A 46905-nucleotide genomic window follows, 5' to 3' on the forward strand; every position below is an offset into this window, starting at 1 on the left:
CCTGCTGGTCCGCCGGGTCCCCCTGGCCGGCCTCGATCAGCAGCTTCTCGCCCAACCGCCCGACCACCCGCCGCACCTGGAGCGTGGACGGGGTCACCACCCGCCCGTCCACCGCCAGCCCGCGCGCCGCGCCGTCGGCCGTGTCGGTGGCGGTGAGCAGTCGGCCCCCGGTCAGCCGGGCGGGCGTGCCGGGCACGTCGTCCACCCAGAACTCGTCGCGGGTACGGGAGAGTTCGACGGTCTTGCCGGTCCGGGGGTCGGCGCTCAGCAGCAGCACCGTCTGCTGCAGCCGGTCGGCGACGGTGAGCAGGATCTCGTCGGCGCGGTCCCACTCGGCGGCGCAGAGGTACGGGTGGCGCTCGGCGTCCCAGTCCAGGCGGACCCGGCCGCCGTCCAGGCCGAGCACCCAGAGCTGGACGTCCGCGTTGGCCCCGCCCACCAGGGGGTAGGCGAAGGACTCGGCGGGGCGCTCGGGGTGGGCGGCGTCGGCGAACCAGCGCAGCGGCAGGGCCGACTCGTCGACCCGGGCGGCCAGCACCGACCGGCCGTCCGGCGCCCACCAGTGCCCGTGGTGGCGGTTGAGCTCCTCGGCGGCGGCGAACTCCGCCACGCCCCAGCGCGCGCCGTCGGCGGGGCTGAGCGGTTCGTCCCGGCCGGTCAGGTGCAGCGCGTCGGCGGTCACGTAGGCCACCACCGAGCCGTCGGGGCTCGGCTGCGGATCGAAGGCGGGTCCGGCCGTGGGCAGTTCCTCGGCGGCGCCGTCCGCGACCCGGAACAGCCGCCCGTCCAGCGCGAAGACGGCGGTCCGCGCGTCCGGCGTGGCGGCGAAGCTGCCGATGCCGCGGGCGACCAGCCGGCTGCGCTCGCGCAGCCGGCGTTCCAGCACCGGCAGTTCGTCCCGGTCGCCGGTGCGGCCCGTGACCAGCGCGGTGGGGTCGGCCAGCAGGCGCTCCTGGCCGGTGGCCGGGTCCAGCTCCCAGAGCCGGTCGAAGGGGTCGCGCGGCCCGGCCGAGCGCAGGAAGAGGAGGCGGGAGCCGTCGGCGGCGAAGCTGAAGGCGCGCGGCGCACCGTAGCTGAACCTTCCGCTGGCGGCACTGAGCGCGAGAAACTGTTCATCGAGATCGGTCACCGGTAGAGTATGCGGTGTGAAATGTCACACTTCAATGGATCTGCCGGACCCGATTCCCGGAGCCGCCGAGCTGTTCGCCCTGGACCCGGCGGTGGCCCACCTCAACCACGGCTCCTACGGCGCGGTGCCCGACGAGGTGCGGCAGGCCCAGGCGGCGCTGCGCGCCGAGCAGGAGGCGGACCCGGACGGGTTCTTCCTCCAGCTGCCCGGGCGGATCGCGCAGACCCGCGCCGCGATCGCCCCGCTGCTCGGCGCCGACCCGGCGGGGCTGGCCCTGCTGAGCAACGTCACCGAGGCCGTGGCGGTCGCGCTGGACAGCATCCCGTTCGGGCCCGGCGAGGAGATCCTGGTCACCGACCACGGGTACGGGGTGGTCAACCGGGCCGTCGAGCGCCGGGCCGCCGAGTGCGGGGCGACGATGCGCACCGTCCCGGTCGCGCTGGACGCGGTCGACCCGGGCGCGGCGGTGCTGGCGGCGCTGGGCCCGAGCACCCGGGCGGTGGTCCTGGACCGGATCACCTCGCCCACCGCGCGCGAGTTCGCCACCCGGGAGCTGGTGGCCGCGCTGGCCGCTCGCGGCGTGATCACCCTGGTGGACGCCGCCCACGCGCCCGGCATGCTCGACTCCCACCTGGACTCCCAGCTGGACCAGGAAGTCGGCGGGCCCGACTTCTGGTTCGGGAACCTGCACAAGTGGGCCTTCGCGCCGCGCCCGACCGCGGTGCTGGCGGTGGCCCCGAAGTGGCGCGCGCGGGTGCGGCCGCTGACCTACTCCTGGGAGCACGAGGGCGGCTACCCGGGCAACGTGGAGTGGCGCGGGACGGCGGACTACACCGGCTGGCTGGCCGCACCGGCGGGCCTGGCGCTGCTGGCCCGGCTGGGCGTGTCCCGGGTGCGCGAGCACAACGAGCGGCTGGCCGCCTACGGGCAGGCGCTGCTGGTGGAGCGGGCGGGCCTGGTCGCCCTGCCGGCCTCGCCCGGGGTGTCGATGCGCGCGGTGCGGCTGCCCGCGGGCACGGCCGAGCGCGAGGAGCAGGTGCGGCCGCTGATGGCGGCGGTGCTGGAGCAGTTGGGGACCAGGATCGCGGTGCGGCCGTGGGCCGGGGGCGGGGTGCTGCGGATCAGCGCCCAGGTCTACAACCGCCCCGCGGAGTACGAGCGGCTGGCCGAGGGGCTCCGGGGAGTGCTCGGATCCTGAGTGCGGCGAGCCGTCAGATCTCCAGTACCGCTTCGATCGTCCGCAGCTGGTGCCGGGCCATCGCCAGGTTGGCCCGGCCGCGGTTCAGCGCCAGGTAGAGGAAGAGCCCCCGGCCGGTCTGCTTGGTCAGCGGCCGGATCAGGTGGTACTGCCCGGTGAGGGTGATCAGGATGTCCTCGATCTCGTTGTCGTGCAGGTTGAGCAGCTCCATGGTGCGCATCTTGGCCCGCACCACGTCCGTGTTCCCGGCCGCGGCCACGTTCAGGTCCAGCTCGCCCTCGCCGCCGAGCGAACCCAGCGCCATGCCGCTGCCGTAGTCGACCAGGGCCACCCCGACCGCCCCTTCGATGGTCATCGCTTCCTTGAGGGAGGTCTCCAGGTTCGCCATTGCACAGCTCCAATCGGTGGGATTGCCACGACTGTAGGCAGCGCGGTCACGGTGGGTTGACGAATGATCACAGCTGTGCGAAGTCGACCGCCAAGGATCGCAAGCGACCGGTCCTGACTGCGGTAGAACGGGGAAAACGGTGCGATCAATGTCGGTGCTGCCGGGTAACCTCAGGCTGAGATGACACAGCAGCAGGACCCCCAGACCAGGAGCAGCGCCCTGTCCGAGGACGAGATCAGCCCCGCCGAGGCCTATGCCGCCGCGCGTCGCCGCAGCCAGGAGCAGGCCACGGCGCTGTACGGCTTCCGGCAGTTGTACGACTTCCCGCTGGACGCGTTCCAGTTGGAGGCCTGCCAGGCCCTGGAGGGTGGCGAGGGCGTGCTGGTCGCCGCGCCCACCGGCTCGGGCAAGACCATCGTGGGCGAGTTCGCCGTGCACCTGGCGCTGGCCGCCGGGCGCAAGTGCTTCTACACCACGCCGATCAAGGCGCTCTCCAACCAGAAGTACGCCGACCTGGTCAAGCGCTACGGCGCTGACAAGGTCGGCCTGCTCACCGGCGACAACTCGGTCAACGGCGACGCCCCCGTGGTGGTGATGACCACCGAGGTGCTGCGCAACATGCTCTACGCCGGTTCGCAGACCCTCGGCGGCCTCGGCTACGTGGTGATGGACGAGGTGCACTACCTCGCCGACCGGTTCCGCGGCGCGGTCTGGGAGGAGGTGATCATCCACCTGCCCGAGTCCGTCACCCTGGTCTCGCTCTCCGCCACCGTCTCCAACGCCGAGGAGTTCGGCGACTGGCTGGACACCGTGCGCGGCGGCACCAAGGTGATCGTCGCCGAGCACCGCCCGGTGCCGCTGTGGCAGCACGTGATGGCCGGCAACCGGATGTACGACCTCTTCTCCAACCCGGACGTGGACGGGCGCCCCAAGGGCAACCAGAAGAACCCCGCCAAGGCGGTCAACCCCGAGCTGGTCCGGCTGGCCCGCTCCGAGGCCGACCGCAACCCGCGGTTCGCCGGCCGCGGCCGCGGCCGCTCGCTGCCGAACGGCCGGCCCAGCCGGGTCTGGACCCCGGGCCGGGCGGACGTGATCGAGCGGCTGGACGCCGAGGGCCTGCTGCCCGCGATCACCTTCATCTTCAGCCGGGCCGGCTGCGAGGCCGCCGTGCAGCAGGTGCTCCACTCCGGCCTGCGGCTGAACGGGGAGAACGAGCGGCTGCAGGTGCGCTCGATCGTGGAGGACCGCTGCGCGGCCATCCCGGACGAGGACCTGCACGTGCTCGGCTACTTCGAGTGGCTGGACGCGCTGGAGCGCGGCGTCGCCGCCCACCACGCCGGGATGCTGCCGCGGTTCAAGGAGGTCGTCGAGGAGCTCTTCCTGCGCGGCCTGATCAAGGTGGTCTTCGCCACCGAGACGCTGGCCCTCGGCATCAACATGCCGGCCCGCTCGGTGGTCATGGAGAAGCTGGTCAAGTGGAACGGCGAGGCGCACGCCGACATCACCCCCGGTGAGTACACCCAGCTCACCGGCCGGGCCGGGCGCCGCGGCATCGACGTCGAGGGCCACGCCGTGGTGCTCTGGCAGCGCGGGCTCGACCCGGAGGCGCTGGCCGGCCTGGCCGGCACCCGCACCTACCCGCTGCGGTCCTCGTTCCGGCCGTCCTACAACATGGCGGTCAACCTGGTCGCCCAGTTCGGCCGGCACCGCTCGCGCGAGCTGCTCGAGACGTCGTTCGCGCAGTTCCAGGCCGACCGCTCGGTGGTCGGGGTGGCCCGCCAGGTGCAGAAGAACGAGGAGGGCCTGGCCGGCTACCAGGAGGCGATGACCTGTCACCTCGGTGACTTCACCGAGTACATGGAGCTGCGCCGCAAGCTCAAGGACCGGGAGAACGAGCTGGCCCGCGAGGGCAGCAGCCAGCGCCGGGCCGCCGCGGTCGAGTCGATCGAGGCGCTCAGGCCGGGCGACGTGATCCATGTGCCGACCGGCAAGTTCGCCGGGCTGGCGCTGGTGCTGGACCCGGGCCTGCCGCCGGTCAGCCGCTCCCCGCGCGGCGGCCCGCGCCACCCGGACTTCCAGGACGGGCCGCGCCCGGTGGTGCTCACCGCCGAGCGGCAGGTCAAGCGGCTGGCGATGATCGACTTCCCGCACCCCGTGACGGCGCTCGACCGGGTGCGGATCCCCAAGTCCTTCAACCCGCGCTCCCCGCAGTCCCGGCGCGACCTGGCCTCCGCGCTGCGCACCAAGGCCGGCCACCTGGAGCCGGAGCGGTACCACAAGTCCCGCGCGGCCGCGGCCGACGACCCGGAGCTGGCCCGGCTGCGCACCGCGCTGCGGGCCCACCCCTGCCACGGGTGCGCCGAGCGCGAGGACCACGCCCGGTGGGCCGAGCGGTACCACCGCCTGCACCGGGACACCGACGTGCTGGAGCGCAAGATGCGCTCGCGCACCCACACCATCGCGCGCACCTTCGACCGGGTGTGCGGGCTGCTCACCGACCTGGGCTACCTCCATGGCGACACCGTGACGGACGACGGCAAGCGGCTCGGCCGGCTCTACGGCGAGCTGGACCTGCTGGCCTCCGAGTGCATCCGCGAGGGCGTCTGGGACGACCTGGCCGCCGCCGAACTCGCGGCCTGCGCCTCGGCCCTGGTGTACGAGGCGCGGCAGGCGGACGACGCGGCCTCGCCCAGGCTGCCCGAGGGCAAGGCCAAGGACGCGATGGGCCGGATGGTGCGGATCTGGGGCCACCTGGACGCGTTGGAGGAGCAGCACCGGATCAACACCGCGGAGGGCGTCGGCCAGCGCGAGCCGGACCTCGGGTTCGCCTGGGCCGCCTACCGCTGGGCGCTGGGCCACAGCCTGGACCAGGTGCTGCGGGACGCCGAGATGCCGGCCGGCGACTTCGTCCGGTGGACCAAGCAGCTGATCGACGTGCTCGGCCAGATCCAGGACGCGGCGGCCGAGGACCCGCAGCTGCGCAGCACCGCCCGCAAGGCGGTGGACGCGCTGCGGCGCGGCATCATCGCCTACTCGTCGGTGGCCTGAGCCGGTACCGCTGCGACGGGTCGGCCCCGGGGGACCGCGGTCCCCCGGGGCCGACCCTGACCGGGCGTCAGCCCAGCTGGAAGGTGGCCTCGACCGGGTAGTGGTCGCTGGGCGACCTGGTGTCCAGCAGGCCGGCGGTCCAGCCCGCCTGCGGGTCCAGGTCGGCCGTCACCTTGGGCAGCGCGACCGGGGCGGGGCGGCCCGGCGCGTTCAGGTAGCCGAGGTAGTCCAGGTCGTCCCGGTAGTCCGCCGGGAAGGTCTCCACGCCCGCCATGTACTGGCACCAGGCCGAGACGGTGCAGTCCATCGTGGTCAGCGTCTGGGCCGGGTCGAGCGCGGGGGTGCCGAGCACGCCGCCGACCGCGGCCTGCGCGTTGGCGTAGTCGCCGCGGGACTGCCCGTGGTAGTACTCCACGTTCAGGTCGCCGCCGAACAGCACCGGGGCGGAGCTGCCCACGATGCCGTTCACCCAGGACTTGACCTCGCCCAGCTGGGCCAGCCGGGTGGCCTGGGTGGTGTTGGTGGAGGTGCCGTCCTGGTCGGCCTGCAGGTGGGTGCCGGCCACCCAGGTCTGCACGCCGCCCTTGTTGATCTTGGCCAGCACGGCGCCCTTGTTGGCGTTGTAGTCCCAGGTGCCGCTGGTGGACGCGGTGTAGACGTGGGCGTACTGGGCCGCGATCGGGTACTTCGACAGGATCATCGTCCCGCCGTTGATCACGAACCAGGAGTTGGAGCAGTTGCCGCTGATGCCGTTCCAGCCGCCGCCCGAGCAGGTCTGGCCCACCACGGGAGTGTGGTACGGGTACAGGTCGGCGAGCTTGGCGACGATGTCGTCGGTCGACGTGTGGTTGAACAGCTCGTCCAGCACGACCACGTCGTCGTTGTGCTGACGGATGATTGACTCGACCACGGGGGTGCGGGTCGAGGCCTGCTCGTTCTGGCTCCAGTCGACGGCGGCGGTGCCGAGGTCGACGTTCCAGGCCAGGACCGACAGGGTCGAGCCGCCGGCCGCGGAGGCGGGGGTGGCGGCAGCGACGGCCGTGCCGCTGAGCAGCGCGGACGCAACGACGGCCGAGCCGAGTGCGGCGGCAGTACGGCGCAGAGTCATGGAGGGTACTCCTGAGACGGAATCAGATGATGGTCCGACGCGGAGCGACGGACCGCCGGAAACCGTAGCTACCCGCGGGTACATCCGAACGAACAGCAGGAAGATGGCTGTACAACCTTCTGGGTGTGCTCAGTCGTCCAGCGCCCCGTGCGCGAGCTCGTCGGCGATGGTGGCCAGCACCTCGGGCGCCGAGTCGCCGGTCAGGTAGAAGTGCCCGCCCGGGAACACGTGCAGCGAGCCTGGCCCGGTGCTGACGGTCCGCCAGCGCTCCAGCTCCTCGACCGTGACGGTGTCCTCGGTGCCGCCCAGCATGGTGACCGGGCAGTCCAGCAGCGGGCCCTCGGGGCGCCGGGCCGAGGAGACCACCGCGAAGTCGGCGCGCAGGATCGGCAGCAGCAGCTCCAGCAGGTCGGGCTCGGCGAGCACCTCCTCCGGGGTGCCGCCCATCCGCCGCAGCTCCGCCACCAGCTCGGCGTCGGTCAGCGCGGACCGGTCCGGGCGGGCCGGCGAGCCCGGGCCCGGGCAACCGCTGAACAGCACCCGCTCCGGCGCCCGGTCACCGTGCTGCCGCCCGGCCACCGCGACCCCGTGCGCCAGCAGCGCGCCCATGCTGTGGCCGAAGAACGCGTACGGCCGGTCCAGGTAGGGCCGCAGCGCCACCGCCAGCTGGTCCACCGCCTGCTGGTAGTCGGTCAGCAGCGGCTCGGCGAAGCGCGCCTCGCGGCCCGGCAGTTGGACCGCCCACAGGTCCAGGTCGGCCGGCAGCCGGTCCGGCCAGTCCCGGTAGAGCAGCGGGCCGGCGCCGGCCGGGTGGAACAGGAAGAGCCGCAGCCGGGGGCGCGCCACGCTGCGCAGTGGGCGGACCCAGGAGGCGGGGGTGAGCTCGGGGTAGGCGGTCATGGTGCGGCGGAGCTCCGTTCGGCGGGCACGGTGGGCTCGGGGAGTCTAACTCCGCCCACTGGGAAGCCACTCAGTAGACGCAGGGGATGGCGCCGCCCGCCACGGAGTCCCCGGCGGACCGGTCCTCGTCCGCGGCCGGGGTGCTGCTGGCGGACTGGTCCGGTGTCGGGGTAGGGGTGGAATCCGGGGTCCGGGCCTGGCTCGGGGTGGGGGTCTGGGCCTGGTCCGGGGTCGCGCTCTCGGCGGGCTGGTCCGACGGGCCCGGGGAGGCGGCCGGCCGGCCGCCCTGGAACACCTGACGCACCGTCGCCCGGATCGCCGCCTCGTCCACGATGTTCACGTCCCCGGCACTCGGCAGGCTCGCGTAGCGCACGATCGGCAGCGTGCGGAACTCGGTGTGCCCGCCGGTCAGGTTGGTGGCCTGCTGGGCGAAGTCGAGGATGTCCCACTGGTCGTCGAGCACCACGTCCTGCTTGACCGCGTCCAGCAGGCCCCGCAGCCGGCCCAGGTCGTCGAAGAAGCCCTGCTGCTTCAGCTTGGTGGTGACCGAGGCCAGGAAAGCCTGCTGACGGTGGGTCCGGTCCAGGTCGCCGTTGGGCAGGTTGTGCCGCTGGCGCACGAAGGCCAGCGCCATCGAGGCGTCGAGCTGGTTGACGCCCTTGGTGCCGTGGAAGCCGGAGCCGCCGCCCGGGGTGCGCGCGGTACGGGCGAAGGTGGGGTCGGCGGCGTCCTTCTTCAGGCAGACGGTGATCGGCTGCAGCACCTTGGCCACGTCGTAGAAGCCCTTGAGGTTCAGCTCGGCGAAGTGGTCGATCGGTACGTCGAGCAGCTTCTGCACGGTCAGCAGGGTGGCCGCGCGGCCCGCGTCGCGGCCCCGGTGCTCCAGTTCGGCGCCCGAGTAGGTCCGGGACAGCTGCTGCTCGGCGTAGTACTTGGCCTGGTCGTAGGCCTCCTTGATCTTGCCCTTGCCGAGCGGGTGGCCGCCGGGCACGTTGACCAGGTCCACGTAGTCGTCGCGCGGGATCGAGAAGGCCTGCACCGTGCCGCCGTCGGCCGGGATGTGCATCAGGATCAGGGTGTTGGTGTTGTACCCGCCGATCTCGCTGTTGCCGGCGTTCAGCTCGTCCGCGACGAACTCCCGGGGCAGGTCCTTGCCGTCCTGGTCGCGCCGGCTGTCCAGGCCGATCAGCAGCAGGTTCACCGACTTGTCCAGGTGCGGCGGCGCGCCGCCGTCGGCCGCGGCGGCCTGCTGCACCTGCTCGATCGCGTGCGAGGTGGTCATGCCGGACTTCAGGTCGCGGTAGGTGTACCAGGAGAACGCGCTGACCACGAGCACCGAGCCGCCGGCCAGGCAGGCCATCGAGCGCCCGGCCGCCCGGACCGCCCGCAGCCGTCGGCCGGGCTCGCGTCCGCCCCCCGCCGCGCCAAGCCGACCGTGCCCCTGACTGCCCGTCATCCCGCCCCCGTCCGTCCCCGTCTCACTGCCCACGAAGCTTTGACGCGCGAACCCCTGGAAAGGGCACAGAAGTTCGGCCGAATGTGAGGGAGGTCACGGGCCGCGCGGGTGAGAACGGCGGCGGTGGGTTGCCGGTAGCCTGGCGCACACCGAGGGGGAGGGGGACCGATGGGGCTCTGGGTGGGAGAAGGTGTCATGACCGGGGCAGACGTGGAGGTCGCCCGGGTGGGGAACCGGTGGCGGGTCAGCCGCCCCTGGCACCCGGGGCTGCGGCCCTACCTGCGCAGCTACGCGGGCTACTTCGAGACGACGCCTGCGCCCTACCAGGTGCGGGTGGTGCCCAGTGGGCGCGCGGTGCTGGTGCTCAACCTCGCCGCGCCGTTCAGCCGGGTGGAGCGGATGGGGGTGGCCGGCGGCTCCAGCGGGCGGATCGGCTCGCTGGTGGTGGGGCTGGAGGACCGGCCCGCGCTGCTGGAGCACCCGGGCGGGCAGGAGGCGATCCGGGTGGAGTTCAGCCCGCTCGGCGCCTACCGGCTGTTCGGGCTGCCGATGCGGGAGCTGACCAACCGGGCGGTCGAGCTGACCGACGTGCTGGGCCCGGGCGGCGGGCGGCTGGTGGAGCGGCTGGCCGCCACGGCCGACTGGCGCTCCCGGTTCGACCTGCTGGACGGCGCACTGCTGGCCCGGGTGGCCGGCGGACCCGAGCCCGCGGCCGAGGTGCGCCGGGCCTGGCAGCTGCTGGTGCGCAGTGGCGGCAGTCTGCCGATCGCCGCCATCGCGGCCGAAGTCGGCTGGAGCCACGGCTACCTGGTGCGCCGCTGCACCGAACAGGTCGGCCTGGCCCCCAAGGCCTCGGCCCGGGTGCTGCGCTTCCACCGGGCGGTCGCGATGCTCGGTCGCGGCGACCGCAAGCTGGTGGACACCGCCCTCGCCTGCGGCTACGCGGACCAGGCCCACCTGAGCCGGGAGTTCCGCGTCCTGGCGGGCGTCTCCCCGGCCCGCCTGCAGGCGGCCCGCCGCGCGGAGGGCGCGCTGACGGTCTGACGCCGGCCGAGCTGGTCCGCCCCGGGCGCTTCAGGCCCGCGGCGCGTCGAAGCCCCGTCGGCCGAAGGCGACTTGGAAGGTCGCCTGCCCGACGGGGCGTTCGATGGGTACCGCTGCGGCTCCGGCGGTGTTCGTCACACTGCCGTGGCCTGCACGCTCACCGGATCACCCCGCCGGTCAGGCTGTCCGTGGCGGGGGTGCGCCGATGTCCTGCTGGTGGTTGCTCAGAAGTGGAGCATCCACTGGAAGTCGGACCCCACGTTGTCGACGTGCAGGTGGGTGCGAGTGCCGTAAGCGAGGCCGTTGTTCCAGTTGTACTCCTCGACGTCGTAGGAGCCGTCGGAGTACACGGCGTTGACGTAGGCGACGTGGCCGAGGCCCGGGTTGTGGACGGTGTTGACGGCGATGGCGCCGACGGTCGGGGTGGTGTTGACGGTGACGCCGGCGCTGCGGGCGGCGTTGGCCCAGTTGGCGGCGTTGCCCCAGGTGGTGCCGCCCCAGGAGTTGCTGAAGGTCGGGACGCCGAGACGGCTGGCGATGCGGTACGCCGCGAAGGCGGTGCAGTTGTCGGCGGCGAAGCCGCGGGTGCCGTGGTCGAAGTCGTCGACGGGGGACTGGTTGCCGCTGCCGCTGCTGCCGAGGAACTGGTGGGAGGCCTCGTTGTTCTTCAGGGTGCTGTTGAGGTTGCCCTTGGCCCCGGGGGCGAAGTCCTGGCTGGCGCCGGCGTAGCCGCTGTTGAAGTACACGCGGACGGTGTGCCCGGTGCGGTTCCACACCGACGCGGCGTTGTTCTTGACGCACAGGCCCTGGCCGGCGCCGGAACCCTTGAAGTCGTAGCAGGTCGGCTCGGTGTCGCCGAGGTTGCTGACCGAGTCGGTGAAGTCGGAGATCGAGCCGGCCTCGTTGCTGTTGTAGTAGTAGCAGAACTCTCCGTTGTCGCAGACACCGTCGCGGGAGGCGGCGAAGGCGGGGGAGGAGCTGGCGCCGATCAGGGGAACGGCCATGGCCAGGGCGGTACCGGCGACGGCGAGCGTGGTGCGTATGGTCTTCATGGTCTTCTCTCTTCGTGAGTCATCTGCGGGTGCGTGAGGCGTGCGTGAGGCGTGCTTGAGGCGTTCTTGGGAGGTGTCGCGCGCTCAGTGAGTGCTGCGCTCAGTGGGTGCGCTGGTACTGCTCCCAGGTCTGGATGGGGATGCGGGGGCCGTCGTCGGCGCCGTGGTTGGCCAGGCCGTTGAAGCCGAGGTAGTAGTCACCGGTCTGGTTCTGGGCCTGGGTGGACAGGTCGGTGTCGCTGATCGCTGCCGCGTGGATGTGCCACGGCCAGTTGCCCTGGCTGGGGTTGCGGACCCAGGCGGCGAATCCGACCTGGCGCAGGGCTCGGGCGACATCGGTCCGCGTGGTGGTGGACATCCCGTCGATGTTGACGTCCACGACGCCACCGCCGTCGTGCGTGCCGGCGGACGTGGGATCACCGCCGGGGTTGTAGGAGCCCTGGGACAGGGTGAGGTGGAAGCCCAGGATGTTCTCGGCTGCCGTGAGCATGTTCTGGGTGCGGGTGTTGATGGTGTATCCGTCGCGCTGCAGCTTGGCTCCGGGGCCGATCTGGTGGGTGACGGTGAACCGGCCCTGGCCGAGCAGGGCGAGGGAGGTGGCGCCGGGCAGTCCGTTGGCGTCCAGGCCGGTGTAGCCGAGGGAGCGCTGGAAGGCGGCGTAGGCGGTGATGGTGGTGGTGCCGAAGTACCCGTCCACCCAACGGGCGTCCAGGAGGTGACGGGCCTCCAGGGCCTGCTCGACGGCTAGGACCGAGTCGTGGGCTCCGGGGGTCAGGGTGTTGTCGGCGCGTCGGGGATCGATCTGGGCAGCCAGAACGGTGGCTTCCATGTCCACCGCGGGCAGCGTGGCGGTCGTGGCCGGCGTTGCCGCCGACGGGGTTGCCGCGTGGGCCTGCGCGGTGGTCAGCACCAGGCCGCTCAGGACGGCGACGGCCACGAGCATTCGGGTGACGGCGTTACGGGTCTTGGTGGCGGATGCCATGTGATGGTTCCTTCGGGTTCGGTGGAGGATCAGCCCTGACCTGGTCCCGTGTCGGGCAGCAGGCGGGGCGAGGACTTTGATGGAGGACTCCCGGCCGGGCAGCACTCAGCAGCTCCGCCGGTCGCTGTGACCGTCGCTGTGACCGTCGCTGACGCCGCGACGGTCGCCATGGGCCCGGCCGTCAGCAGCGGACGTCGGTCTTGACGGCGACATCGCCGTCGGCGATGTAGGGAATGGGGCCCAGCCCGGTCCAGCCCAGGGCCTGGGTGCACTGCGACAGGGTGGCGGCGCCGCTGGACCACAGCTCCACGGAGTTGTGGTCGCACATGGGGTCCTGGACGTCGTGACCGCCGTTGGTGACGATGGCCGCGCACACGTCCCAGCTGCTGTGCGAGGAGCGGTAGCCCTCCCACACGTACAGGTAGGAGTAGTTCTTGCCGCAGCCCTTGTACTGCTTCACCGACGCCATCGTCTGGCCGCCGACGTTGAGGTAGGCGGTGCTGCCGATCTGCGTGACACTGGAACAACCGCTCGGAGTAGAGGCGTTGGCGGTTCCGGAGACGGCGAGGAGCAGCGGCGCGGCGAGGACGGCGGCGGCAGCGAGCTTGGCGAAGGTGCGCATGGCGGATTGCCTTCTTTCGGGGAAGGGGAATGGCGGAGGCGGCCCCGGCCACGGCCGGGGTGTGGAGCAGGTCTTTCGCGGAAACGTCGAACTGCCGTTTCGCGGAGCCGCCTTGATGGGGCGTCCGGTTCGGGGCAGGTCACGCGGCGTCGATCCACCCCGCCGGCGCCGGCGCAACCCGGGGCAGGGCACCCGTCAGGGCGCGCGGACAGCGGTGGACGGGGCCGAGGAGTCCGTGGCATGGACGTCATGTGTCCGTCCAGCCAGCGGGGTTCGATCGGTGGCCGGCAGCTGGTTCTCAAACTCCCGCTGTGACTGCACTCAAATTGCCGGGAGAACCGTGAACTCGGTTCGCGGAGGCAGCGATGAAATATCGGTGGAGGTCGACGCGGTACAGATGTGTTCCACTCGATAATGGTGTTGGCGGTGAACCCGGATCAGATCGGTGACCATTTCAGCCGTCAGCTGCGATGACACCGGGGTCAGGAAAGATGGGAATCACCGAGACCAGGCGCACGGGATCCGGTCAACTCCGTTCGAGTGATGCGGCGTGGACGCCGCCCCAGTCGAAACCCGAGGTGGTGACGGTCCCGCCTGCGGCGGGGATGCCTATCGAATGGGCCACGACTGTTCTCTCCCGTCTCATGGCTAGTGCTCTGCCCTGAATGGTTCGCGGAGCTCGTCCCGGTTCTTGTGACGCTTTCCGCTGTTGAGGTAGAGCTTGCCGTCCGGGCAAGGCGATGTCACGGCTTCAGAAGTGGCACCAAGATGCTCGGCAGCTAGGTGCCAGATCACCTTTGTCTACGGAACCCTCGCGCCCCGGACCGCGATCGCAGCCTTTTGCGCCGAGTACGTCGACCTCCAGGCCGGCGAGCACCGCTATCAGCCGGCTCTGGAGCGTGAGCAGACATCCGCGGAGTCGCCCTGGGCCCGGCCTCTCAATGAACTGTGCTGCAGCGGTGGCGACTTCAGTCAGTTGAGCAGCGGCTACATGGACGAGTCCGCTTGCCGCAAAGCTGTTTCTGATGGATCGTCAGGGAGTGGAAGCCACAGCTGTAACGATGCACAGGAGCACGTCCCATCCGTCACCGACGGTTCGCGGCCGTGCAGCTCACCGTGCCGACCGCGCGAAGGCGCCCAGGCCTGCTGCGGCGGTGCGCCCGAGGACCTGTTGGAACCACCCCAGGTGTTCGCCGTCGATGTGGCAGCCGGCGGGAGGGTCGACTTGCGACTGCTCCGTGTCGCCTCGGGGGACCCGGATCCCGGGAAAGACGTTCTCCTGGTTGGCCGGGTCAGTTCTCAGCGGGTGGTTGCGAGGGTGTCGAGGAGGCGGGTGAGGGAGGTGCCGAGGCCCCAGCGGGTGGTGAGGGCTTCGAGGGTCATGGGGTCGAGGGGTTCGCGGGGGAGGGTGGGGTCGAAGTCGGGGAGGGGGACGTCGGTGGCGACGCGGACGACGGTGGGGGCGACGTCGAGGTAGGGGGCGCCTTCGAGGAGGTTCTTGCGGCGGGCCGGGGTGAGCTTGGAGAGGGGGTCGGCGGCTGCGGCGCGGATGGCGGCGAGGTTGCCGTACTCGCGGATGAGTTGGGTGGCGGTCTTCTCGCCGATGCCCTTGACGCCGGGCAGGCCGTCGCTGGGGTCGCCGCGCAGGGCGGCCATGTCGGCGTACTCGAAGCCGGTGACGCCGTACTTGTCGAGCAGGGCGGCCTCGGTGATGACCTCGGCGTTGCCGACGCCCTTGACCGGGTAGATGACCTGGACCCCGCGGGCGTCGTCGACCAGCTGGAACAGGTCCCGGTCGCCGGTGACGATCCGGACCGGGGTGGTGGCGGTGGTGGCCAGGGTGCCGATCACGTCGTCCGCCTCGTAGCCCGGGACGCCGATGCGGGCGATGCCGAGGGCGTCCAGGACCTGCTCGATCACCGGGACCTGGGGGGAGAGGGCGTCCGGGATCTCCTCCTCGACCTGGCCGGCCTCGGCCAGGCGGTGGGTCTTGTAGGAGGGGATCAGGTCGACCCGCCACTGCGGGCGCCAGTCGGCGTCCATGCAGGCCACCAGCTGGTCAGGGCGGTGGTCCTGGACCAGGCGGGTGATGAAGTCGAGCAGGCCGCGGACGGCGTTCACCGGGGTGCCGTCCGGGGCCTTCACGGACTCCGGGACGCCGAAGTAGGCCCGGAAGTAGAGGCTGGCGGTGTCGAGCAGCATCAGGGTCACCGCACGATCATCCCGCACCCCGGTGACAATCAGCCGGGCAGGCGCACCGCCGCGCCCGAGACCCGCACCCGCGGGTCGCCCGCGCGCAGCTCGACCCGCAGCTCGCCCGGGCTGCCCTGGTCCTCGCCCTGGTGCAGGGTCAGCAGCGCGGTGGCGGGAGCCTGGCCGAGCTCGCGCAGGTACGCGCCGAAGGCGGCGGCCGCGGCGCCGGTGGCCGGGTCCTCCACCACGCCGCCGACCGGGAACGGGTCGCGGACGTGGAAGACGGTCTCCGAGGCGCGCCAGACCAGCTGCAGGGTGATCAGGTCACGGGCCGTCATGAAGGCGGCCAGCCCGTCGAAGTCGTAGTCGAGGTCGGCCAGGCGCTCGCGGGTGGCGGCGGCCAGCACCAGGTGGCGGGCGCCGGCGTAGGCGTAGCGGGGCGGCAGGGCCGGGTCGAGGTCGGCGGCCTGCCAGCCGAGCAGGGCCAGGGCCTGCTGGAAGTCGGCGGGGTCGACTTCCTGGACGTCGGGCTCGATGCTGGTGAGGGTCGCGCGCAGCACGCCGTCCGGGCCGGGGGCGACCGAGACGGGGACGGTGCCGGCCTTGGTCTCGAAAACCAGCTCACCCGGGCCGTCCTGCTCGGCGACGGCGACGGCGGCCGCGACGGTGGCGTGCCCGCAGAACGGGACCTCCATCGCGGGGGCGAAGTACCGCACCCGGTACCCGCGCTCCCCGAGGGCGGGGTCGGCCACCAGGAACGCCGTCTCGGAGTAGCCGAGCTCGGCGGCGATGGCGAGCATCTGCTGGTCCGTCAGCCCGCGGGCGTCGGAGACCACCCCCGCCTTGTTGCCGCCGGCGGGGTCGGTGGTGAAGGCGGCGTAGTGGAGGGGAGTCGTCGTCATGATCGACGCCAACACCACCGCGGCACCCCGCATTCCGGGGTACCCGTGACCGGCGGCCCGGCCCGCGGCTCAGTGCGGGTGCGGGCCTGCGCGGTGGACGGGGCCGTGGGAGTCGGCGCAGTGGTCCGCGGCGGTGGGGAGGGTGTCCGCGGTGGTGATCTGGAGGAGTTCCTGATCGTCGTCCTCGCCCACGTGGTCCACCTGGAGCGTGGTGTGGGTGATCCGGTACTCGTCCCGCAGGCGGCGCTGCAGTTCACGGCGGACCGCGTGGCAGTCGCCGCCGGGGGTGACCAGGATGTGCGCCGAGAGCGCCGGCTGGCCCGAGGTGATCTCCCAGACGTGCAGGTCGTGGATCTCCTCCACCTGCGGGGCGTCGACCAGGCGGTCCGCCAGCGCGTCCGGGTCGACCCCGGCGGGGGCGGCCTCCAGGAAGATCCGGCCGGAGTCGCGGACCAGCCCGGTGCCGGCCTTGAGCATCAGCGCGACCACGATCAGCGAGGCGATCGCGTCGGCCCGGGCGAAGCCGGTGGTCAGCATCACCAGTCCGGCCACCGCCGTGGCGATGAACGCGTACAGGTCGGTGAGCACGTGCTGGAAGGCGCCCTCCACGTTCAGCGAGCTGCGGTTCGCCTTCGACATGCACCAGGCCGCCGCGATGTTGACCACCACCCCGACCAGCGCGGTGACCAGCACCAGCCCGCCCTGCACCGCGGGCGGGTCGATCAGCCGGGTGACCGCCTCGTAGCCCAGCCAGACCGAGAGCACCAGCAGGGTGACCCCGTTGGCCTGGGCGGAGAGGATCTCGGCGCGCTTGAGGCCGTAGGTGTAGCCGCCGCGAGCCGGGCGGGCGGCCAGCCGCATGGCGACCAGGGCGAGCACGATCGAGGCCGCGTCGGTGAGCATGTGCGCCGCGTCCGAGATCAGCGCCAGCGAGCTCGCGGCGAAACCGACCACGACCTCGGCGGCCATGAAGACCACGATCAGCGCGAGCGCACTGGTCAGCCACCGTCGGTCGGCGTCGGCGGCGACCCCGTGCGAGTGGCCTGCGTGGGCGTGCCCGTGGCCGGGACCGTGCCCGTGGTCATGGTCGTCGTGATCGTGCTGGCCGGCCATCGCGGTCCTCTCCTCGAAGCGGCGGGTCCCTGCACGGAAGTGAACCCCAGAGTGGACAAAGATCCAAAGGCTGCACTGGTGACCGTTGTCGTTCCGCGCCGGCGACCGACTCTCACCGTAATCTCATGCGGATTCGGCCGATTCGCCGCTCCGCTTGATATCGCGTTTATCCGCGGGCCCATACATTTCCTGGTGTGAGCGAAGCGAAGATTCCGGCCGGGTGGTACCCGGACCCGAAGGACACCACGACCGTCCCGCGGCCCGAGCGCTGGTGGGACGGCACCGGCTGGACCGCCCAGACGCGGCCGGCCCAGGGCGCCGACCTGGCAGACACCGCGGTGCTGCACAGCACCAAGGTGATCCAGGGCGAACTGGTCGACGAGAGCGCGGTGCGCTACCCCGAGATGCCGACCGAGCCCGCCGGCGCGGAACCCGGCCCCCCGCAGGGACCCGAGGGCCCGGGCGCCGCCGAGTACCCGTACGGTGCACCGCTCCCGCCGAAGAAGCCCTCGCTGCTGACCAAGCTGCGCAAGCCCGTGGTGGTGGCCGCGGCGGTGGCCGGTGTGCTGGGCCTGGCGATCGGCTCCGGCGTCACCCTCGCGGTGGACCACCACGACCGCAACGACCGGGCGGTGGGGGCCAAGGGCTTCCTCGGGCCGCACAAGCGCGGCAACGCCAACGGCAACGGGAACACCAACGGCAACGGCAACGGCGGCTCCTCCGACGGCAACGGTCAGCCCGGAACCGGCGGCGGCAACGGCAACGGCAACGGCTTCCCGAACATCCCCGGCCTGCCCGGCCTCCCCGGCGGCGGGAAGAACGCCAAGACCGCGATCGACCTGGCCGACGGCGTCTCGCTGCCGATCCCCAGCGGGTGGCAGGGCGGCACCGCCAACGACGGCACCGCCTACCTGACCATCGGCTCCTACCAGTGCCCGGGCGGCACCGGCAACAGCAACGCCACCTGCTCGCTCGGCGGCGTGAACACCGTCCAGGTCGACGGCCGGGACGTGCAGGCGGCGGCCAAGGCGGACGTCGTCAAGGCGGCCGAGGAGTCCTACCCGAACAGCAAGTCGCACCAGGAGCTCAAGTCCGAGGCGGTCACCGTGGCCGGCCGCAGCGGCTACCTGGTCCGCTGGGACGTCACCGCGAGCCAGGGCAACAACGGCACCGTGGAGTCGGTGGTCTTCCCGACCGCCGACGGCAAGGGCCTGGTCGCGGTCCGGCTCGGCTTCGACCAGACGGACAAGGCGCCGGCGGTCTCCCAGATGGACACCATCGTCAGCGGGATCAAGGACTTCACCGGCAAGCGCCTGGGCAGCGGCGGCGGTACCGGCGGTACCGGCGGTACCGGTGGCAGCGGCAGCAGCACGGGCGGCGACGGCACCAACACCTGACCCCCCGTCAGCCCGGGCCCGCCGCCCACGCGGCGGGCCCGGGCTCACAGGAAGGTCCGCCCCTCGCCCCGGTACGTCGGCACCGTCGCCACCACCCGGTCCCCGCTGACCAGGTGCAGCTCGGCGAACCGCTCGCACAGCTCGCCCCCCTTGGCGTGCCGGAACCAGACCCGGTCCCCGATCACCAGTTCGTCCGCCGCGCGGCCGAGCAGCGGGGTCTGCACCTCCCCGGCCCCCTCCTGCGGGTCGTAGCGCAGCCCGGCCGGCAGGTACGGCACCGGCGAGCGGTCGGGGCCGGCCACGCCGGAGGCGGGGTAGCCGCCGCCCAGCACGGTCACCACGCCCACCCCGGGGCGGCGCACCACCGGCAGGGCGAAGAACGCGGCGGGCCGGCCCCGGAACGAGCGGTAGTCGTCGAACAGCCGGGGCTGGTAGAGCCCGGAGCCGGCCGCCACCTCGGTCACCGCCGCCTCCGCCGCGGTGCTCTGCACGCTGCCGGTGCCGCCGCCGTTGACGAACTCCAGCTCGACCACCCGGCGCAGTGCCCGGACCGCGACGGCCCGCCGCTGGGCCAGCTCCGCCCGGGCCCTGGCCTGCATCACCCGGATCACCCGGGAGCGCACCGGACGGCCCGTCAGGCGGTCGCCCAGCCCGGCCACGTGCCCCTCGTAGGCCATCAGTCCGACCACCCGGAACCCGGGCCGGCGCGCGATCAGCGCGGCCAGCGCCGCCAGGTCCTCGGGCCGGCGCAGTGGGGAGCGCCGGGCACCGATCCGCACCCGGCCGCCGAGCAGGTGCAGCGAGGTGTCCAGCTCCAGGCAGACCCGCACCTCGCAGCCGCCGCCCCGGGAGCGGTCGATCAGCTCCAGCTGCGCCGGGTCGTCCACCAGCACGGTGATCCGCTCGGCCAGCTCCTGGTCCGCCGTCAGCTCGGCGAAGGCCGCCCGGTCCGCGGAGGGGTAGGCGAGCAGCACGTCCTCGCACCCGGCCCTCGCCAGCCAGATCGACTCGGCCAGCGTGAAGCTCATGATCCCGGCGAAGCCGTCCCGGGCCAGCACCCGCTCCAGCAGGGCCCGGCAGCGCACCGACTTGCTGGCCACCCGGACCGGCTTGCCGGCCGCCCGGCGCACCAAGTCGGCGGCGTTGGCGTCGAAGGCCGCCAGGTCCACGACCGCCAGCGGCGCGTCCAGCCGGGCGGTGGCCCGGTCGTACCGGTCTCGGTCGTACCGGGCCTGGTCGTACTGGGCCTGGTTGTGGGCCCGGTCACCGCCGGCGGCCGTCATCCCAGCCGCCTCAGCCCACCACCGCGGCGCGCACGCACAGGATGTCCGGCAGGTGCGAGGCGAGCAGCCGCCAGCTGTCGCCCTCGTCCGCACTCGCGTACAGCTCGCCGTTGCGGTTGCCGAAGTAGACCCCGGCCGGGTCGGCGTCGTCGCAGCGCAGCGCGTCGCGCAGCACCACGCCGTAGTGGTCCTCCTCCGGCAGCCCGGCGCCCAGCGGGTGCCACTGGGCACCGCCGTCCTCGGTGCGGTAGATCCGGCACCGCCGCCCGGGCGGCATCCGCATGAAGTCGGCCTCCAGCGGGGCCAGGTAGGCCACCTCGGCCCGGCGCGGGTGGGTGGCCACCGCGAAGCCGAAGACGGCCGGCAGCCCGGTCTCCACCGGGTGCCAGTGGGCGCCCGCGTCGTCGCTGCGGAAGACCCCGCCGTGGTTCTGCAGGAAGAGCCGGTCCGGCGCGGTCGGGTCCGGTGCGATCTTGTGCACGCACTGCCCGAACTCCGGGTACTCGGTGGGCAGGAAGGAGACCCGGATACCGGCGTTGGAGGGGGCCCAGCTGGCGCCGCCGTCGGTCGAGCGGTAGACCCCGCCGGAGGAGACCGCCACGGTCAGCGCGTCCGGATTCCGCGGGTCGGTCACGATCGTGTGCAGGCCCTGGCCGCCGAAGCCGGCGCCCCACTGCTCGCGCTGCGGGTGCTCCCAGAGCGGCTCGACCAGCTCGAAGGTCTCGCCGTGGTCGGTGGAGCGGAACAGCGCGGCCGGCTCCGTCCCGGCGTAGACCACGCCGCGCGCCTCGGGGCCGGCCGGCTGGAGCTGCCAGAGCCGGGTCAGCGAGGCGCCGGTGTGCTCGGGGAACCTCACCGCCGGGCGCTCCGGCTCGTTCCACGTCTTGCCGAGGTCGTCCGAGCGCCACACCGACGGGCCCCAGTGGCTGCTGTCGGCGCCGACCAGCAGCCGGGTGCGGCCCTCCCGGCGGTCGATGCCGATCGCGTAGATCGCGTTCATCGGGAAGTGCGGTCCGGTGAACGCCCAGTCCCGGCGGCCGTAACTCAGGCCCAGGAAGAGCCCCTTCTCGGTGCCCACCGCCAGCAGTACCTCGGTCATGCCTCCCACTGTGCGCGGCGCCCCCAGCTGCAACGGCTAGGCTCGCCGGGTGGACCGCAAGAACATTCCCGACCCCGGCTTCGCAGGTGACGACGGGACCGCCGACCCGGCGCTGGCCGCCGCGCTGGCCGACTTCGCCCGCGACCGGGCCACCGAGCCCGCGCTGCTCGCGGTGCTGCCCGGTGCCCGGCTGATGGTGCCGATCGTGGCGCTGCTCGGCGAGGTCGAGGTGGACGCGCACGGGCACCGGCACGAGAAGACCAGCGACATGGCGGTCCCGGTGCTGCAGGCGCCGGACGGGCGCCGGGCGCTGCCCGCCTTCACCTCGCTGGCCACCCTCGCCGCCTGGCAGGCGGACGCCCGCCCGGCGCCGGTGGCGGCCCCGCAGGCGGTGCTGACCGCGTACGCGGAGCGGGCCGACGTGCTGCTGATCGACCCGGCCGGGCCGGCGACCTACGAGCTGACCGGCGCCCGGATGCGCGCGGTGGCCGAGAACCGGGTCTGGCAGCCGCCGGCCGAGGACGCGGACGTGCGGGCCGCGGTGCGGGCGCTGCTGGCGGCCGAGCCGCTGGTGGCCGGCGCCGAGCTGCGGCCCGGTACCGAGACGGACGCGGTGCTCGCGCTGGAGCTGGACCAGGGTGCCCCGGTCCAGGAGCTGGCGCCGCGGCTGGCCGCCGCCCTGGCCGCCGACCCGGTGCTGCGGGTGCGGCTGGCCCGCGGCCTGGACCTCGCGCTGCTCCCCGCCGGCGCGACGGGGAGCGCCTTCTACCGCAGGGGCCTGGCGTAGCTCACGAACCGCCGGGCCCGGAGCAGCAGCTCACGAACCGCCGGGCCCGGAGCAGCTGTGGCTCAGGAGTAGACCGGTCCGGTGAACTTCTCGCCCGGGCCGGTGCCCGGCGCGTCCGGCACCAGCGAGGCCTCGCGGAAGGCCAGCTGCAGCGAGCGCAGGCCGTCGCGCAGCGGGGCGGCGTGGAAGTTGGAGATCTCCGGCGCCCCGGCGGTGACCAGGCCGGCCAGCGCGGTGATCAGCTTGCGCGCCTCGTCCAGGTCCTTGTCCTTCTCGCCGCCCTCGGCCAGCCCGCACTTGACCGCCGCCGCGCTCATCAGGTGGACCGCCACCGTGGTGATCACCTCGACCGCCGGCACCTCCGCGATGTCGCGGGTCAGGTCGTCGAAGTCGGGGGCCTGGTCGGCGCTGGTGGGCTCGCTGCTCACGGTGGGGCTCATTCCGTACGGTGGGGTATGGCCCTGGCAGCGTACCGGGCGACCTGCGCCCCCAGAGTGGTGTAGAGTTTCCCAATGACCGGCCTGGCATTTCACCGTGCCCGGCCAGCAAGTGGAGGTTCCACCTCCCACCTGGTCGGCCCCCGGGCCGACGGGTCCCGGTCCGCGAGCGGTCGGCAACGGCCCGCTCGCCGCAGCGCCCAGTAGGGCGCCGCCTCCGGTTGTGTGGAGCCCCGCTTGTTATCGAGCGGGGCTTTTTGCGTGCCGCGGTGCCTGCGGTAGCGCAGCACGCATGAAGCCCCGCCCAGTGGTCGAATTCCACTACGTGCGACCGCCCGCATGACGGCCGCATCGCAAAAGGTGCAACCGAGGAGGCCCCATCAGCACCGAGCCCCGCATCAACGACCGGATTCGCGTCCCCGAGGTGCGACTCGTCGGTCCCAGCGGCGAGCAGGTCGGCATCGTGCCGCTTGCCAAGGCGCTGGAGCTTGCGCAGGAGTACGACCTCGACCTGGTCGAGGTCGCGGCGACCGCCCGGCCGCCGGTGTGCAAGCTCATGGACTACGGCAAGTTCAAGTACGAGTCGGCCATGAAGGCCCGTGAGGCGCGCAAGAACCAGGCGCACACGGTCATCAAGGAGATGAAGCTCCGGCCGAAGATCGACCCGCACGACTATGACACCAAGAAGGGTCACGTCGTCCGGTTCCTCAAGCAGGGCGACAAGGTCAAGATCACGATCATGTTCCGCGGTCGTGAGCAGTCCCGCCCCGAGCTGGGCTTCCGACTGCTGCAGCGGCTCGCGAACGACGTCCAGGACCTGGGCTTCGTGGAGAGCTCGGCCAAGCAGGACGGCCGTAACATGATCATGGTTCTCGGCCCGCACAAGAAGAAGACCGAAGCGATGGCCGAGGCCCGCGCCGCGCAGGACGCCCGCAAGGCGGAGCGCCTGGGCCGGACCGCGGAGGCCGACGGCGCCGAGGTCGACGACATCGACGAGGACGCCGCGCTGGAGGCCGAGAACGCCGCCGCCGAGGCTGAAGCGGACGACGACGCCACCCAGGACGAGGCCGAGGCCGGCGACGCCGCCGCCAAGGCCGATGAGCCGGCCGAGGTCGCCCAGGACGCCTGAGCCACTGGCTCAGGTGGGCTTGAGTGATCCGGCCACCGCGGTTCCGGGGCTCCCGCCCCGGTGACCGGAGAACACCCAGCGCCTTGGCCCGCGTGGCAGCACGCGGGCCGGGGCGGACCGACGAGGAGATACGGCGACATGCCGAAGCAGAAGACGCACAGTGGCGCCAGCAAGCGCTTCAAGATCACGGGCTCGGGCAAGGTGCTGCGCGAGCGCGCCGGCAAGCGCCACCTCTTGGAGCGCAAGCCCTCCACGCTGACCCGCCGTCTGACCGGCACCGCCGAGATGGCCCCGGCGGATGCCAAGAAGATCAAGAAGCTTCTCGGCAAGTGATCGCCCGTCGCGGCCTGACCGCCGTGGCGCCCGGCTGATCCTTCCCGACCTATTCGAATGACGGACCACGTGAAGTAGTCCGTGGTCCAACCCAAGGAGTAATGAAGTGGCACGCGTCAAGCGGGCAGTGAACGCCCACAAGAAGCGCCGGGTCATCCTGGAGCGCGCCAGCGGTTACCGCGGCCAGCGGTCGCGTCTGTACCGCAAGGCCAAGGAGCAGGTCACCCACTCGCTGGTCTACAACTACAACGACCGCAAGAAGCGCAAGGGCGACTTCCGTCAGCTCTGGATCCAGCGCATCAACGCGGCCGCTCGTGCCAACGGCATGACCTACAACCGCTTCGTGCAGGGCCTGAAGGCCGCCAAGATCGAGATCGACCGCAAGATGCTGGCCGACCTCGCCGTCAACGACCCGGGCGCGTTCGCCGCGCTGGTCGAGGCCGCCCAGAAGGCGCTGCCGGCCGATGTCAACGCGCCGAAGGTCGCCGCTGACGCCGCCTGATCGTCGTAGCACCCGCAGACCCGCAGGCTCTCCCGTCGGAGCCTGCGGGTCTGGCGTTTACCACTCCTCAGGAAGCGAACCATGGCCAGCACCGACATCCCCCAGCTCAGCTCGCTCCGCTCGCCGCGGGTGGTCGCCGCCCGCAAGCTGGCCCGGCGGGCCCAGCGCGGCAAGGACCGCCGCTTCCTCGCCGAGGGGCCGCAGGCGGTCCGCGAGGCGGTGGCCTTCGGCACCCTGCCCGGCGGCGAGCACGCGGTGGTGGAGGTCTACCTCACCCCGGAGGCCGCCGAGCGGCACCCCGAGCTCGTCCGGGCCGCCCGGGAGGCCGACCTGCCGGTGCTGACCGCCACCGACGAGGTGATCGCCGACATCTGCGACACCGTCACCCCGCAGGGCATCGTGGCGCTGTGCCGGTTCCTGGACACCCCGTTCGAGGAGGTGCTGCGCCGCCGGCCCAAGCTGGTCGCGGTGCTGGCCAACGTGCGCGACCCCGGCAACGCCGGCACCGTGCTGCGCACCGCGGACGCGGCCGGGGCGGAGGCCGTGGTGCTGACCGACGCCTCGGTGGATCTGTACAACCCCAAGGCGGTGCGCGCCTCGGTCGGCAGCCTGTTCCACCTGCCGGTGGCCGTGGGGGTGCCGATCGAGCAGGTGACGGCCCGGCTGCGGGAGGCCGGCGTGCGCCTGCTGGCCGCCGACGGGGCGGGCGAGCGCGACCTGGACCAGGAGCTGGACGAGGGCACCCTGGGCGCGCCGACCGCCTGGATCTTCGGCAACGAGGCCTGGGGCCTGCCGGAGCAGACCCGCGCACTCGCCGACGAGGTGGTGCGCGTGCCCATCCACGGACACGCCGAGAGCCTCAACCTCGCCACGGCCGCCGCCGTCTGCCTCTACGCCTCGGCTCGGGCACAGCGTTCGCCCGCAGGGTGTCGCGCTGCGGGCACGGAGCGCTAGGGTCGGATTCGGCGGGGGCCAGGTGCGCAGGGCGTGTGGGATCGGGAGGACACCCATGGTCGGCAGCGAGGATCCGCCGCGGGCGGGGGGCGCCGCGTGGCCGCTGGATCCTGACGACCTGCCGGACGGGCTGGTGGTCGCCGACCGGGACGGGCTGGTGGTCACCTTCAACCGGGCCGCCGCCCGGCTGACCGGGATCAGCCCGCGCGCCGCGCTGGGCCGCCCGCTGGCCGAGGCGCTGCCGCTGGAGGACCTGGACGGCCGCCGCTGGTGGGAGCTGACCGACCCGTACGGCGGGCCGGCGATCCGCACCCGCCAGCCGGAGCGCAACCTGCTGCTGCCCGGCTCCGGGCGCGAGGTGCTGGTCTGCGCCTCCTACCTGCGCGAGCGGCGCGGCGGCCCGCTGCACACCCTGGTGGTGGCCCTGCGCGGCACCGAGGCCCGGCGGCGCACCGAGCGGGCGCACGCCGAGCTGATCGCCACCGTGGCGCACGAGCTGCGTTCCCCGCTGACCAGCGTCAAGGGCTTCACCGCCACCCTGCTGAACAAGTGGGAGCGCTTCACGGACGGTCAGAAGCGGGTGATGCTGGAGACGGTCAACGCCGACGCGGACCGGGTGACCCGGCTGATCACCGAGCTGCTGGACATCTCGCGGATCGACGCGGGCCGGCTGGAGGTACGCAAGCAGGTGGTGGACCTGGCGGCCGCGGTGCGCCGGCAGGTGGCCGGCAAGGTGGCCGCCGGGCTGCCGCCGGAGCGGTTCGACATCCGGCTGGCCGAGGACCTGCCGCAGCAGTGGGCCGACCCGGACAAGGTCGACCAGGTGCTGGCCAACCTGCTGGAAAACGCGGTGCGGCACGGCGAGGGAACTGTCACCATCGAGGTGACGGCGGCCAAGGAGATCGTGGAGCCGGCCAGTTGGGAGCACCCGGGGACACCGCCCCGGATCGTGGAAGGTACGGCGGTCACCGTGAGCGACGAGGGCAGCGGCATCCCGGAGGAGTCGATGCCGCGCGTCTTCACCCGCTTCTGGCGCGGCTCCAAGCGCGGCGGGACCGGCCTGGGCCTCTACATCGTCAAGGGCATCGTCGAGGCGCACGGCGGGACGATCCGGATCGACCGGGCGCCCGGCGGCGGTGCCAGGTTCCGATTTATCCTGCCCACCGGGGTGCCCGACTTCATGGTGTGACCACCATGCGTGACGGCCCGGTGGGCGAGACCGAACCGGGTCGGTGGGACCGCTGCGACTACACTCGACCTGGTGTAACGCCACTCCAGACGAGCAGGAGCACGGGAAAACATCGAGATGTCGGCACCCAATAAGTCCTACGACCCGGTCGAGGTCGAGGCATTGAAGCCCGAAGAGGTCGAGCGCGCCCGCGACGAGGCCATCGCGGCTTTTGCCGCCGCGGCCACGCTGGACGAGTTGAAGCAGGCCAAGGTCGCGCACACCGGCGACCGTTCCGCGCTCTCGCTGGCCAACCGCGAGATCGGCGCGCTGCCGCCGCACGCCAAGGCAGCGGCCGGCAAGGTGATCGGCCAGGCCCGCGGCGCGGTCAACCAGGCGCTGGCGAAGCGTCAGGCGGAGCTGGAGGCCGAGCGCGACGCCCGGGTGCTGGTCGAGGAGGCGGTGGACGTCACGCTGCCCTACGACCGCCTCCCGCGCGGCGCCCGCCACCCGCTGACCACGCTGGCCGAGCGGATCGAGGACACCTTCGTGGCGATGGGCTACTCCATCGCCGAGGGGCCCGAGGTCGAGGCCGAGTGGCTCAACTTCGACGCGCTGAACCTCGGCCCGGACCACCCGGCCCGCTCGATGCAGGACACCTTCTTCGTCGCCGCGGCCGACGGTTCGCCGGACTCCGGCATGGTGCTGCGCACCCAGACCTCGCCGGTGCAGATCCGCACGATGCTCGCCAAGGAGCCGCCGATCTACACCGTCGCGCCGGGCCGGGTCTACCGGACCGACGAGCTGGACGCCACCCACACCCCGGTGTTCCGCCAGGTCGAGGGCCTCGCGGTGGACGAGGGGATCACCTTCGCCGACCTCAAGGGCACCATCGAGCTGCTGGTCTCCAAGCTGATCGGCGACGAGCTGCCGCTGCGCTGGCGCCCCTCGTACTTCCCGTTCACCGAGCCGAGCGCCGAGGTGGACCTGCTCTGCTTCGTCTGCCGCGGCGAGAGCGTGGGCAACCCGGACCGGCCGTGCCGGACCTGCTCCTCCGAGGGCTGGATCGAGCTGGGCGGCTGCGGCGTGGTCAACCCGCGGGTGCTGGTCGCCGCCGGGGTGGACCCGGAGCGCTTCAGCGGGTTCGCCTTCGGCCTGGGCCTGGAGCGGATCCTGATGAACCGTCACAACGTCGCCGACATGCGCGACATGGTCGAGGGGGACGTGCGCTTCACGCTCCCGTTCGGGGTGGAGATCTGATGCGCGTCCCGCTTTCCTGGCTGCGTGAGTACGTCGACCTGCCGGCCGGCGTCACCGGTCGCGAGGTGGCCGAGAAGCTGATCCAGGCCGGCCTGGAGGTGGAGACCGTCGAGCAGCTCGGCGGCGACCTCAAGGGCCCGCTGGTGGTCGGCGAGGTGCTCTCGATCGAGGAGCTGACCGGCTTCAAGAAGCCGATCCGGCACTGCTTCGTCAACGTCGGCGACGCCAACGGCACCGGCGAGCCGCAGGAGATCGTCTGCGGCGCGCGCAACTTCGCGGTGGGCGACAAGGTGGTCGTGGTGCTGCCCGGCGCCGTGCTGCCCGGCCCGTTCCCGATCGCGGCGCGGCAGACCTACGGCCACACCTCGGCCGGCATGATCTGCTCGGCCCGCGAGCTCGGCATGGGCGACGACCACGACGGCATCATCGTGCTGCCGCCGGAGTACGTGCCCGGCACCGACGCGATCGAGCTGCTGGAGCTGGTCGACGAGGTGCTGGACATCGCGGTCACCCCCGACCGCGGCTACTGCCTGTCGATGCGCGGGGTGGCCCGTGAGGCCGCCGCCGCCTTCGGGCTGCCACTGGCCGACCCGGCGTTGCTGGACGTGCCGCCCGCCAACTCCTACGGCTACCTGGTCAAGGTGGCCGACCCGGTCGGCTGCGACCGGTTCGTGGCCCGCACCGTGGTCGGCCTCGACCCGGCCGCCAGGTCGCCGATCTGGCTGCAGCGCCGGCTGCAGAAGATGCACGTGCGCCCGATCTCGCTGGCCGTGGACATCACCAACTACGTGATGCTCGAGGTCGGCCAGCCGCTGCACGCCTACGACCGCAACCGGGTGGACGGGCCGATCCAGGTCCGCCGCGCCGAGGCCGGCGAGAAGCTCACCACGCTGGACGGCCAGCAGCGCGAGCTGTCCGCCGAGGACCTGCTGATCTGCGACAACTCCGGTCCGATCGGCCTGGCCGGTGTGATGGGCGGGGCCAGCACCGAGATCCTCGACCCGGTCACCGACCCGCAGACCGGTGCGGTCACCGGAACCACCGAGGTGATCATCGAGGCCGCGCACTTCGACCCGGTGGCGATCGCCCGCACCGCCAAGCGGCACAAGCTGCCGTCCGAGGCCGCCAAGCGCTTCGAGCGCGGGGTGGACCCGGAGGCGGCCCGGGCCGCCGCGCAGCGCGCGGTCGACCTGCTGGCGCTGATCGCCGGCGGCACCGCCGAGGCGGGCGTCACCGACATCGCCGCCCCGCACCCGGTGCGCACCATCACCATCGCCGCCGACCTGCCGGACCGGGTCGCCGGTACCGAGTACGGCCGCGAGACGGTCACCCGCCGGCTCCAGGAGGTCGGGTGCACGGTGGTCGGCGCCGACCTGCTGGAGGTCACCCCGCCGTCCTGGCGCCCCGACCTGACCGACCCCAACGACCTGGCCGAGGAGGTCATCCGGCTGGAGGGGTACGACAACGTGCCCGTCCGGATGCCGCAGGTCCCCTCGGGCCAGGGCCTGACGCCGGCCCAGCGGATGCACCGCCGGGTCGGGGTGGCGCTGGCCGGGGCCGGCTACGTCGAGGTCAACAACTACCCGTTCCTCGGCGACGCGGCCTTCGACGCGCTGGGCCTGGCGGCCGACGACGAGCGCCGGCGCACCGTCAAGCTGGTCAACCCGCTCAACGAGGAGGAGCCGGCGCTGCGCACCACGCTGCTGCCGGGCCTGCTCGGCACGCTGCGGCGCAACATCGGCCGGGGCAACACCGACCTGGCGGTCTTCGAGCAGAGCATCGTCTTCCAGCCGGAGGCCGAGCCCAAGGTGGCGCCGCGCCCGGCCGTGGACCGGCGTCCCTCGGACGCGGAGCTGGCCGCGCTGGACGCCGCGCTGCCCAAGCAGCCGCGGCACGTCGCGGTGGCGCTGGCCGGCGAGCGGCTGCCCTCCGGCTGGTGGGGCCCGGGCTCGCAGGCCAGTTGGGCGGACGCGATCGAGGCGGCCCGCGTGGTGGCCCGAGCGGCGGGCGTCGAGCTGGCCACCCGGTCCGCGCAGGTCGCCCCGTGGCACCCGGGCCGGTGCGCCGAGCTGCTGGTGGCCGGCACCGGCCGGGTGGTCGGCCACGCCGGCGAGCTGCACCCGCGGGTGGTCAAGGCCATGCACCTGCCGGAGCGGACCGCGGTGATGGAGCTGGACCTGGACGCGCTGGCCGCCGACGGCGAGCGGCGGGTGGAGGGTCCGGCGGTCTCCGGCTTCCCGGTGGCCACCCAGGACGTGGCGCTGATCGTGGACTCCGCCGTGCCGGCGGCCGAGGTGGAGGCCGCGCTGCGCGAGGGGGCCGGCGAACTGCTGGAGGCGATCCGGCTGTTCGACGTCTTCACCGGTGAGCAGGTGGGCGAGGGCAAGAAGTCGCTGGCCTACGCGCTGCGGTTCCGTGCGGCGGACCGCACGCTGACCGCGGACGAGGCCTCCGCCGCCCGGGCGGCGGCGGTCGACACCGCCCAGCAGCGCACCGGCGCGGTGCTGCGCGGGGCGTAGCAGCGCATCCGACGCGCCGTCAGAAGGAGGGCCCCGGTTCGCCGGGGCCCTCCTTCGTGCCGTCCACACATTTGCGGAGGTTCGGTTCTCCCCCTTGTGGAGCGCCGGGTTTTGGCGCTTCAATCACTCGTTAGGAAAGCTTCCTAACGGCAGGAGCATGTCATGCAGCTCACCCCCACGCGCCGTGCGGTCCTCGCCGCGGCCCTGGCCGCCGCCGTCCTGGCCGGCTCCGGCGCCACCAGCGCCGGCGCCGCCGGTACGGTCAACCTCACGGACCCGCACAAGAAGGAGATCGCGATGGAGCTCGTCTCCAGCGCGGAGAACTCCTCGCTCGACTGGAAGGCGCAGTACAAGTACATCGAGGACATCGGCGACGGCCGCGGCTACACCGCCGGGATCATCGGCTTCTGCTCCGGCACCGGCGACATGCTGGACCTGGTGAAGCACTACACCGCGCTCAAGTCCGGCAACGTGCTCGCCAAGTACCTGCCCGCGCTGGAGAAGGTCAACGGCAGCGCCTCGCACTCGGGCCTGGGCACCGCGTTCGTCAACGACTGGAAGAAGGCGGCCGCCGACCCGGTCTTCCAGCAGGCGCAGAACGACGAGCGGGACCGGGTCTACTTCACCCCCTCCGTCACCCAGGCGGAGAAGGACGGGCTGCGCGCGCTGGGCCAGTTCATCTACTACGACGCGATCGTGATGCACGGCCCCGGCAACGACAGCACCAGCTTCGGCGGTATCCGCGCCACCGCGATGAAGCACGCCAAGACCCCCGCCCAGGGCGGCAACGAGACCACCTACCTGAACGCCTTCCTGGACGCCCGCAAGGCGGCCATGCTCACCGAGGCCGCGCACGACGACACCAGCCGGGTCGACACCGAGCAGCGGGTCTTCCTCAAGGCCGGCAACCTGGACCTCAACCCGCCGCTGCACTGGAAGACCTACGGCGACAGCTACTCGATCAACAATTAGCTTTCGTACCTGAGTTCGGGGCTGGTAGCGTCCTCGGCGTGGCAAAGCTGAACCAGATCATCGCCGTCGAAAAAGGCGTCAAGTCCAAGTCCTTCCAGGAGCTGACCCAGGCTCACCAGGACTTGCAGAAGCCGGCACTGCTGGCCGGCATCGCCCGGACCTACCAGCCCAAGGACGAGGAGGGCGAGCAGCTGCCGCCCGAGTCCACCCGGGTGCAGCTCAAGGCGGAGGACATCCTGCGGGCCACCGCCGCCACCCTGACCCGGCTGTTCGACGTGACGGCCACCAAGGACTGGGCCAACGTCGACGCCCGGGCCGACGTGGTGGTGGACGGTCAGGTGCTGCTCGCCCAGGTGCCGGTCCCGTACCTGCTCTTCCTGGAGAAGCAGCTCACCGACCTGTTCACCTTCGTGAAGAAGCTCCCGGTGCTGGACGCCTCCGAGTCGTGGAACCTGGACCCGTCCAGCGACTCCTGGAAGACCGACGCGGTGCGCACCATCCGGACCAAGAAGGTGCCGCGCAACCACGTCAAGGCCGAGGCCACCGAGAAGCACCCGGCCCAGGTCGAGGTCTACTACGAGGACGTGCCGGTGGGCTACTGGACCACCGTCAAGTTCTCCGGCGCGCTCCCGGCCCGCCGGGTGAACGAGCTGGCGGAGCGGGTCGAGAAGCTCCAGCAGGCCGTCAAGTTCGCCCGCGAGGAGGCCAACTCGGTCGAGGTGACCGACCAGCGGGTGGGGGACGCCGTCTTCGGCTACCTGTTCAGGTAGCCCCGTGATCGCCCGTCCGGGGAGCCGGGCGGGTGCGCTGAGAAGCGCGAAAAAGCTGACACTGATGTTGAAGCTGACCAGGGGTCACAGTGGAGGTTCGAATCCTCCCCCCGGCACCATGCGGGCCGGGGTAGCCCAAGCCAGGCAGAGGCAGGCCCCCTGAATCTCAGACTCTCGCTCCAGTCTCAGCATTCGCCGCCGAACGCCGGATCGACCGGGTGCGGACGAATGTCGACGAATGCAGGTTCAAGTCCTGTCTGTGCCGCTGCGTGGCACGGTAGTTCAAAGGTAGAACGCGTCGACTTCAAGCTGATCCGCGACCCTTAAACGTGCTGGTGTGCGCAATTGGGCGGCAAACAGGGGCCCGGGAGCTGGCTACGCTCCCGGGTCCTCCTACTTTTCTCCGGTCGGATACGGGCCGGGCGCCGGGTCAGGCGTCGGGTCAGGCGGGCAGCCGGCGGGCCCGGACGGCGCGGCGCAGGTCGTCGAGCTGGTCGACCAGGCCGCGCCGGGCGCCCGGGGTCAGGTCGGTGCGGGCCAGGCAGGCCTCGGCGGCCGCGACGGTGGCCCCGGTGGCCGCGAAGGCGGGGAAGCCGTGCCGGGTCAGCACCGCCGCGATGGCGGGGCCGCGCTCGGCGGCGGCGGGCAGCTCCTCGAAGTAGCGCAGCGTCAGGTCCGCCAACAGCTCCGCCTGTTCGGGCTGCCACAGCCCCTGGGCGGTGGCAGCGGCCAGGTAGTTGGACAGCCCGCCGTGGAAGAGCGCGGTGAAGGCGGCCTCCTTGGCGGCCCGGTCGGGCAGCGCGGCCCGGCAGCGGGTGGCGCCCTCCTCGCTCAGGTCGCTCGGGTCCAGGGCCTGCTGGGCGGCGAGCTGCGCCTCGTCGGTCGCGCCGAGCACGGCCAGGCGCAGCAGCAGCTGCCAGCGCAACTCGGGATCGAGTTCCGGGCCGCCGGGGACGGTGCCCGCCGCCAGCCACTCCTGGAGTTCGGCCGCCTGCTCCTTGGTCGCGGCCACCGTGAGCAGCCCGCGCGCGGCCACCAGGCGCAGGTCGCCCTCGCCCGCGCCGCGCTCCAGCAGGGACCGGTAGACCGTGCCGAGCAGCGCCAGGGCCGCCGGGCGCCGCTCGGGCGCCAGGAACCGGTCGACGACCAGCTCCCGGGCGAACCGGAGCACCGCCTGGACCAGGTGCAGCGAGGTCTCGCCGGGCAGGTGCGCGGCGACCAGCTCCAGGTACTCCTCGGGCGCCAGCTCGCCGTCGCGCACCTGGTCCCGGGCCGAGTTCCACAGCACCGCCCGGGCCGACTCGTCGGGCACCGCGCCCAGCGACTCGCGCACGGTGCGCCAGGAGTGCTCGTCCAGACGGACCTTGAGGTAGTCGAGGTCGGTGTCGTTCACCACCAGCAGGTCGTCCGGGGCGGTGCGCAGCTCGATCCGGTCCACCTCACCGGTCAGTTCCAGGTTCTCCCGCGCGACCAGGTCCAGGGTGCCGCCGGGCGCCTGGCGGTAGCGGGCCACGCTCAGGCGGTGCGGGCGCAGCACGCCGCCGGAGGCGCTGTGCAGCAACTGCTCCCCGTCGGTGCGCACGGTGTCCACGCCGGTGGTGCGCAGCCACCGCTCCGCCCAGCCGTGCACGTCGCGCCCGCTCGCGGCGGCCAGGCAGCCGAGCAGGTCGTCCAGGGTGGCGTTGGCGAAGGCGTACCGCTCGAAGTAGTCGTTGACCCCGGCCAGGAACTCCTCCTCGCCCAGCCAGGCGACCAGCTGGCGCAGCGCCGAGGCGCCCTTGGCGTAGGAGATGCCGTCGAAGTTCTGCAGCGCCTGGGCGCTGTCCTCGACCGACTCGGGCGCCACCGGGTGGGTGGAGGGCCGCTGGTCCGCGTCGTAGCCCCAGGCCTTGCGGGCGGAGTAGTCGGTCCACGCGTCGCTGAAGCGGGTGGCCCGGGCGGTGGCGGTGTAGGCCATGAACTCCGCGAAGGACTCGTTCAGCCACAGGTCGTCCCACCACTTCATGGTGACCAGGTCGCCGAACCACATGTGGGCCATCTCGTGGGTCACCACCATGGCCCGCACCGCCCGCTCGGTGTCCGGCACGGCGGAGCGGAAGACGAAGTCGTCCTTGAAGGTCACGCAGCCCGGGTTCTCCATCGCGCCCGCGTTGAACTCCGGGACGAAGCACTGGTCGTAGCTGTCGAACGGGTAGCGGGTACGGAAGATCCGGTGGTAGTGGTCGAAGCCCTGCCCGGTGATCTCGAACAGCTCCGCGGCGTCCGCGTCCAGCTGGGCGGCGAGCGAGCGCCGGCAGTGCAGGCCGAGCGGGATGCCGTCGTGCTCGGCGCGCACCGAGTGCAGCGGGCCGGCCACCAGGGTGACCAGGTAGCTGGGGATCGGCGGGGTCGGGGCGAAGGACCAGCGGCCCGGGCCGGCCGTGGTGGCCAGGCTGTTGCCCACCACCGTCCACTGCGGCGGGGCGGTGACCGAGAGCTGGTGGACCGCCTTGAGGTCGGGCTGGTCGAAGCAGGCGAACGCGGTCGGCCCGCTGTCCAGGAAGGACTGCAGGTAGACGTAGTCCTCGCCGTCGGCCGGATCGGTGAAGCGGTGCATCCCCTCGCCGGTGTGCGAGTAGGCGCACTCCGCCTCGACCAGCAGCTCGTTCTCGGCCGCCAGCCCGGTGAGCGGGAAGCGGCCCCCCGCCAGCGCGGCCGGGTCGAGCTGACGCCCGTTCAGCTCGACCCGCAGCAGCCGGACCGGCTTGACGTCGAGGAAGGTCGCCGCCCCCGGCCGGGCGCAGTCGAAGCGGAGCACGGTGGTGGCGGCGAAGACCTCCGGACCGTGGGTGAGGTCGAGGTCGACGGAGACCGAACGGACGTCGAGCAGTTCGTGGCGCTCGACGGCCTCGGCCCGGGTGAGTGAAGGCATCGGAGTCATGGGCATGATGCTGCCTGATCGGCGGCGCTCCCCGGGCCGATTTTCGGTGCGGGGCGTCAGGCCTTGGCGGTGTAGTCGTAGAAGCCGCGGCCGGACTTGCGGCCCATCAGGCCCGCGTCGACCATCCGGGAGAGCAGCGGCGGGGCGGCGTACAGCGGCTCCTTGTACTCGGCGTACATCGAGTCGGCGATCGAGGCGATGGTGTCCAGGCCGATCAGGTCGCACAGCCGCAGCGGGCCCATCGGGTGGGCGCAGCCGGCCTCCATGCCCTTGTCGATGTCGGCGGCGGTGGCCACGCCGGACTCGAACATCCGCACCGCGGAGAGCAGGTAGGGCACCAGCAGGGCGTTGACCACGAAGCCGGCCCGGTCGCGGGCCCGGATCGGCTCCTTGGCCAGCACCTCGGTGGCGAAGGACTCGACCCGGGCGGTGGTCGCGGCGGAGGTGGTCAGGGTCGGGATCACCTCGACCAGGCGCTGCACGGGGGCCGGGTTGAAGAAGTGCAGACCGATCACCTGCTCGGGACGGCTGGTGGCGGCGGCCAGCTTGACGATCGGGATCGAGGAGGTGTTGGAGGCCAGCACCGCGTCCCGGCGCAGGACCACCTGGTCCAGGGTCTGGAAGATCCGGACCTTGACGTCCTCGCGCTCGGCGACCGCCTCGACCACCAGGTCGCGGTCGGCGAAGTCGGCCAGGTCGGTGGTGAAGGAGAACCGGGACAGCGCCTGCTCGCGCTCCTCGGGGGTGAGCTTGCCGCGCTTGACCGCGGTGTCCAGCGAGTTGGTGATCCGGCCGCGACCGAGCTCCAGGGCCTCGCCACTGGCCTCCGAGACCCGGACGTCGAGCCCGGCCCGGGCGAAGACCTCGGCGATGCCCGAGCCCATGAGACCGCAACCGACCACTCCGACGCGCGCGATGTCGCTCACTTCACTTGCCTTTCCGGGGTTCCAGCTGGGCGGGGTCGCCGCCCGTGTCGATCGACCGTACTACTTGGCACCTGGCGCGGCGCCAGGTGCCCCGGCCAACCGGGCACTGCGCCGAGCGGGTGATGAGCCGACCCTCGCCCGTGCGGCCCAGTGCGCTCGGGCGCACGGGCGGCGCATGCTGGGCCCGCAAACCGGTCGCGGTGGAGGGAACGGACGATGCGCAGCGGCACGCTGGAGGGGCAGGTGGCGCTGGTCACCGGGGCCGGCCGGGGCATCGGGCGGGAGATCGCGCTCGGGCTGGCCGCCGAGGGGATGGCGGTCGGGCTGGTCGGCCGGACCCTGGCGACCCTCGCCGAGACGCTCAAGGCCTGCGTGCGCGAGGGCGCCAAGGGCGTCGCGGTGACCGCCGACGTGGCCCGGCCGGGCGCCGTGCGCGAGGCGGTGCGCAGCATCGAGCGCGACCTGGGCCCGATCGACCTGCTGGTCAACAACGCCGGGCAGGTCGACCGCTCGGAGGTGCCGCTGTGGGAGGTGGACCCGGCCCAGTGGTGGCAGGTGGTGGAGGTCAACCTGCGCGGGCCGTTCAACCTGATGCGCGCGGTGCTGCCCGGCATGGTGGAGCGCCGGCGCGGACGGATCCTCAACCTGAACTCCGGCTTCGCGGTCCGCCCCGACGGCCACTACACCGCCTACGCCACCTCCAAGGGCGCGCTGCTCCAGCTCTCCGACAACATCGCCGACTCGCTGGCCGCCCACCACGTGGTGGTGCTGGACATCAGCCCGGGGGCGGTGGCCACCGAGATGACCGCCGGCATGCCGATGTTCGCCGGGATGAAGGAGTGGAACTCCCTGCCCTACCTGGTGGCCGTCGCGGTGGACGCGGCCCGCGGGCGGTTCGACGCGCTGCACGGGCGGTTCGTCCACGCCGGGCGGGACGACCTGGCGAAGCTGGTCGAGCTGGCCGAGGAGATCCGCCGCGGCGACGCCCGCACGCTGCGGCTGCGCCCGTACGGGGAGGACGACCCGCTGCGCTGACGCCGGGTCGGCGCAGCGGGCCGTCAGGAGCAGAGCTGGCTGGCCGTCACCGCGCTCAGCCCGCGCTGCTGCAGCGCCGTCAGGACCGCGGGCAGCGCGTCCACGGTGCCCTGGTGGCCCATGTGCAGGGCGACGATCGAGCCGGGCTTGACCGCACCGAGTATCCGGCGCTGCACCACGTCCGCGCCCGGGTCCTGGTAGTCGCGCGGGTCCAGGTCGAAGGAGAGCAGGTGCTCGTAGCCGGCCCGGCGGGCCTGCTCCTTGACCTGGGTGGTGGCGTACTGGGACTCGGAGGGGCGGAACCAGCGGCCGATCGAGCCGGTGAGCCGCTTCAGCCGGTCCGCGCAGGCGCTGATCTCGGCGAAGGCCTGGTCCGGTGACATCGAGGAGATGTCCAGGTGGTTCTGGGTGTGGTTGCCCAGCTCGTGCCCGCCGGCCAGGATCCGCTGGGCCATCTGCGGCTGCTGGTCCAGCCAGCTGCCGACCGCCAGCACGGTCAGCCGGGCGCCGTGCTGCTCGGCCGCCTCCAGCAGCGCGGTGGCCAGCTTCGGGTCGCCCTGGCCGTGGAAGGTCAGCGCCACCTGCTGGCGGTCGCGCGGACCGCTGACCACCTCCTCCGGCGTGCCGGCCGCGAGTGCGGGCAGCACCGGCGCGGTCGGGCCGGCGGAGGCGCTCGGGCTGCCCTCGGCACCGGGGCTGCCCGCCGGGCTCGGGCTGCCGGCCTGACCCGGGCTGCCGGCGGGGCTCGGCGAGGCGGCCGGGCGCGGCCGGCCCGCCCCGGTGGCGGCCTCCTCGCCGCAACCGGCGAGCAGCCCGCCGGCCGCGGTCAGGGTGGCGAGCTGGGCAGTGGTGCGCAGAATCCTGCGGCGGTCGACGCTCATTGCGGACAGCATAAATATGACGGAAACCCGAGGCGATTCGGTACCCCGAACCGGCGGGCCGTCAGACCCGGAAGACCCCGTAGGAGAAGCCGCCCGCGCGCAGCTTCCCGGCCACCAGCTCGACCCCGCTGACCAGCACCGGATCGGCGGCCGGCAACTCGGGAAGCACCAGTTCGGCGGGCTCCCGGCGCGGGTTGACCACCACCAGGTGACCCGCGCCGCGCCGGTACACGAACGGGTAACCCGCCGACAGCACGGTGACCGGGGAACCGGTGCCCAGCTCGGGCGTGTCCCGGCGCAGCCGGACCAGTCGGCGCACCAGGTGCAGCAGCGAGTCGGGGTCAGCCCGCTGGGTGGCCACGTCCGGCCGGTCCGGGTCGGGGTCCAGCGGGAGGTAGAACTCGGCGGCGGGCGCGGTGGAGAAGCCGGCCCCGGCGGTGGCGTCCCACTGCATAGGGGTGCGCGAGCCCTGGCGGGCCTCGGTGCCGAACTGGCTGCCCTCCTTCTCCGGCAGGCCGGGGACGAAGCGCATGCCGATCTCGTCGCCGTAGTAGATCACCGGCACGCTGGGCCAACTGAGCAGGAAGACGAAGGCGCAGGCCGCCTGCTCCCGGGTGCGCGGGCCGCAGACCAGCCGGGAGAAGTCGTGGTTGGCGGTGGGCAGCGCGACCAGCCCGCGCCCGTCGATCGCCGCCTCGGCCTGCTGCCAGGCCGTCAGGAACTCGGTGATGTCGCCGTTGCCCGCGGCGTCGAAGAAGCAGGGCTCGCCGTGCGCCCAGTGGCCCTGGCTGCCGGTCCCGTTGTCCCAGAGCGAGCGCAGCGCCCGCCCGGTGAAGTGCAGGAAGAAGTCCGCGTGCAGCCCCGCCGGGACCGACTGCGCCGGATCCCCCCACTCGGCGATCAGCACCCGGTCCGGGTAGTGCGCGTCCAGCCAGCCGCGCAGCTCGCCCCAGAGCCGGCCGGTCTCCAGGTACCCCGGGTCGTCCTTGACCAGCGAGGAGGCCATGTCCACCCGGAAGCCGGCCACGCCGAGCTCGAACCAGTGCGCCATGATCTCGCGCAGCGCCGCCCGGTTGGCCAGCGGCCCGGGCGCGTCGACCGGGCTGCGCCAGGGCTCGCTGGGGTCGGGGCGGGCGTAGCCGAAGTTGAGCGCGGGCTGGATCGGGTAGAAGTTGGCCCGGTAGAAGCCGCCGCGCGGGCCCTGGTTGGGGATCCACGCGTGCACCGGTGCGGTGATCCGCTCCGACCAGATGTAGCGGTCGTCGCCCGGGGTGCGGGCCGAGTGCTGGAACCAGGGGTGCCGGTGCGAGGTGTGGCCCGGGACCAGGTCGAGCAGCACCCGCAGGCCCCGGGCGCCGGCTTCCCGGACCAGCTCGGCCAGGTCCGCGTTGGTCCCGTAGCGCGGGGCGACGGTCAGGTAGTCGGCCACGTCGTAGCCGGCGTCGCCGAACTCCGAGACGAAGCACGGGCTGAGCCAGAGCGCGGTGACGCCGAGTTCGGCCAGGTGGTCCAGGCGGGCGGTGAGGCCGGGCAGGTCGCCGATCCCGTCCCCGTCGGAGTCGGCGAAGGACTGCGGGTAGATCTGGTAGAGCACGGCCTCGGCGAGCCAGGCGGGAACCGGCTGACGGTCGGTCATCGGGGTGCCTCCGTGGATCGGGGGTGTCAGGCCTGCGGCGGGGCGTACTGGGCCAGGAAGGCGAGCACGTCGGGCAGGGCGCCGTCGTCGAGCAGCAGGGCGCCGTGCCGGCTGCCCGGGTAGAGCTTGAGCTGGTTGACGGGGCCGGCCGCGGCCTCGTGCAGCTTGCGGGCCGCGTCGTCGAACGGGCTGTCGGCGCTCTCGGCGGCCAGGAACCGGGGGAGTGGGCCGGTGGCGACCGCCTTGTCGGCGGCCTGGCCCTGGTACTCCAGCGGGGAGGAGAGCGAGACCACCGCGGTGATCGGCAGCGGGGGCCGGGGGTCGGCCGCCTCGACCAGCGAGGCGGTGGCGCCCTTCGAGGCGCCGACCAGGGCCGCCTTCGCGGTGCCGCGCCCGGCCAGGCAGCGCAGCACCAGGTCGAGCTCGTGCGGGTCGCCGACGGAGGAGTAGGCGAGCACGGTGTAGCCCGCCTTGGTGAACTCGTCCAGGTGCGGCAGCCAGTCGCACAGGCTGCCGCCGGCCTGGTGGGAGAAGACCAGGGCGACCTTGCCGGGATCGGCGCCCGGGTCGCGCAGGTAGGCGTCGAGGGAGCCGGTCCCGGTCGGCAGCGAGTAGGAGCCGGCCGCGGCCTGATCGGGCGTCAGGCAGCCGTAGGTCTCGCTGGTCTTCTTCGGGACCGCCGCGGTGCTCGGAGACGGTCCCGGAGCGGTCCGGGCCGTGCTGTGCTGCGTGCTGCTGGTACTGGTGCAGGCGGTGAGCAGGGCCGCCGCTACGGCCAGTCCGATGGTGCGCCGCATGTGGTCCCCCGTGGACAGCGGGGCGCGCCCGGTGGCGCGCCGGTTGTCCCGTCACGCTAGGAACGGGTGGGGCGGCGCGTCAATGGAGTGCGGCGGTCCGGTCGGCGCGACGGAAGATCGGCGCGCGCCCCCGCGAGCCTCCTGAAGGCCCCTCAGGTCTCCCGCAGGCCGGTCAGGTGGGCGAAGACCACCACGCTGGCGGTGTAGTCGCCGCGCTGGGCGTCGTACGCGCCGCCGCAGGTGATCAGGCGCAGCTGGGCGTCCGCGGTCGGGCCGTAGATCCGGTCGGCCGGCAGCGCGCCCTGGGCGAAGGTCTCCACGCTGTCCACGGCGAAGGTCGCGGTCACGCCGTCGTCGCGGGCCACGTCGACGGTGGTGGCGGGGGCCAGGGTGCCCAGGGCGGTGAAGACCGCCGGGGCGGTGGTGGTGGCCGGCCGGCCGACCAGCACGGCCGGGCCGCGGTTGCCGGGCACGGTGCCGCCCTGGAACCAGCCCACCAGGTTCGGGTCGTCGGCCGGCGGCTGGGCGTCCTTGTCCAGGCCGGTGAACGGGGCGTCGACGCTGAGCGCGGCGATCTTCAGGCGGCTCGGGTGCGCGTCGGGGACCTGGACGGCAGGGGTGGTCCGCTTCCCGGTGGGGGAGGCGGCGGCCTGGGCCTGGGCCGGGTCCGGGGGGCGCGGCGGGAGCGCGGACCTGGGCTGTTCGGACTGGTGGACCAGCAGCAGGGCGGTCAGAGCGGCGCCGAGCACGCTGAACAGCACGGCCTGGGTGCGTCGGCTCGGCCCGGGGGTGCGCGGCGGACGGGCCTCGGTCGGCGGGACGGGGCTGACCATGGGTGGACCTCTCTGCGGGGGCGGGGTGCCTGCTCCACGGTCGGTCGTGCTGAGCGTGCGTGCCACCACAGGGAGTGCGAACGTGTGACGCCGGGTCCGCGAACGGCGTATCCGTGCGGGGTGGGGCCCGACCCCGGACCGGACCGGGCCCCGGTGTCTTCACCACTGCGGGGCGAGGAGCTCCCCCGTGGTGGCGTGGTGGACGGCGATGGCCTCCATCGGGCACAGCTCGGCGGCTTCCACCACGGCGGCCAGCGCGGTGGAGCGCTCGTGCCGGGGGTGCGCCTTGCCGTCCGGGCCGACCTGCAGGTCGGCGGGGGCGGAGGCGGCGCACAGGCCGGTGCCGGCGCAGCGGGCGCGGTCCACGGTGACCACCAGTTCGGCCGGCTCCGGCCCGGTGGCGCTCACCAGGCGGCCGGCAGGGTCAGCGGGCTGCGGGTGAGCAGGCCGCGGCGCCACTCGATGGCGGCCGGGTCGACGGTGAGCCGCAGCCCGGGCAGCCGCCGGGCCAGCCGGTGCAGGGCCAGCTCCAGCTCCATCCGGGCCAGCCAGGCGCCCAGGCAGTGGTGCGGGCCCGCGCCGAAGGTCAGGTGCGGGGTGGAGGGCGGCTCGAACAGGTCGGCCCGCCAGTCGGGCCCGTAGACCCCCTCGTCGTGGTTGGCGCCGAAGGTGTCGGCCGCCACCACGCTGCCGGCCGGGATCAGCACCCCGCCGATCTCCACGTCCGCCACCGCCCGGCGCAGCTGGCCCGGCAGCACCTCGCGGTCGCCCAGCGGAACGGCCCGCAGCAGCTGCTCGGCGGCGATGCCCGCCTGCTCCTCGCTGCCGGCCAGCAGGGCCCAGGAGTCGCGGCCCTCGCCGAGCAGGTAGACCAGCGCGTTGCCGAGCGAGGTCATGGTGGTCTCGTGGCCGCCGACCACCAGGCCGATGGTGAGCATGACCAGCTGGTACTCCGTCATCGAGCCGTCCTGGTCGGCGGCCTGGACCAGCGAGCTGATCAGGTCGTCGCCCGGCTCCGCCCGGCGCTTGGCGACCAGCGCGGCGCCGAAGGCGCCGAAGTCCTGCATCGCCTCCTGGACCTGCTGGGGCGTGTAGGCGGAGGTGGCCAGCGCGTGGTCGCTCCAGTAGGCCAGCCGCTTGAGGTCGAGGTTGTCCAGGCCCATCAGCCGGCAGATCACCGCGACCGGCAGCGGGCGGGTGAAGGCCGCGACCAGGTCCACCGGGTGCTCGGCGTCGGTCAGCTGGTTGAGCAGGTCCTCGACCACCGAGGCGACCCAGGGCCGCCAGCGGGCGATGGCGCGCGGAGTGAAGGCGCGCTGCACGGTGCGGCGCAGCCGCTGGTGCTCGGGGCCGTCCAGGTTGAGCAGGGCCTCGGGGTCGTCGAGCAGGTTGGGGTAGGGCGTGACGGCGGGAGCGTCGGGGGCGAAGAGCGAGGCGCGGTTGAGCCGCGGGTCGGTCAGCACCTGGCGGACGTCGGCGTGGCGGCGGACCAGCCACACGGGGGTGCCGGTGCGCAGCGTGGTGAGGATCGGCGGACCGGCGGGCAGGGCTTGGGCGCAGTGCAGCGGCATGAGCGGCTCGGCGGCCTGCGTGTCGCTGTGGTCGAGGGTCACGGTGCCTCCTGGCGATTGGCCTTGAAGGTGACGTTAAGGGGCAGTTCCGTGACGAACCAGGGGGCGCATTCGGGCAGTTGGGGGCGCGCGCGATCGGCGGCCGCGCGCTGGTGGGGCGTCAGCGGCGCGAGGCGGCGACCGTCTCCCGCAGCGCGGCGGGCAGGTCGCCGTGCGAGCCGGGCTCCAGGAAGAGCCGGCTGCACAGCAGCGGGGCCAGCTGCCGCGGGTCCAGGCCGCCCTCCAGGCCGCGCAACCGGTGGGTGAGCCCGGCGGCGCGCAGCGCCGCGCCGAGCAGGCCCGGCGCGAGCCGGTGCACCCGGACCGGGCCGGAGCGCCCGGCCGCCGTCGCGAAGGCGGTGAGCAGCTGGTCCCAGGTCAGATTGGCGTCCGCGACCGGGAGATCGGTGCCCAGGCCCTGCTCCAGTGCCGCCACCGTCAGCTCGGCCACCGACCGGGCGGTGACCACCGCGGTGCCGCCGGGCGGGGCCAGCAGCGGCAGCCGGGAGCCCAGCCACGGCGCCGCCGGGGCCCAGAGCGGCCGGCGCCCCGGGGCGGACCCGAAGACGAACGGGATCTCCAGCACCGCGACCGGCAGTTCGGGCCCCGCGGCCAGGCGGGCCTCGGCGGCCTGGGCCAGCCGGCTGCGCACGTACGGGTGGTGCTCGGCCAGGCACAGTTCGGGGCGCAGGCGGTGCAGGGCGGTGAAGTAGGAGCCGTGCAGCACGGCGTGCTCGACGCCGACCCGGCGGGCGGCTGCCAGCATTCGGCGCACCGGTTCGACGTTGGCCTGGTGGAAGTACGGCTCGGCCGGGCGGCGCGGGACCGTGCGGTCGTCCGCGCCGGCGGCGAAGACCACGCCCTGGTGGCCCGTCAGCAGCTCGGCCCACTCGTCCTCGGTGAGCCGTTGGGCGTCACCGAGGACGAGGTCCGTGCCGGGGCGCGGCGAGCGGGCGAGCAGGCTGGGCCGGTGCCCGCGCTCGCGCAGCCGGGCCACCACGTGGTGACCGAGGAACCCCGTACCGCCGACCACCAGTACCCGCATGCGGCTGAGGTTACTGGGCGCCGAACCGCTCGCGCCAGGCCGCCAGGTCGTCCTCGGTGATCTTGGCGAAGAGGACCGGGGGGACGGTGAAGGAGGTGCCGGCCGCGACGAAGTCGAGCGCGGTGGCCTGCTCCTCGCTCACCCAGCCCGGCTCGCCGGCCTCGGAGGAGGCGAAGACCGCGCGCATCGCGGCGCTGGTGGCCGGGATGAACGGCGCCGACAGCACCCCGTACAGGTGGATCAGCTGCATCGCGGTGCGCAGCGTCAGCGCGGCGCCCGCCTCGTCGGTCTTGATCTGCAGCCAGGGGGCCTTGGTCTCCAGGTAGACGTTGCCCGCGCTCCACAGCGCGCGCAGTGCCTGCGCCGCCTTGCGGAACTGCAGACTGTCCAGCTGCGCCTGGTACTCGGCGATCAGCGCGGCCACCTCGGTGCCCAGCGCCGCCTCCGCCTCGCCCGGCTCGGCGCCGGCCGGCACCGTGTCGCCGAAGCGCTTGAGCGAGAAGGAGAGCACCCGGTTGACGAAGTTGCCCAGGGTGTCGGCCAGGTCCTTGTTGACCGTGGTGGCGAACAGCTCCCAGCTGAAGCTGGTGTCGTCCGACTCCGGGGCGTTGGCCATCAGGAAGTAGCGCCAGTAGTCGGCGGGCAGCAGCTCCAGCGCGGCGTCGGTGAAGATGCCGTGCTTCTGGCTGGTGGAGAACTTGCCGCCGTAGTAGTTCAGCCAGTTGAAGGCCTTGACGTAGTCGACCTTCTTCCACGGCGCCCGGGTGCCCAGCTGGGTGGCCGGGAACATCACGGTGTGGAAGGGGACGTTGTCCTTGGCCATGAACTCGGTGTAGCGCACGTCGGTGGCCTCGTACCACCAGGACTTCCAGTCCCGCCGGGCCGGGTCGGCGTCCGACCACTCCTTGGTGGCGCCGATGTACTCGATCGGCGCGTCGAACCAGACGTAGAAGACCTTGCCCTGCGCGGCCAGCTCCGGCCAGACGTCGGCCGGGACCGGCACGCCCCAGTCCAGGTCGCGGGTGATGGCGCGGTCGTTGAGGCCCTCGGTCAGCCACTTGCGGGCGATCGAGGAGGCCAGGGTCGGCCAGTCCTTGCCGTGCTCCTCGATCCAGGCCTCGACCTCGTCGGCCAGCTTGGACTGGAGCAGGAACAGGTGGGTGGTCTCGCGGACCTCCAGCTCGGTGGAGCCGCTGACCGCCGAGCGCGGGTTGATCAGGTCGGTCGGGTCCAGCAGGCGGGTGCAGTTCTCGCACTGGTCGCCGCGGGCCTTGTCGTAGCCGCAGTGCGGGCAGGTGCCCTCGATGTAGCGGTCGGGCAGGAAGCGCCCGTCCGCGACCGAGTAGACCTGGCGGATCGCCCGCTCCTCGATGAAGCCGTTGGCCTTCAGCTCGCGGGCGAACTCCTGGGTGATCTCCCGGTTCTGCTGGGAGGAGGAGCGGCCGAAGTAGTCGAAGGAGAGCGCGAAGCCGTCGTAGATCGCCTTCTGCGCGTCGTGCTGCTCGGCGCAGAACTGCTCGACCGACTGGCCGGCGGCCTTGGCGGCCAGCTCGGCCGGGGTGCCGTGCTCGTCGGTGGCGCAGATGTACAGCACCTCGTGCCCGCGCTGGCGCAGGTAACGGGAGTAGACGTCCGCCGGGAGCATGGACCCGACCATGTTCCCCAGGTGCTTGATCCCGTTGATGTACGGAAGCGCGCTGGTGATCAGGTGTCGAGCCATCCGGGAGAGCTCCCATTCCTAGAAGTGGCGCGCGCCGGGTGCGGGCACCGGGCGGGCGGGTCGGCGGTGATCGCCGGGAGAATGCGCTCCATTCTATCGGCCGTCACCGCCGCGCCCGTACCGGATAACCGGCGGCGGCGCCGCAGCTCAGGGCTGGGGGACGGCGGGCGGGGTGGTGCCGCTCCAGATGTAGATCGGCTTGCCGGAGGACCCGTGGGCCGGGTTGACCTCCATGCACTGGTTCGCGTCGTCCTGGGCGTTCTGCGCGACGGCGCTGGTGGGCAGCGCGGTGGGCACCGGGGCCTGCGGCTTGCCGGTGCTGCCGGCGCCGGCCACCGGGAAGCCGGTGCCGGAGGTCCAGTCGGTGCCGACCACCAGGGTCAGGTGGGTGGTGGCGGTGTCGGACGCGGACAGGGCTGCGTCCGGCAGCCCGAGCGCGCCGGCCAGCTCCTTGGCCTCGGCCTGCTTGCCGGTCGGGTAGAGCAGCTTGGTCGGCGACTTGGGCACCGCGCTGGTGTCGCGCTGCGCCCTGGTCCAGCCCTGCTGCACCAGGGCCTCGGCCAGTGCGGTGGAGCGGCCGGCGGCGCCGCTGGCGTTCTGCACGTCGACCCGGACCGTGGACCGGTCGGCCGCGGCGGGCGCGCTGCTCGGGGCGGCCGGTGCGCTGCTCGCGGTACTGGCACTGGCGCTGGGGGAGGCGGGGTCGGCGGGGGTGCCGGGCGCGGTGCCGTTGCGGTCCAGCGGCACGTCGGCGGCGATCATCTGGAACAGCTTGTACGAGTCGGGGGTCGGTTCCACCAGCTGGGCCCCGGAGTTGCGCGGGTCCGGCTGGTAGCTGAACGGCATGGTCACCGTGGTGATCCGGTTGGTCGGCACCTTGTTGACCTCCAGTGCCAGCGAGCTGAGCGCCTGCACCGTGCCGATCCCGGTGTCCACCTGGAGCGCCTTGCTGGCGGCCACCGCGAGGTCGTTGAGCTTGAGCGGATTGGCCAGGGTGTTGGCCGACTTCAGCTGGCGGATCATCGAGTTGAGGTAGAGGTGCTGGGCGTGGGTGCGGCCGATGTCGCTGCCGTCCTCCCAGGCGTGCCGGGTGCGCAGCCACTCCAGCGCCTGCTCGCCCTTGATCGAGTGGGTACCGGCCGGCAGCACCAGGTGCGAGCCGATCTCGTGCCGGACGCCGGCGTCGTACTCGACCTGGTAGTCCATCACGTTCTGCTTGGTGCACACGTCCACGCCGCCGACCGCGTCGGCCATGCTGACCACGCCGGCGAAGTCGATCATCATGTAGTGGTCGATGTGGATCTTGGTGAGCAGCTCCCAGGTGTTCACCACACAGCCCGGGTCACCGACGTTGAGGCTGTCGGTGATGATGTCCTTGCGGGCCTTGTACACCTTCTTGGTGGTGGAGTTGGTGCAGTCCGGGATCTGCGCCTGGGTGTCGCGCGGGATGCTCAGCACCGAGGCGTTGGTGCGGTCCGCGGAGATGTGCAGCAGCTGCTCCACGTCCGCGTGCGGGTCGCCGCTGTCGCAGGCGCCGCCGAGCCTGCAGTCCTCCGGCTTGTCGCGGGAGTCGGAGCCGAGCAGCAGGATGTTGATCGGCCGCTGGCCGGCCGAGTTCGGCGTGGGCGGCGGGACCAGTGCGGAGCCGCCGTTGTTCAGGTCGCCGGTCTTGAAGTTGGAGTTGATGTACTGCAGGTAGGCGTAGCCGCAGCCGGCCACCAGCACCAGGGTCAGGCCGGTGCCGCCGGCCGCGATCT

General features: G+C 72.8%; 40 protein-coding genes and 1 pseudogene (1 of these 41 only partly in view). 16 read left to right on the forward strand and 25 right to left on the reverse strand.

Annotation, left to right across the window (positions count from 1 at the left end):
• Positions 1-1129: the 5' portion of a S9 family peptidase gene (locus C7C46_RS19780; RefSeq protein ID WP_110671199.1), read on the reverse strand. It extends 935 nt beyond the left edge of the window; only the first 1129 of its 2064 coding nucleotides appear in the window; its start codon is at positions 1127-1129; its stop codon lies off the left edge, out of view.
• A 34-nt stretch (positions 1130-1163) separates the two neighbouring features.
• Between C7C46_RS19780 and C7C46_RS19785 the strand changes: the two genes are divergently transcribed.
• Complete coding sequence (locus tag C7C46_RS19785; RefSeq protein ID WP_110671200.1) at positions 1164-2327, forward strand: aminotransferase class V-fold PLP-dependent enzyme; 1164 nt, start codon at positions 1164-1166, stop codon at positions 2325-2327.
• 13 nt (positions 2328-2340) lie between these two features.
• Here C7C46_RS19785 and C7C46_RS19790 read toward each other — a convergent pair whose 3' ends face one another.
• On the reverse strand, positions 2341-2715 hold the full coding sequence (locus tag C7C46_RS19790) for a hypothetical protein (protein WP_110671201.1): 375 nt from the start codon (positions 2713-2715) through the stop codon (positions 2341-2343).
• Positions 2716-2895: 180 nt separating this feature from the next.
• Here C7C46_RS19790 and C7C46_RS19795 point away from each other — a divergent pair, with 180 nt between their 5' ends.
• The gene (locus tag C7C46_RS19795) at positions 2896-5763 is read left to right on the forward strand and encodes a DEAD/DEAH box helicase (protein WP_110671202.1); all 2868 of its coding nucleotides are present in this window, start codon (positions 2896-2898) and stop codon (positions 5761-5763) included.
• Between the two features lie 67 nt (positions 5764-5830).
• On the opposite strand, the gene C7C46_RS19800 is transcribed toward C7C46_RS19795, so the two are convergent.
• The 3 genes from C7C46_RS19800 to C7C46_RS19810 all read right to left on the reverse strand — a co-directional run bounded on the left by C7C46_RS19800 (position 5831) and on the right by C7C46_RS19810 (position 9227).
• On the reverse strand, positions 5831-6871 hold the full coding sequence (locus tag C7C46_RS19800; protein ID WP_110671203.1) for a sphingomyelin phosphodiesterase: 1041 nt from the start codon (positions 6869-6871) through the stop codon (positions 5831-5833).
• Between the two features lie 129 nt (positions 6872-7000).
• Positions 7001-7771: a thioesterase II family protein gene (locus tag C7C46_RS19805; protein WP_110671204.1), complete on the reverse strand. Its 771-nt coding sequence runs from the start codon at positions 7769-7771 to the stop codon at positions 7001-7003.
• Between the two features lie 70 nt (positions 7772-7841).
• Complete coding sequence (locus tag C7C46_RS19810) at positions 7842-9227, reverse strand: LCP family protein (RefSeq protein ID WP_110671205.1); 1386 nt, start codon at positions 9225-9227, stop codon at positions 7842-7844.
• A 195-nt stretch (positions 9228-9422) separates the two neighbouring features.
• Between C7C46_RS19810 and C7C46_RS19815 the strand changes: the two genes are divergently transcribed.
• Positions 9423-10271, forward strand: coding sequence for a helix-turn-helix domain-containing protein (locus C7C46_RS19815; protein WP_110671206.1), 849 nt, complete (start codon positions 9423-9425; stop codon positions 10269-10271).
• Positions 10272-10495: 224 nt separating this feature from the next.
• On the opposite strand, the gene C7C46_RS19820 is transcribed toward C7C46_RS19815, so the two are convergent.
• The 6 genes from C7C46_RS19820 to C7C46_RS19845 form a co-directional block, all read right to left on the reverse strand.
• Positions 10496-11323: a CHAP domain-containing protein gene (locus tag C7C46_RS19820; protein ID WP_110671207.1), complete on the reverse strand. Its 828-nt coding sequence runs from the start codon at positions 11321-11323 to the stop codon at positions 10496-10498.
• Between the two features lie 100 nt (positions 11324-11423).
• Positions 11424-12305, reverse strand: coding sequence for a peptidoglycan-binding protein (locus tag C7C46_RS19825; protein ID WP_220040654.1), 882 nt, complete (start codon positions 12303-12305; stop codon positions 11424-11426).
• Between the two features lie 181 nt (positions 12306-12486).
• Complete coding sequence (locus C7C46_RS19830) at positions 12487-12927, reverse strand: chromo domain-containing protein (protein ID WP_110671208.1); 441 nt, start codon at positions 12925-12927, stop codon at positions 12487-12489.
• Between the two features lie 1299 nt (positions 12928-14226).
• On the reverse strand, positions 14227-15129 hold the full coding sequence (locus C7C46_RS19835; RefSeq protein WP_110671243.1) for a 5'-3' exonuclease: 903 nt from the start codon (positions 15127-15129) through the stop codon (positions 14227-14229).
• 38 nt (positions 15130-15167) lie between these two features.
• The gene (locus C7C46_RS19840) at positions 15168-16022 is read right to left on the reverse strand and encodes a PhzF family phenazine biosynthesis protein (RefSeq protein ID WP_110671244.1); all 855 of its coding nucleotides are present in this window, start codon (positions 16020-16022) and stop codon (positions 15168-15170) included.
• Positions 16023-16091: 69 nt separating this feature from the next.
• Complete coding sequence (locus tag C7C46_RS19845; RefSeq protein WP_110671209.1) at positions 16092-17135, reverse strand: cation diffusion facilitator family transporter; 1044 nt, start codon at positions 17133-17135, stop codon at positions 16092-16094.
• Positions 17136-17329: 194 nt separating this feature from the next.
• Here C7C46_RS19845 and C7C46_RS35970 point away from each other — a divergent pair, with 194 nt between their 5' ends.
• Positions 17330-18532 (forward strand): DUF2510 domain-containing protein, encoded by a 1203-nt coding sequence (locus tag C7C46_RS35970; RefSeq protein WP_245984557.1) that lies wholly within the window; start codon positions 17330-17332, stop codon positions 18530-18532.
• 44 nt (positions 18533-18576) lie between these two features.
• Here C7C46_RS35970 and C7C46_RS19855 read toward each other — a convergent pair whose 3' ends face one another.
• Together C7C46_RS19855 and C7C46_RS19860 are read right to left on the reverse strand one after the other, a co-directional pair.
• On the reverse strand, positions 18577-19815 hold the full coding sequence (locus tag C7C46_RS19855) for an alanine racemase (RefSeq protein WP_110671210.1): 1239 nt from the start codon (positions 19813-19815) through the stop codon (positions 18577-18579).
• Positions 19816-19825: 10 nt separating this feature from the next.
• On the reverse strand, positions 19826-20914 hold the full coding sequence (locus C7C46_RS19860; protein WP_110671211.1) for a WD40/YVTN/BNR-like repeat-containing protein: 1089 nt from the start codon (positions 20912-20914) through the stop codon (positions 19826-19828).
• A 49-nt stretch (positions 20915-20963) separates the two neighbouring features.
• Here C7C46_RS19860 and C7C46_RS19865 point away from each other — a divergent pair, with 49 nt between their 5' ends.
• Positions 20964-21701: an SseB family protein gene (locus C7C46_RS19865; protein ID WP_110671212.1), complete on the forward strand. Its 738-nt coding sequence runs from the start codon at positions 20964-20966 to the stop codon at positions 21699-21701.
• A 62-nt stretch (positions 21702-21763) separates the two neighbouring features.
• Here the strand turns inward: C7C46_RS19865 and C7C46_RS19870 are convergent, their stop codons facing one another.
• Positions 21764-22141, reverse strand: a complete 378-nt coding sequence (locus tag C7C46_RS19870; RefSeq protein WP_110671213.1) for a DUF1844 domain-containing protein — start codon at positions 22139-22141, stop codon at positions 21764-21766.
• Between the two features lie 376 nt (positions 22142-22517).
• Here C7C46_RS19870 and infC point away from each other — a divergent pair, with 376 nt between their 5' ends.
• The 10 genes and pseudogenes from infC to C7C46_RS35140 all read left to right on the forward strand — a co-directional run bounded on the left by infC (position 22518) and on the right by C7C46_RS35140 (position 31864).
• Positions 22518-23267 carry a translation initiation factor IF-3 gene (infC, locus tag C7C46_RS19875; RefSeq protein WP_110671214.1) on the forward strand — a complete coding sequence of 250 codons (750 nt, stop codon included), beginning with the start codon at positions 22518-22520 and terminating at the stop codon, positions 23265-23267.
• A 138-nt stretch (positions 23268-23405) separates the two neighbouring features.
• The gene (rpmI, locus tag C7C46_RS19880) at positions 23406-23600 is read left to right on the forward strand and encodes a 50S ribosomal protein L35 (RefSeq protein WP_110671215.1); all 195 of its coding nucleotides are present in this window, start codon (positions 23406-23408) and stop codon (positions 23598-23600) included.
• Between the two features lie 106 nt (positions 23601-23706).
• Positions 23707-24102 carry a 50S ribosomal protein L20 gene (gene rplT, locus C7C46_RS19885; protein ID WP_110671216.1) on the forward strand — a complete coding sequence of 132 codons (396 nt, stop codon included), beginning with the start codon at positions 23707-23709 and terminating at the stop codon, positions 24100-24102.
• An 81-nt stretch (positions 24103-24183) separates the two neighbouring features.
• On the forward strand, positions 24184-25056 hold the full coding sequence (locus C7C46_RS19890; RefSeq protein WP_110671217.1) for a TrmH family RNA methyltransferase: 873 nt from the start codon (positions 24184-24186) through the stop codon (positions 25054-25056).
• 55 nt (positions 25057-25111) lie between these two features.
• Entirely contained in the window at positions 25112-26245 is a 1134-nt protein-coding gene (locus C7C46_RS19895) for a sensor histidine kinase (RefSeq protein ID WP_110671218.1), read from the forward strand.
• Between the two features lie 117 nt (positions 26246-26362).
• Positions 26363-27484, forward strand: coding sequence for a phenylalanine--tRNA ligase subunit alpha (gene pheS, locus C7C46_RS19900; protein WP_110671219.1), 1122 nt, complete (start codon positions 26363-26365; stop codon positions 27482-27484).
• Complete coding sequence (gene pheT / locus C7C46_RS19905) at positions 27484-30003, forward strand: phenylalanine--tRNA ligase subunit beta (protein ID WP_110671220.1); 2520 nt, start codon at positions 27484-27486, stop codon at positions 30001-30003. The genes pheS and pheT overlap by 1 nt, the downstream gene beginning before the upstream one ends.
• Positions 30004-30165: 162 nt before the next feature.
• Positions 30166-30975, forward strand: a complete 810-nt coding sequence (locus tag C7C46_RS19910) for a chitosanase (RefSeq protein ID WP_110671221.1) — start codon at positions 30166-30168, stop codon at positions 30973-30975.
• Positions 30976-31013: 38 nt separating this feature from the next.
• Positions 31014-31745 (forward strand): DUF7873 family protein, encoded by a 732-nt coding sequence (locus C7C46_RS19915; RefSeq protein WP_110671222.1) that lies wholly within the window; start codon positions 31014-31016, stop codon positions 31743-31745.
• Between the two features lie 23 nt (positions 31746-31768).
• A pseudogene (locus C7C46_RS35140) lies at positions 31769-31864 on the forward strand.
• Positions 31865-32187: 323 nt separating this feature from the next.
• Here C7C46_RS35140 and pepN read toward each other — a convergent pair.
• Together pepN and C7C46_RS19925 are read right to left on the reverse strand one after the other, a co-directional pair.
• A complete protein-coding gene (pepN, locus tag C7C46_RS19920) occupies positions 32188-34665 on the reverse strand; it encodes an aminopeptidase N (RefSeq protein WP_110671223.1) in 2478 nt (825 codons plus the stop codon).
• Between the two features lie 56 nt (positions 34666-34721).
• Positions 34722-35591, reverse strand: coding sequence for a 3-hydroxybutyryl-CoA dehydrogenase (locus tag C7C46_RS19925; RefSeq protein ID WP_110671224.1), 870 nt, complete (start codon positions 35589-35591; stop codon positions 34722-34724).
• A gap of 216 nt (positions 35592-35807) precedes the next feature.
• On the opposite strand from C7C46_RS19925, the gene C7C46_RS19930 reads away from it, so the two are divergent.
• Positions 35808-36626 (forward strand): SDR family NAD(P)-dependent oxidoreductase, encoded by an 819-nt coding sequence (locus C7C46_RS19930; protein ID WP_110671225.1) that lies wholly within the window; start codon positions 35808-35810, stop codon positions 36624-36626.
• A 23-nt stretch (positions 36627-36649) separates the two neighbouring features.
• On the opposite strand, the gene C7C46_RS19935 is transcribed toward C7C46_RS19930, so the two are convergent.
• The 9 genes from C7C46_RS19935 to C7C46_RS19970 all read right to left on the reverse strand — a co-directional run.
• Complete coding sequence (locus C7C46_RS19935; protein ID WP_110671226.1) at positions 36650-37507, reverse strand: polysaccharide deacetylase family protein; 858 nt, start codon at positions 37505-37507, stop codon at positions 36650-36652.
• 61 nt (positions 37508-37568) lie between these two features.
• The gene (locus tag C7C46_RS19940) at positions 37569-39143 is read right to left on the reverse strand and encodes an alpha-amylase family glycosyl hydrolase (RefSeq protein ID WP_110671227.1); all 1575 of its coding nucleotides are present in this window, start codon (positions 39141-39143) and stop codon (positions 37569-37571) included.
• A 26-nt stretch (positions 39144-39169) separates the two neighbouring features.
• Complete coding sequence (locus C7C46_RS19945) at positions 39170-39940, reverse strand: alpha/beta hydrolase family protein (RefSeq protein WP_110671228.1); 771 nt, start codon at positions 39938-39940, stop codon at positions 39170-39172.
• Positions 39941-40092: 152 nt separating this feature from the next.
• Positions 40093-40773 (reverse strand): sortase domain-containing protein, encoded by a 681-nt coding sequence (locus C7C46_RS19950; protein WP_110671229.1) that lies wholly within the window; start codon positions 40771-40773, stop codon positions 40093-40095.
• A gap of 159 nt (positions 40774-40932) precedes the next feature.
• Positions 40933-41181, reverse strand: a complete 249-nt coding sequence (locus tag C7C46_RS35145) for a ferredoxin (RefSeq protein WP_245984559.1) — start codon at positions 41179-41181, stop codon at positions 40933-40935.
• Complete coding sequence (locus tag C7C46_RS19955; RefSeq protein WP_181442428.1) at positions 41178-42344, reverse strand: cytochrome P450; 1167 nt, start codon at positions 42342-42344, stop codon at positions 41178-41180. The genes C7C46_RS35145 and C7C46_RS19955 overlap by 4 nt, the downstream gene beginning before the upstream one ends.
• 160 nt (positions 42345-42504) lie before the next feature.
• Positions 42505-43428, reverse strand: a complete 924-nt coding sequence (locus C7C46_RS19960) for an NAD-dependent epimerase/dehydratase family protein (RefSeq protein WP_110671230.1) — start codon at positions 43426-43428, stop codon at positions 42505-42507.
• Between the two features lie 10 nt (positions 43429-43438).
• Entirely contained in the window at positions 43439-45148 is a 1710-nt protein-coding gene (gene metG, locus C7C46_RS19965; RefSeq protein WP_110671231.1) for a methionine--tRNA ligase, read from the reverse strand.
• 147 nt (positions 45149-45295) lie between these two features.
• On the reverse strand, positions 45296-46905 hold a 1610-nt coding region (locus C7C46_RS19970), incomplete at its 5' end, for an LCP family protein (protein ID WP_110671232.1).

Source organism: Streptomyces tateyamensis, from assembly GCF_003205575.1.
Classification (GTDB): domain Bacteria; phylum Actinomycetota; class Actinomycetes; order Streptomycetales; family Streptomycetaceae; genus Kitasatospora; species Kitasatospora tateyamensis.

What these genes read in the sequence shown, in the direction of transcription:
- C7C46_RS19870 (WP_110671213.1), bottom strand. Translation starts at nt 22,141, where the DNA reads ATGAGCCCCACCGTGAGCAGCGAGCCCACCAGCGCCGACCAGGCCCCC.
- C7C46_RS19790 (WP_110671201.1), bottom strand. Translation starts at nt 2,715, where the DNA reads ATGGCGAACCTGGAGACCTCCCTCAAGGAAGCGATGACCATCGAAGGG.
- C7C46_RS19815 (WP_110671206.1), top strand. Translation starts at nt 9,423, where the DNA reads ATGACCGGGGCAGACGTGGAGGTCGCCCGGGTGGGGAACCGGTGGCGG.
- metG (WP_110671231.1), bottom strand. Translation starts at nt 45,148, where the DNA reads ATGGCTCGACACCTGATCACCAGCGCGCTTCCGTACATCAACGGGATC.
- C7C46_RS19895 (WP_110671218.1), top strand. Translation starts at nt 25,112, where the DNA reads ATGGTCGGCAGCGAGGATCCGCCGCGGGCGGGGGGCGCCGCGTGGCCG.
- C7C46_RS19955 (WP_181442428.1), bottom strand. Translation starts at nt 42,344, where the DNA reads ATGCCGCTGCACTGCGCCCAAGCCCTGCCCGCCGGTCCGCCGATCCTC.
- C7C46_RS19830 (WP_110671208.1), bottom strand. Translation starts at nt 12,927, where the DNA reads ATGCGCACCTTCGCCAAGCTCGCTGCCGCCGCCGTCCTCGCCGCGCCG.
- C7C46_RS19840 (WP_110671244.1), bottom strand. Translation starts at nt 16,022, where the DNA reads ATGACGACGACTCCCCTCCACTACGCCGCCTTCACCACCGACCCCGCC.
- C7C46_RS19795 (WP_110671202.1), top strand. Translation starts at nt 2,896, where the DNA reads ATGACACAGCAGCAGGACCCCCAGACCAGGAGCAGCGCCCTGTCCGAG.
- rpmI (WP_110671215.1), top strand. Translation starts at nt 23,406, where the DNA reads ATGCCGAAGCAGAAGACGCACAGTGGCGCCAGCAAGCGCTTCAAGATC.
- C7C46_RS19890 (WP_110671217.1), top strand. Translation starts at nt 24,184, where the DNA reads ATGGCCAGCACCGACATCCCCCAGCTCAGCTCGCTCCGCTCGCCGCGG.
- C7C46_RS19935 (WP_110671226.1), bottom strand. Translation starts at nt 37,507, where the DNA reads ATGAGCGTCGACCGCCGCAGGATTCTGCGCACCACTGCCCAGCTCGCC.
- C7C46_RS19845 (WP_110671209.1), bottom strand. Translation starts at nt 17,135, where the DNA reads ATGGCCGGCCAGCACGATCACGACGACCATGACCACGGGCACGGTCCC.
- C7C46_RS19805 (WP_110671204.1), bottom strand. Translation starts at nt 7,771, where the DNA reads ATGACCGCCTACCCCGAGCTCACCCCCGCCTCCTGGGTCCGCCCACTG.
- pheT (WP_110671220.1), top strand. Translation starts at nt 27,484, where the DNA reads ATGCGCGTCCCGCTTTCCTGGCTGCGTGAGTACGTCGACCTGCCGGCC.
- C7C46_RS19860 (WP_110671211.1), bottom strand. Translation starts at nt 20,914, where the DNA reads ATGACCGAGGTACTGCTGGCGGTGGGCACCGAGAAGGGGCTCTTCCTG.
- C7C46_RS19810 (WP_110671205.1), bottom strand. Translation starts at nt 9,227, where the DNA reads ATGACGGGCAGTCAGGGGCACGGTCGGCTTGGCGCGGCGGGGGGCGGA.
- pheS (WP_110671219.1), top strand. Translation starts at nt 26,363, where the DNA reads ATGTCGGCACCCAATAAGTCCTACGACCCGGTCGAGGTCGAGGCATTG.
- C7C46_RS19835 (WP_110671243.1), bottom strand. Translation starts at nt 15,129, where the DNA reads ATGCTGCTCGACACCGCCAGCCTCTACTTCCGGGCCTACTTCGGCGTC.
- C7C46_RS19825 (WP_220040654.1), bottom strand. Translation starts at nt 12,305, where the DNA reads ATGGCATCCGCCACCAAGACCCGTAACGCCGTCACCCGAATGCTCGTG.
- C7C46_RS19945 (WP_110671228.1), bottom strand. Translation starts at nt 39,940, where the DNA reads ATGCGGCGCACCATCGGACTGGCCGTAGCGGCGGCCCTGCTCACCGCC.
- C7C46_RS19930 (WP_110671225.1), top strand. Translation starts at nt 35,808, where the DNA reads ATGCGCAGCGGCACGCTGGAGGGGCAGGTGGCGCTGGTCACCGGGGCC.
- C7C46_RS19940 (WP_110671227.1), bottom strand. Translation starts at nt 39,143, where the DNA reads ATGACCGACCGTCAGCCGGTTCCCGCCTGGCTCGCCGAGGCCGTGCTC.
- C7C46_RS19800 (WP_110671203.1), bottom strand. Translation starts at nt 6,871, where the DNA reads ATGACTCTGCGCCGTACTGCCGCCGCACTCGGCTCGGCCGTCGTTGCG.
- C7C46_RS19950 (WP_110671229.1), bottom strand. Translation starts at nt 40,773, where the DNA reads ATGGTCAGCCCCGTCCCGCCGACCGAGGCCCGTCCGCCGCGCACCCCC.
- pepN (WP_110671223.1), bottom strand. Translation starts at nt 34,665, where the DNA reads ATGACTCCGATGCCTTCACTCACCCGGGCCGAGGCCGTCGAGCGCCAC.
- C7C46_RS19785 (WP_110671200.1), top strand. Translation starts at nt 1,164, where the DNA reads ATGGATCTGCCGGACCCGATTCCCGGAGCCGCCGAGCTGTTCGCCCTG.
- C7C46_RS19820 (WP_110671207.1), bottom strand. Translation starts at nt 11,323, where the DNA reads ATGAAGACCATACGCACCACGCTCGCCGTCGCCGGTACCGCCCTGGCC.
- C7C46_RS19910 (WP_110671221.1), top strand. Translation starts at nt 30,166, where the DNA reads ATGCAGCTCACCCCCACGCGCCGTGCGGTCCTCGCCGCGGCCCTGGCC.
- C7C46_RS19855 (WP_110671210.1), bottom strand. Translation starts at nt 19,815, where the DNA reads ATGACGGCCGCCGGCGGTGACCGGGCCCACAACCAGGCCCAGTACGAC.
- C7C46_RS19960 (WP_110671230.1), bottom strand. Translation starts at nt 43,428, where the DNA reads ATGCGGGTACTGGTGGTCGGCGGTACGGGGTTCCTCGGTCACCACGTG.